52 protein-coding genes (1 of these 52 running past the window's edge) are annotated in these 57,671 nt (G+C 63.1%); 29 read left to right on the top strand and 23 right to left on the bottom strand.

The features are described 5' to 3' along the window. The 11 genes from EOB49_RS08855 to EOB49_RS08805 form a co-directional block, all read right to left on the bottom strand. Positions 1-352: the 5' portion of a MotE family protein gene (locus EOB49_RS08855; RefSeq protein WP_164781628.1), read on the bottom strand. 239 nt of this gene lie to the left of the window's left edge; 352 of the gene's 591 nt are visible here — the first part of the coding sequence; it begins with the start codon at positions 350-352; its stop codon lies off the left edge, out of view. A 3-nt stretch (positions 353-355) separates the two neighbouring features. Then, the gene (locus tag EOB49_RS08850) at positions 356-1,597 is read right to left on the bottom strand and encodes a flagellar basal body P-ring protein FlgI (RefSeq protein WP_127380749.1); all 1,242 of its coding nucleotides are present in this window, start codon (positions 1,595-1,597) and stop codon (positions 356-358) included. Beyond that, positions 1,594-2,121 carry a flagellar basal body P-ring formation chaperone FlgA gene (gene flgA, locus EOB49_RS08845; RefSeq protein ID WP_127380748.1) on the bottom strand — a complete coding sequence of 176 codons (528 nt, stop codon included), beginning with the start codon at positions 2,119-2,121 and terminating at the stop codon, positions 1,594-1,596. The genes EOB49_RS08850 and flgA overlap by 4 nt, the downstream gene beginning before the upstream one ends. Before the next feature lie 3 nt (positions 2,122-2,124). After that, positions 2,125-2,913 (bottom strand): flagellar basal-body rod protein FlgG, encoded by a 789-nt coding sequence (flgG, locus tag EOB49_RS08840; RefSeq protein WP_013529795.1) that lies wholly within the window; start codon positions 2,911-2,913, stop codon positions 2,125-2,127. Between the two features lie 11 nt (positions 2,914-2,924). Continuing rightward, on the bottom strand, positions 2,925-3,251 hold the full coding sequence (locus EOB49_RS08835; RefSeq protein WP_127380747.1) for a flagellar hook-basal body complex protein FliE: 327 nt from the start codon (positions 3,249-3,251) through the stop codon (positions 2,925-2,927). Beyond that, positions 3,251-3,667, bottom strand: a complete 417-nt coding sequence (gene flgC, locus EOB49_RS08830) for a flagellar basal body rod protein FlgC (protein WP_013529797.1) — start codon at positions 3,665-3,667, stop codon at positions 3,251-3,253. Before flgC ends, EOB49_RS08835 begins: the two co-directional genes overlap by 1 nt. 2 nt (positions 3,668-3,669) lie before the next feature. After that, positions 3,670-4,050, bottom strand: coding sequence for a flagellar basal body rod protein FlgB (flgB, locus tag EOB49_RS08825; protein WP_127257833.1), 381 nt, complete (start codon positions 4,048-4,050; stop codon positions 3,670-3,672). 79 nt (positions 4,051-4,129) lie between these two features. Further along, positions 4,130-4,969 (bottom strand): hypothetical protein, encoded by an 840-nt coding sequence (locus EOB49_RS08820; RefSeq protein ID WP_127380746.1) that lies wholly within the window; start codon positions 4,967-4,969, stop codon positions 4,130-4,132. Further along, positions 4,956-6,359: a flagellar protein export ATPase FliI gene (fliI, locus tag EOB49_RS08815; protein ID WP_127380745.1), complete on the bottom strand. Its 1,404-nt coding sequence runs from the start codon at positions 6,357-6,359 to the stop codon at positions 4,956-4,958. The genes EOB49_RS08820 and fliI overlap by 14 nt, the downstream gene beginning before the upstream one ends. A 3-nt stretch (positions 6,360-6,362) precedes the next feature. Further along, positions 6,363-7,085, bottom strand: a complete 723-nt coding sequence (gene flgF, locus EOB49_RS08810; RefSeq protein ID WP_127380744.1) for a flagellar basal-body rod protein FlgF — start codon at positions 7,083-7,085, stop codon at positions 6,363-6,365. Positions 7,086-7,092: 7 nt separating this feature from the next. Next, on the bottom strand, positions 7,093-8,214 hold the full coding sequence (locus EOB49_RS08805) for a DUF1217 domain-containing protein (RefSeq protein WP_127380743.1): 1,122 nt from the start codon (positions 8,212-8,214) through the stop codon (positions 7,093-7,095). Between the two features lie 146 nt (positions 8,215-8,360). Here EOB49_RS08805 and motA point away from each other — a divergent pair, with 146 nt between their 5' ends. From motA to EOB49_RS08775, 6 genes are read left to right on the top strand one after another with little or no spacing between them, the layout of a single operon-like run. Then, positions 8,361-9,236: a flagellar motor stator protein MotA gene (gene motA, locus EOB49_RS08800; protein ID WP_127326683.1), complete on the top strand. Its 876-nt coding sequence runs from the start codon at positions 8,361-8,363 to the stop codon at positions 9,234-9,236. Between the two features lie 32 nt (positions 9,237-9,268). After that, on the top strand, positions 9,269-10,216 hold the full coding sequence (locus EOB49_RS08795; protein WP_127380742.1) for a FliM/FliN family flagellar motor switch protein: 948 nt from the start codon (positions 9,269-9,271) through the stop codon (positions 10,214-10,216). A gap of 16 nt (positions 10,217-10,232) precedes the next feature. Further along, a complete protein-coding gene (fliN, locus tag EOB49_RS08790; protein ID WP_023809994.1) occupies positions 10,233-10,619 on the top strand; it encodes a flagellar motor switch protein FliN in 387 nt (128 codons plus the stop codon). A gap of 43 nt (positions 10,620-10,662) precedes the next feature. Further along, entirely contained in the window at positions 10,663-11,673 is a 1,011-nt protein-coding gene (locus tag EOB49_RS08785; RefSeq protein WP_127380741.1) for a flagellar motor switch protein FliG, read from the top strand. Between the two features lie 9 nt (positions 11,674-11,682). Continuing rightward, a complete protein-coding gene (flhB, locus tag EOB49_RS08780; protein ID WP_127268990.1) occupies positions 11,683-12,765 on the top strand; it encodes a flagellar biosynthesis protein FlhB in 1,083 nt (360 codons plus the stop codon). Further along, the gene (locus tag EOB49_RS08775; protein WP_127380740.1) at positions 12,762-13,199 is read left to right on the top strand and encodes a hypothetical protein; all 438 of its coding nucleotides are present in this window, start codon (positions 12,762-12,764) and stop codon (positions 13,197-13,199) included. The genes flhB and EOB49_RS08775 overlap by 4 nt, the downstream gene beginning before the upstream one ends. Before the next feature lie 34 nt (positions 13,200-13,233). On the opposite strand, the gene EOB49_RS08770 is transcribed toward EOB49_RS08775, so the two are convergent. The 4 genes from EOB49_RS08770 to EOB49_RS08755 form a co-directional block, all read right to left on the bottom strand. After that, positions 13,234-14,004 carry a helix-turn-helix transcriptional regulator gene (locus EOB49_RS08770; protein ID WP_127380739.1) on the bottom strand — a complete coding sequence of 257 codons (771 nt, stop codon included), beginning with the start codon at positions 14,002-14,004 and terminating at the stop codon, positions 13,234-13,236. Beyond that, complete coding sequence (locus tag EOB49_RS08765; RefSeq protein ID WP_127380738.1) at positions 14,001-14,711, bottom strand: helix-turn-helix transcriptional regulator; 711 nt, start codon at positions 14,709-14,711, stop codon at positions 14,001-14,003. Before EOB49_RS08765 ends, EOB49_RS08770 begins: the two co-directional genes overlap by 4 nt. 554 nt (positions 14,712-15,265) lie before the next feature. Further along, entirely contained in the window at positions 15,266-16,297 is a 1,032-nt protein-coding gene (locus EOB49_RS08760; protein WP_127380737.1) for a histone deacetylase family protein, read from the bottom strand. A 26-nt stretch (positions 16,298-16,323) separates the two neighbouring features. Continuing rightward, positions 16,324-17,085, bottom strand: coding sequence for a TetR/AcrR family transcriptional regulator (locus tag EOB49_RS08755; protein ID WP_245466235.1), 762 nt, complete (start codon positions 17,083-17,085; stop codon positions 16,324-16,326). A 154-nt stretch (positions 17,086-17,239) separates the two neighbouring features. Here EOB49_RS08755 and EOB49_RS08750 point away from each other — a divergent pair, with 154 nt between their 5' ends. The 8 genes from EOB49_RS08750 (at position 17,240) to EOB49_RS08715 (ending at position 27,868) form a co-directional block, all read left to right on the top strand. Then, complete coding sequence (locus EOB49_RS08750) at positions 17,240-18,919, top strand: amidohydrolase (protein WP_127380736.1); 1,680 nt, start codon at positions 17,240-17,242, stop codon at positions 18,917-18,919. 141 nt (positions 18,920-19,060) lie between these two features. Then, positions 19,061-20,155 carry an ABC transporter ATP-binding protein gene (locus EOB49_RS08745; RefSeq protein ID WP_127380735.1) on the top strand — a complete coding sequence of 365 codons (1,095 nt, stop codon included), beginning with the start codon at positions 19,061-19,063 and terminating at the stop codon, positions 20,153-20,155. A gap of 2 nt (positions 20,156-20,157) precedes the next feature. Further along, entirely contained in the window at positions 20,158-21,078 is a 921-nt protein-coding gene (locus EOB49_RS08740; protein ID WP_127380734.1) for an ABC transporter permease, read from the top strand. Then, complete coding sequence (locus EOB49_RS08735) at positions 21,071-21,871, top strand: ABC transporter permease (protein ID WP_127380733.1); 801 nt, start codon at positions 21,071-21,073, stop codon at positions 21,869-21,871. The genes EOB49_RS08740 and EOB49_RS08735 overlap by 8 nt, the downstream gene beginning before the upstream one ends. Positions 21,872-21,894: 23 nt before the next feature. Further along, the gene (locus EOB49_RS08730) at positions 21,895-22,929 is read left to right on the top strand and encodes an extracellular solute-binding protein (protein WP_023809982.1); all 1,035 of its coding nucleotides are present in this window, start codon (positions 21,895-21,897) and stop codon (positions 22,927-22,929) included. Between the two features lie 68 nt (positions 22,930-22,997). Then, a complete protein-coding gene (locus EOB49_RS08725) occupies positions 22,998-24,194 on the top strand; it encodes a serine hydrolase (RefSeq protein WP_127380732.1) in 1,197 nt (398 codons plus the stop codon). Between the two features lie 37 nt (positions 24,195-24,231). Further along, on the top strand, positions 24,232-25,413 hold the full coding sequence (locus tag EOB49_RS08720) for a serine hydrolase (protein ID WP_127380731.1): 1,182 nt from the start codon (positions 24,232-24,234) through the stop codon (positions 25,411-25,413). Between the two features lie 127 nt (positions 25,414-25,540). After that, complete coding sequence (locus EOB49_RS08715) at positions 25,541-27,868, top strand: Tex family protein (RefSeq protein WP_127321025.1); 2,328 nt, start codon at positions 25,541-25,543, stop codon at positions 27,866-27,868. On the opposite strand, the gene EOB49_RS08710 is transcribed toward EOB49_RS08715, so the two are convergent. Then, a complete protein-coding gene (locus tag EOB49_RS08710; RefSeq protein ID WP_127380730.1) occupies positions 27,869-28,780 on the bottom strand; it encodes a LysR family transcriptional regulator in 912 nt (303 codons plus the stop codon). Between the two features lie 138 nt (positions 28,781-28,918). On the opposite strand from EOB49_RS08710, the gene EOB49_RS08705 reads away from it, so the two are divergent. The 4 genes from EOB49_RS08705 to EOB49_RS08690 all read left to right on the top strand — a co-directional run bounded on the left by EOB49_RS08705 (position 28,919) and on the right by EOB49_RS08690 (position 36,957). Continuing rightward, complete coding sequence (locus tag EOB49_RS08705) at positions 28,919-30,115, top strand: acyl-CoA dehydrogenase (protein ID WP_127257792.1); 1,197 nt, start codon at positions 28,919-28,921, stop codon at positions 30,113-30,115. Positions 30,116-30,227: 112 nt separating this feature from the next. After that, entirely contained in the window at positions 30,228-33,587 is a 3,360-nt protein-coding gene (locus tag EOB49_RS08700) for a transglutaminase family protein (protein ID WP_127380729.1), read from the top strand. Between the two features lie 6 nt (positions 33,588-33,593). Further along, on the top strand, positions 33,594-36,005 hold the full coding sequence (locus tag EOB49_RS08695) for a circularly permuted type 2 ATP-grasp protein (RefSeq protein WP_127326693.1): 2,412 nt from the start codon (positions 33,594-33,596) through the stop codon (positions 36,003-36,005). Between the two features lie 67 nt (positions 36,006-36,072). Further along, the gene (locus EOB49_RS08690; protein WP_127270501.1) at positions 36,073-36,957 is read left to right on the top strand and encodes a transglutaminase family protein; all 885 of its coding nucleotides are present in this window, start codon (positions 36,073-36,075) and stop codon (positions 36,955-36,957) included. 58 nt (positions 36,958-37,015) lie between these two features. Here EOB49_RS08690 and EOB49_RS37490 read toward each other — a convergent pair whose 3' ends face one another. Beyond that, the gene (locus EOB49_RS37490) at positions 37,016-37,192 is read right to left on the bottom strand and encodes a hypothetical protein (RefSeq protein WP_245463595.1); all 177 of its coding nucleotides are present in this window, start codon (positions 37,190-37,192) and stop codon (positions 37,016-37,018) included. Between EOB49_RS37490 and EOB49_RS08685 the strand changes: the two genes are divergently transcribed. The 5 genes from EOB49_RS08685 to EOB49_RS08665 all read left to right on the top strand — a co-directional run bounded on the left by EOB49_RS08685 (position 37,110) and on the right by EOB49_RS08665 (position 42,750). After that, positions 37,110-38,039 carry a glycosyltransferase family A protein gene (locus EOB49_RS08685; RefSeq protein ID WP_245472597.1) on the top strand — a complete coding sequence of 310 codons (930 nt, stop codon included), beginning with the start codon at positions 37,110-37,112 and terminating at the stop codon, positions 38,037-38,039. The two genes, EOB49_RS37490 and EOB49_RS08685, sit on opposite strands and share 83 nt — an antisense overlap. 99 nt (positions 38,040-38,138) lie before the next feature. Beyond that, complete coding sequence (locus EOB49_RS08680) at positions 38,139-39,245, top strand: DNA topoisomerase IB (protein WP_127322220.1); 1,107 nt, start codon at positions 38,139-38,141, stop codon at positions 39,243-39,245. A gap of 108 nt (positions 39,246-39,353) precedes the next feature. Next, the gene (locus EOB49_RS08675) at positions 39,354-39,728 is read left to right on the top strand and encodes a YciI family protein (protein WP_127270092.1); all 375 of its coding nucleotides are present in this window, start codon (positions 39,354-39,356) and stop codon (positions 39,726-39,728) included. Then, complete coding sequence (locus EOB49_RS08670) at positions 39,725-40,999, top strand: RNA polymerase sigma factor (RefSeq protein WP_127380727.1); 1,275 nt, start codon at positions 39,725-39,727, stop codon at positions 40,997-40,999. The genes EOB49_RS08675 and EOB49_RS08670 overlap by 4 nt, the downstream gene beginning before the upstream one ends. Before the next feature lie 236 nt (positions 41,000-41,235). Beyond that, a complete protein-coding gene (locus EOB49_RS08665; protein WP_127380726.1) occupies positions 41,236-42,750 on the top strand; it encodes an aldehyde dehydrogenase family protein in 1,515 nt (504 codons plus the stop codon). A gap of 45 nt (positions 42,751-42,795) precedes the next feature. Here EOB49_RS08665 and EOB49_RS08660 read toward each other — a convergent pair whose 3' ends face one another. From EOB49_RS08660 to EOB49_RS08640, 5 genes are all read right to left on the bottom strand, one after another. Next, positions 42,796-43,662 (bottom strand): hypothetical protein, encoded by an 867-nt coding sequence (locus EOB49_RS08660; protein WP_127380725.1) that lies wholly within the window; start codon positions 43,660-43,662, stop codon positions 42,796-42,798. Positions 43,663-43,816: 154 nt separating this feature from the next. Beyond that, the gene (locus tag EOB49_RS08655) at positions 43,817-44,680 is read right to left on the bottom strand and encodes a hypothetical protein (RefSeq protein WP_164781627.1); all 864 of its coding nucleotides are present in this window, start codon (positions 44,678-44,680) and stop codon (positions 43,817-43,819) included. Between the two features lie 383 nt (positions 44,681-45,063). Then, complete coding sequence (locus EOB49_RS08650) at positions 45,064-45,390, bottom strand: hypothetical protein (protein WP_127320289.1); 327 nt, start codon at positions 45,388-45,390, stop codon at positions 45,064-45,066. A gap of 62 nt (positions 45,391-45,452) precedes the next feature. Beyond that, positions 45,453-46,301 (bottom strand): endonuclease/exonuclease/phosphatase family protein, encoded by an 849-nt coding sequence (locus EOB49_RS08645; protein ID WP_127320291.1) that lies wholly within the window; start codon positions 46,299-46,301, stop codon positions 45,453-45,455. A gap of 110 nt (positions 46,302-46,411) precedes the next feature. Continuing rightward, positions 46,412-47,875 (bottom strand): phosphatidylserine/phosphatidylglycerophosphate/cardiolipin synthase family protein, encoded by a 1,464-nt coding sequence (locus EOB49_RS08640; protein ID WP_127380723.1) that lies wholly within the window; start codon positions 47,873-47,875, stop codon positions 46,412-46,414. Positions 47,876-48,489: 614 nt separating this feature from the next. Between EOB49_RS08640 and EOB49_RS08635 the strand changes: the two genes are divergently transcribed. Genes EOB49_RS08635 through EOB49_RS08620 form a run of 4 tightly spaced genes read left to right on the top strand, consistent with a single transcriptional unit; the run spans position 48,490 to position 54,072 of the window. Beyond that, on the top strand, positions 48,490-49,938 hold the full coding sequence (locus tag EOB49_RS08635) for a TolC family protein (protein WP_127320295.1): 1,449 nt from the start codon (positions 48,490-48,492) through the stop codon (positions 49,936-49,938). 39 nt (positions 49,939-49,977) lie between these two features. Then, positions 49,978-52,110, top strand: coding sequence for a type I secretion system permease/ATPase (locus tag EOB49_RS08630; protein ID WP_127271964.1), 2,133 nt, complete (start codon positions 49,978-49,980; stop codon positions 52,108-52,110). A gap of 41 nt (positions 52,111-52,151) precedes the next feature. Then, positions 52,152-53,441 (top strand): HlyD family type I secretion periplasmic adaptor subunit, encoded by a 1,290-nt coding sequence (locus EOB49_RS08625; protein WP_127320297.1) that lies wholly within the window; start codon positions 52,152-52,154, stop codon positions 53,439-53,441. Further along, positions 53,431-54,072, top strand: a complete 642-nt coding sequence (locus tag EOB49_RS08620; protein WP_127380722.1) for a ribbon-helix-helix domain-containing protein — start codon at positions 53,431-53,433, stop codon at positions 54,070-54,072. The genes EOB49_RS08625 and EOB49_RS08620 overlap by 11 nt, the downstream gene beginning before the upstream one ends. Positions 54,073-54,131: 59 nt before the next feature. Here the strand turns inward: EOB49_RS08620 and EOB49_RS08615 are convergent, their stop codons facing one another. Beyond that, the gene (locus tag EOB49_RS08615; RefSeq protein ID WP_127380721.1) at positions 54,132-55,061 is read right to left on the bottom strand and encodes a transglutaminase-like cysteine peptidase; all 930 of its coding nucleotides are present in this window, start codon (positions 55,059-55,061) and stop codon (positions 54,132-54,134) included. 324 nt (positions 55,062-55,385) lie between these two features. Here EOB49_RS08615 and EOB49_RS36405 point away from each other — a divergent pair, with 324 nt between their 5' ends. Then, positions 55,386-55,628 carry a hypothetical protein gene (locus EOB49_RS36405; protein WP_164781626.1) on the top strand — a complete coding sequence of 81 codons (243 nt, stop codon included), beginning with the start codon at positions 55,386-55,388 and terminating at the stop codon, positions 55,626-55,628. Positions 55,629-55,645: 17 nt separating this feature from the next. Next, positions 55,646-57,671: VCBS domain-containing protein (locus EOB49_RS08610; protein ID WP_206526093.1), on the top strand; the 2,026-nt coding region annotated here is incomplete at its 3' end.

Below are 57,671 nucleotides of genomic sequence, written 5' to 3'. Positions count from 1 at the left end.
TCAGCCAGGTCTCGTATTCAGCTTTCTTTGCATCGAGAGCTTTCATGCGCTCGTCAATGCCGGCCTGGAGCTGCTTCAGTTCCTGCGCCTGCAGGACATAGCGGCGGTCGCGGGCGGCGTCGGCGATGTTTGAGCAGAAGCGCTCGATCTCGCTTTGGTCCGGCGCCTTTTCCCGCGTCAATTGCTGCCGCGCCGCTGCCACCGGTGCCCCCGGCAGGACCTGGCGGACCGTCTCCTCGCCGCGCGCAGTGTCGCCGGCAAAGGGCAGCGTCGCGAGAATAGCGGTCGCGAGCAGGATCGCGGCTTTGCGGTGTCTGCCGTCATGGCGTGGGAAGGAGCGCGTCATCGGCATCGCCTATTGCAGAACCAGGTCGGCCTGCAGAGCCCCGGCCGACTTGATGCCCTGCAGGATGGCAATGATGCCGTCAGGCTTGACGCCGAGGCGGTTAAGACCGGAAACGAGGGTCTGGAGATCGGGTCCGTCCAGCACGGCAACGCGGGCGTCGGGCCGGCTGGCGTCGATGGCTGTGAACGGTTCGACGGCGGTCTCGCCCTTGGAGAAGGGCTCGGGCTGGACGACGCGCGGCGCTTCGGTGATGCGCACGGTGAGCGTGCCGTGGCTGATGGCCACACGTGAGATCTTGACGTCATTGCCGATGACGATGGTGCCGGTGCGCTCGTCGATGACGACACGGGCCGGCGTGTCGGATTCGACCACCAGATTCTCGATTTCGGCATAGAAGCGCGCCGCCGAGACACCCTTCGGCCTTCTGATCTGCACGGTGCGAGAATCGCGCTCGGCCGCCACCCGCATGCCGAAGCGCTGGCCGGTGTAGTCGTTGATGGCGTCCGCGATGCGGATAGCGGTCGAGAAATCGGGATTGCGCAGTTGCAGCGTCAGGATCGCCTGATCGTCGAATTCGGCCTGGACAGCACGCTCGACGATGGCGCCGTTCGGCACGCGGCCGGAGGTCGGCACGCCTTGCGTCAGCTGCTCGGCCTGTCCCTGGGCGGTAAAGCCGGACACGATGACCGAGCCCTGGCCGACGGCATAGATCTCGCCGTCCGCCGCCTTCAGCGGCGTCATGATCAGCGTGCCGCCGGAAAGCGAGGTCGCGTCGCCCATCGAGGAGACGTCGATGTCGATGCGTGCGCCCGATTGCACGTAGGGCGGCATGTTGGCGGTGACGATGACGGCGGCGACATTCTTGGCGCGCGCACTGCCGCCTTCGGTGGCGATGCCGAGATTTTCGAGCATCGCGCGGATCGACTGTTCGGTGAATGGCGAGTTGCGCAGGCTGTCGCCCGATCCGGCAAGGCCGATGACCAGGCCGTAGCCGACGAGCTGATTGTCGCGCGAACTCTGCAGCTGGGCGATGTCCTTGATACGCGAGGCGACCTGGCCCGGCGGCAGCGAACTCGGCCCGGTCGAAACCCGGAACATGCGGCTGGTGGTGGCCGGATCATATTCGGGATCGTTGTAGACGCCGCCATTCTTGGCGGCGAGCTCGCGCTTGGCCTTCGACGTCAGGCCGTCGGCCAGCGCCGGCTGCAGGCCAAGCACGGCTGCCAGCATCAGGGTAAGCCCGCGCATCATGACGCGCTGACCTGGATGGTTCCGTCCGCCATCACCGTGCCGGACAGGATTTTGCCGCTGTCGATGTTGCGAACCTTGACGAGGTCGCCCGGGGCTCCCGGCTGCAGCGTCACGGCGGTGGCCGAGATCGTCAGCCCGCCGGCGATGAAGAAAATCTGCACGGAAGCACCCTGTTCGACCAGCCAGGCCTCGCGGATGGCGGTGGAAGGAATGTAGCGGCCGGGCAGCAGCGTGCGCTTGGCGACTTTGCCATCCAGTTCTTCGGCCCGCGTGGCGACCGCCTCCGGCTTGTGCTTGCCAACGACAAGGGTGACCTGTTTCAGGGCAGCCAGGTTGATGGTCTCGCCGGGATAGATTACCCGGCTCGGAATAAGCACCACCTCGCCGCCAGCTTGATTGCTGGCGATCCGGGTGGCCGATTGGTTGGCCGACTCCTGGGCAAAAGCCGGCATCGTGCCGGTCACCAGCGCAAGGATGAGCGCGGTGCGGCGGAATGCGGACAGAAGGCCGGGCGTCGACATCATGCGTTACCTGATGTTCTTGGAGACCACGGAGGCCATGTCGTCGGCGGCCTGGATGACCTTGGAGTTCATCTCATAAGCGCGCTGCGCCGAGATCAGCTCGGTGATTTCCTTGACCGGGTCGACGTTGGAGGCTTCGAGATAGCCCTGCTGGATGGTGGCAAAGCCGGGATCGCCCGGCACGCCGACATTCGCCGGCCCCGAAGCCGTGGTTTCCTGGAACAGATTGTCGCCGAGCGGCGCCAGGCCGGCCTCGTTGGCGAAGTTGGCGATCTGAAGCTGCCCGAGGTTCTGCAGGTCGGTCTGGCCGTCGATGCGGGCGAAGACCTGGCCGGTCTTGTTGACGATGACCTCGACGGCATCCACGGGAACATTGATTGCCGGAATGACGGCAGCGCCGTCGACCGTCACGAGTTGGCCGGTGGCGTTGGTGTTGAGAGCTCCGGCGCGGCTGTAGAGCGTGCCGCCGTCGGCACCCTCGATCTGAAACCAGCCCCTGCCGGTCAGCGCCAGGTCGAAACTGTTGCCGGTGCTGGTCAGTTCGCCCTGGGTGTGCACGTTGCGCACGGCCGTCGTCTTGACGCCGAGGCCGATCGAGACGCCCTCCGGCACCAGCGAGGCGTTGGAGCGGTTGGGCACGCCCTGCGTGCGGTCGACCTGATAGAGCAGGTCGGAGAATTCGGCACGGGCGCGCTTGTAGCCGGTGGTGTTGATGTTGGCGATGTTGTTGGCGATGACTTCCAGATTTGTCTGCTGGGCATTCATGCCGGTGGCGGCGATGGCGAGTGCTTTCATGGCGGAATTCCTCAGATGCCCATTCGACTGACTTCGAGATAGGCGGAAACCACCTTGTCGCGGATGGCGACGGCGGTCTGAAGCGCCTGCTGCGCGCTCATCACCGCGTCGACCACCTGGCGGGTGTCGGCGTCGCCCTTGAGCGCCTGCATCGATACCTGCTCGGCATTCTGCATCGTGTCGACGGTCTTGGAGGCTGCCTGGCTCAGCGCCTCGGCAAAGGAGGTGCCGACATTGCCGCCGGCCGAGGGTGTCGCGCCGCCCTGGAGCAGGCTTGTCGCCGTGTCATCGCCGCCGATCGACGGCTTGAACTGAAGGGCTCCGATACCGTTGATCATTACTGGTTCCTCATCAGGTCGATGGTCATGGAAATCAGGTCACGGGCCTGCTTGACGACCTGAAGGTTGGCCTCGTAGGAGCGGTTGGCCTCGGTCATGTCGGCCATTTCGATCAGCACGTTGACGTTGGGCATCTTGACGTAGCCCTTCTCGTCGGCTGCCTCGTTGCCGGGCTGGAACTCGACTGGAAAGTCGCTGGGGTCTCGATCGATCGAATTCACTGCAACGGTTGAGCTGCCGGAGGCCCGGTCAAGCTCGGAGACGAAGCTGATGGTCTTGCGGCGATAAGGATCGGAGCCGGGCGCGGTGCCGGTCGACTGGGCGTTGGCGAGGTTTTCGGAAACCACGCGCAGGCGCTCCGACTGGGCGCCGAGGCCGGATGCTGCGACTTTGAGGGCTGCGGTCAGTGCGTCCATGGTCAGCTCTTCACCGCCATCATCATCATCGTATGAAACGCCTTGACGATCGCCGTGTTGAGCTCGAAGGAGCGGCGCACCTCGCCGGCTTTCAGCAACTGGTCTTCCAGCACGACGGAGTTCTTGGACGGCATGACGACGCCATCATCCTCCTGCGGCTTGATGGTGAAGCCGGCATTGGTCGCTGCATTGCCGAGATGGCCGGCCTGGGTGGCCTGCAGCGATACGGCAGCGCGGTCGAGCACCTTTTCGAATGGCTCGACGTCGTTTGCCGTATAACCTGGCGTGTTGGCATTGGCGATGTTGCCGGCGACTGCCGACTGGCGCACGGCCAGCCATTGCGCTTGCTTGGCGGCGAGGTCGAAAAGGGAAACGGGCTCCATGGGAATCTCCGAGCAGGTACCCAGAGACTAGGCCGCCAGTCTTGCGCGGGCCTTGCGGATGGCGGGAGCCGGAGATCGTTTATCTGGAGAGTTCGATCACCCGGTCGGCACTGGTGACCATGACCCATTTGCCGTTGCGCTGCTCGATGGAGGACACCTGACTGGAGTCAGGCAGTATCGAGCCGCGCTGGACGATCCAGAGGCCAGCATCGTCCTGGATCATGGCACGGCCGTTAGCGACATGAACCATGCGGAATTTCGCCGCGTCGGCCGGAAACGGTTGCTCGTCGGGTGCGGCTGCGGGATTGGCGTCGTCCCGCACCGTCCCCGTGGCAAGAAGATCGAGATTGGCCGCGGGAATATCCTTTGCCGTCAGCGGCGCGCTGCGTTCCGCCACCACGCCGCCGCCCGCTCGCCCGGAATTGGAGCCGGTGCCGCCGAACTTCATCGCCTGGACGCCAAACTGGTCCTGGTTGAAGAAGATGTACCAGGGAAACAGGGCGCAGATCAGGCCGAGCGTGATGCCGAGCGCGGCTATGACGAAATCGCTGCGTCGGTCGGACTTCTTCTTCAGTCGGGGAAACGGTGCCTTTGGCGGCTGCGGCCATTCGGTGCGCGGGAACAGCCCGTCGATCAGCGAGTCGCGGCTGGCCTGCGTCATCTCGGCAGCCACCGCCTGGGGAGCCCGGGGCAGAGCGGGTTCGACGGGCCTGGCCAGATCAGGATCGGCTTTGCCAGCCCGTGGCAGGATTGGCTTGACGGCTCTGGCCAGAACGGCCTCGGCTTTGGCTGCGATGGCACGGGCAGCCTTTGCCTTGGCGGTTCTCGTTTCGTCAGCCTCGGCTTGCTCCGCGGCATTAGCCTCAGCGATCATGTCGCGCAGGATGCGCTCGGTATATTCGCGTTCAGTCTCCGGCATCGGCGTTCAGCTTGCTCTTGAGATGGCGGGCGAGATCGGAGAATGGGTCGGCCGACGGGCGATCCTTCGGCGCTTGCGTCAGCGCCTCATAGATCAGCGGCACCTGGCGCACGGCGATGTCGAGTTCGGCATCGACGCCGCCCTGATAGGCCCCGAGCAACCGGATATCGCGCGTGTCCTCGAAGCGCGAGATCATCGACTTCAGCCTTGTCACCAGCGCGCGCTGTTCGACGCTCCAGGCCTTTCCGGCCAACCGCGATATGGACGACAGCGGGTTGACGGGGGGATAGCGACCCTGTTCGGCGATCGCACGGTCGAGCATGACATGGCCGTCGAGGATGCCGCGCACGGAATCGGCGACCGGGTCGTTGTGGTCGTCACCGTCGACCAGCACGGAAATGATGGCGGTGATCGATCCTTTGCCTTCCCCGCCCGGCCCGGCGCGTTCGAGCAGCTTGGGCAGTTCGGTGAACACCGAGGCCGGATAACCGCGCGCGACCGGCGGCTCGCCGGTTCCCGTCGCCACCTCACGCAGGGCGTGGGCGAAGCGGGTGATCGAATCCAGAACCAGCAAAACGCGATGCCCCTGGTCGCGAAAATGCTCGGCGACGCGCATGGCGGTGTCCGGCGCACGCCGGCGCATCATGGCGCTTTCGTCGCTGGTGGCGACGACGGCGACGGTCTTGGCCATGCTGTCGCCGATCGTGTCCTCGAGGAATTCACGGACTTCTCGGCCGCGTTCGCCGATGAGCGCCACCACGACGGTATCGAATGCGTCGGCGCCGGCGAGCATGGCGAGCAGCGTCGACTTGCCGACGCCGGAGCCGGCAAAGATGCCAAGGCGCTGACCGAAACAGAGCGGCGTGAAGATGTCGATGACCTTGACGCCGGTCATGAAGGCAGTGCCGACGCGTTGCCGCGCCATGGCTCCCGGCGTCGTCGGGGCGCCGCGCGATGTGTCGTCTCCCCGGGCGAGCGGCGGGCCGCCATCGATCGTCCTGGTGAGTGCGTCGATGGTGCGGCCGCGCCACGAGGCATGCGGCGCCACCACGAGCGGACCTCGGCGGAAAACGGCATCACCGATGCCGGAATCGGCGCTGCGTTCGAAGGGTGCCACGACGGCCTCGTCGCGGCCGATCTTGACGATCTCGCCGCGCCGCGCACCGGCATCGCCGCGCTGCTCGACGATGTCGCCCAGCCTGGCGAAGCCGGAAAGGCCGTGCACCTTGTAGTGCGTGGGCGTGACTTCGATGACGCGGCCGCCGCGCTTGAGCAGCGCCTCGGCGTCGGCGAAACGCCGCCAGACCCGTTCCAGCGCGGCAAGCCGGTCTTCCGGCGCCGGCTGGAGTTGTCTTTCGAGTGCGCGCAGGGATGGCTGGTCGAGCGACATGGATTATTTCGAGCCGAGCGTCTTGATCGCCTCGTCGGTGGAGGAGTCGGTCTGCCGCATCAGGGCGGCGGTGTTCTCGAAGGCGCGCTGGACCATGATCAGCCTGGTGATCTCCAGCACCGGATTGACATTGGACTCTTCGAGAAAACCCTGGGCGACGCCGATATCCGAGCGATCGGTGACAGGCTCCGGGGTGCGTGCCGGAACGATGCCGGAATTGCCGTAGCGGACGAAGTTCGGGCCTGGGTCGAAATTGTAGAGACCGATCGAGCCGACAAGCTGATCGTTCTGGCGCAACGAACCATCGGCCCCGGCCTTGGGTGGGCCGTTGCGGGGATCAAGCTGGATCGGCGAGCCGCCGGCATCGAGCACCGGGTGGCCCTCGATCGACATCAACTCGCCGTTCTCGTTCATCGAAAAGCGGCCGTCGCGGGTCATGACGGTGCCGACCGGCGTCTCTATGGCAAACCAGGCATCGCCCTGGACGGCGAAATCGAAGGGATTTCCGGTCTCGCTCAAGGCACCATGGGCGCCGGAAAGGTAGGTCTTGCCCGGGGAGGCGAAGGATACCGATTTCTGCCCGGTGCCGGAGACGACGTCCTCGAACTTCACGCCGGTGGCGCGAAAGCCGATCGTCGAGGCATTGGCGACGTTGTCGGCGATGGTGTCGAGGCGCCGCTCGAGCGCGATCTGCGACGAAAGGGCGACGTACAGGCTGTCCCGCATGATGGTCTCAGAACCTCAGTTTCTGCATGGCCATCATCAGGTCGGTGGAGATGCCGACTGTGAGTGGCTGGGCAAACAGCACGCTGACCGAGGTGACGGCCGATGAAGTCGGGTGGTTGATCTCGTACATGCTGGTGAAGCGGGTCAGGAACTTGCCGAGTTTTTCGGGGTCGGAGAAATCCGAGATGTCGAGTTTTTGCTCGAACAGCTGCGCCTGCTTGTCGACATCGGCGGTGGCGAAGGAATCGGGCAGGCCGAGCACGGTGCGCACGACACTGGCAAGCGCGGTGTCGGCCAGCACGTCATACCAACTGGTGATGGTTGGGGCCTTGCGATCGAAGTAAAGCGCCAGCCGCACACCCTGGTTGGCCTGACCGGCATCCTCTTCGAGGGTCTGGCGCATGTATTTGTCGACGGTCGGCTGCTGCGCCGGATTGATGGTAGTGGTGTTTTCGCCATAGGCCTCGAAGTTGAAGGCGGAGGCAAGCGCGGCATAGGTCTTGTCCGTCATCTTGTTGGCGACGCTGTCGGGATCGCGGACGCCGCCCTGCAGAACCCGCTTGATGAGAACCTTGTCCTCCGTCGCCGAGTCGAGACCGAATGACGCCAGCGCGTATGTGTAGAGCCGGTTGTTCGACATCAGATCGTCGATCGACTTCACCTTGGTGATGTTGGCGAGATAGTATGTCGTCTCGCCCTTCACATAGGCCGAATTGGGATCGAGGCCGGCGATCTGGGCCTGGATGGCATAGTTCTTGGTCACCAACTGCTGTGTCTTGTTGTAGATGGTCGCATCGGCGCCGTTGGCGGCGAAGTTGAAAGCGCTGACGAATTCGGCGTAACGCTTGTCGGTCAGCTTGTTGGCGAAGCTGTCGGGATCGGAGACGCCTTCCTTGAGTGCCTTGACCATGAAGGCCTTGGCGTAGTCCATGTCCTCCAGCCCGTAGGCCTTCATGGCATACTTGAACAAACGGTCGTTTTTGACGAAATCATCGATCGATTTCACCTTGGTGATATTCGCGAGATAATATTTGGTGTCGCGATCAACCACGGGCTGCTGCTCGATCCTGTCGATCGATTTTGAAATGTCCTTGGTGATGAGCTGGTAGCTGGTAAAGGTATTGAGCAAAGACGTGCCTCCGGCCGAAGCTATGCCGGCACAATACCCCTACTTCCTTGCGCGAAACTGAATCGCTTCCAAGCCCTCGATTCAAGCCTCACACAAGGCACGGGGACTATCCCTAGCTCCTGATGTGAAATGCGGAAGGACCTGTCGTGGGCATTCTGATTGGACTGGTGGTAACGCTCGGCTGCGTCCTTGGCGGCTTCATGGCCATGGGCGGCCATCTTCACGTGCTGATCCAGCCATGGGAGGTCGTGATCATCTGTGGTGCGGCTTTTGGCACCTTCCTCGTTGCCAATCCGATGAAGACGGTCAAGGACACCGGCAAGGCCATTCTCGAAGCCTTCAAGCAGGCGGTGCCGAAGGAACAGGACTATCTCGAGACGCTCGGCGTGCTGCACTCGCTGATGCGCGAGCTGCGCTCGAAATCCCGCAGCGAAGTCGAGGCGCATATCGACAATCCGGAAGAGTCAGCGATTTTCCAGGCGTTCCCAACCGTGCTGCACAATCATGACCTGACGCATTTCATCTGCGACTACTGCCGTATCATCATCATCGGCAATGCCCGCTCGCACGAGATCGAGGCGCTGATGGACGAAGAGATCCAGACCATCAGGTCCGACAAGATGAAGGCCTATCACGCGATGGTGGCGGTGGGCGATGGCCTGCCGGCGCTCGGCATCGTCGCCGCCGTGCTCGGCGTGGTCAAGGCGATGGGCGCGCTCGACCAGTCGCCGGAAATCCTCGGCGGTCTGATCGGTGCCGCACTTGTCGGAACGTTCCTCGGCATCTTCCTGTCCTATTCGGTGGTCGGGCCGGTCGCCACCAAGATCAAGACGGTGCGCGAGAAGAAGAACCGCCTCTATATCATCGTCAAGCAGACGCTGCTGGCCTACATGAACGGCGCGCTGCCGCAGGTGGCGATCGAGTTCGGCCGTAAGACCATCTCGTCCTATGAACGGCCGACGATCGATGCCGTCGAGCAGAGCACGATGAATACCGGCACCGTCGAAAAGAAGGCCGCCTGAACGATGCGCGATAGATCGGTCCCAGCACTGTCATGACCAGTCCGGGCAGCCCAGCGGAAGCGCGTTCGCTGATCATCGAGCGTCTGGTCGGCGACAGCGGCGAGGCCGCGCAGGTCATCGACGCAGGCCGCGCCATGGCCGAACGCGCCGTACCGCTGTTGCAGAAAAGCCTGACCAGCGAGCTTGGCGTTCCGGTCGTCGTCGACCTCAAAGCGATCGAGGTCAGCCGCGTTCCCGAGGCGCGTTCGCGTGCCGGCGACACGTTTGCCATGACCGTGATCGGCTCGTCGGCGTCCTCCGATGCGATGACCCTGGTGATCGATGCTCCGGCGATCGCGATCATGGTCTGCACGCTGTTCGGCGGCGACCCGGATCTGCCGGCATCGCCGATCGAACGCGATCTGTCGCAGATCGAAATCGATGTTTCGACCATGGTGTTCCAGCAGGTCGCGCAGGCCCTCAACGGATCGGGAAAGCGCTCGCTCGACCTGCGCCTGCCCGCGCCGCGAGCAATGTCCGGCACCGAGGCGAAGCGGTATGTGCTGCGCGATGGCGCGGCAATCCGCATTGTGCTTGGCATCTCGACGCCGGCCGATAGTGGCACCGTCACGGTGACGATGCCGCAGCGCGTCGTGCTGGCCAGCCGCGACGGAGCCGTGCCTGTCAGCGACGACGATCACGGCCCCAGCTGGCGCGCCCGCTTTTCGGAAGAGGTGATGCGCTCCACCGTGGCGCTCGAGGCCACGATGCCGCTGGCGCGGCTGACGCTCGGCGATCTCGCCGGTTTCGAAATCGGCGACGTCATCGAATTCGAGGAGACGGCCCAGTCCCAGGCGCGTCTCAGCGCACGGGGCAAGACGCTGTTCGTATGCGAGTTCGGCAAACTGGGACAGAATTACACCGTCCGGGTCAGGCATCCTTACGACGCCGGGCAGGACTTTATCGACGGGCTGATGCCGGCTGCCGCCGGACGCGCCTGAGCATTTGGAGACGATCATGGCCAAAACCAAGGCGGAAGCCGACCTCGACCAGCCGGACGAGCAACTCGATCGCGCCATCGAAGAGTTGCGCGGTGTCCTGCATGAAGAGGAGCAACGCCCCGATGCGGCCTTCAGGGCGGCCTCATCAGCCAATTCGAGCGTGATCATGAACATCCCCGTCGATGTCCAGATCATCCTCGGCAGCACCGAGATGCCGGTCTCCGATCTGATGGCGCTGCAAAAAGGGTCGACCGTGGCGCTCAATCGCCGCATCGGCGAACCTGTCGACGTCGTGGTCAACGGCCGCAAGATCGCGCGCGGCGAGATCACCGTGCTGGAAAGCGATCCGTCGCGGTTCGGCATCAGGCTGACCGAAATCATCGCCGGCACGAAGGGCGCCTAGACATGGTTTGCGGGGCTTGCCGGTGGCAGCGGAGGCGAGTGGCATGACGACGCCGGTGACCTTGACCCGCGCGCAGAAGGCGGCCGCCATACTTGTGGCGATGGGCAAGCCGTCGGCCAGCCGCCTGCTGAAATTCTTCAAGCAGGAAGAACTGAAGGCCCTGATCGAGGGCGCCCGCCTGCTGCGGACGATTCCGCAAAGCGATCTTGAGCGCATCGTCGCCGAGTTCGAGGCCGAGTTCACGGAAGGGGCGGGATTGCTCGATTCCGCCGACAGGATGGACACCATCCTCAACGAATCGCTCTCGCCCGAAGAGATGAGCGCGATCATGGGCGACAAGAAATTCGAGGTCGCACCGGAAGGCCCGCCGCCGATCTGGCCCGAACTCGAAAAGCTCGAACCGGCGCGGCTTGGTGCCTTCCTGGCCGGCGAGCATCCGCAGACGGCGGCCATGGTGTTGTCGAAGCTGGCGCCGCAGGTGGCGGCCAACGTGCTGCTGACACTGACCAAGCCGATGCGTGGAGAAATCATCAAGCGCATGGTGACGATGGCCAATGTTCCCGACGCTGCCGCCAGGATCGTCGAAAACCGGCTGCGCATCAGCGTGCTGGCGGAAACCTCGACCAAGGACACCTCGGCCGGGCAGGCGCGTGTCGCCAGCGTTCTCAACGAACTCGACAAGCCGCTGCTCGAGGAAGTCATGCAGGATCTGGAAGCCGCCGGCACGCCTGATCTCGACGGTGTGAGGGCCCGCCTGTTTGCTTTCGACGATTTGCCGCTGCTCACCCAGAAAGCGCGGGTGCTGCTGTTCGACGGGCTGTCGACGGAGTTGGTCACGCTGGCCCTGCGCGGCACTTCGGCCGCACTCGCAGAATCGGTGCTGTCGGCCATCGGCGCCCGCTCGCGGCGCATGATCGAAGCCGAACTCGGACAGGGCTCGGACGGGGTCCCTCTCGCCGACATCACGGCGGCCCGCAAGACGATCGTTACGACGACGATCCGGCTGTCGCGCGAAGGTGCCTTCGAACTGCCCTCGACCCAAGACGCCGCCTAAGGCCGCGCCATGGCTGACGCGGTCGACAAGGATTCGAAAACCGAAGAGGCGACGGAAAAGAAGATCCGCGACACCATCGAACAGGGCAAACTGCCCCATTCGCGGGAGACAGCGCTCCTTGCCTCGTTCGTTGCCATCCTGGTGTTCACCGTCTTCTACGCCAAGGATGCGATCATCGATCTCGGCATGTTCCTGTCGATGTTCCTGGAGAAGCCGGAAGCCTGGCCGATGGACACCGAGACCGACGTCATCGCGCTCTACAAGATCGTCCTCCTCGAGGTTGGCCGCGCCATCCTGAGCCTGATGGTGCTGCTGACCGTCGCCGGCATCGGCGCCTCGGTGTTCCAGAACATGCCGCAATTCGTAGGCGAGCGGATCCGGCCGCAACTCTCGCGCATTTCGATCGCCAAGGGATGGAACAGGCTGTTCGGCATCCAGGGTTGGGTCGAGTTCCTGAAGTCACTCGGCAAGGTCGGGTTTGCCATCGTCGTGCTGAGCTTCACGCTGTCGGAAGACCACCGAAAGCTGCTCGCCGGGATGATCACCAATCCGGTCGCCTTCGGTCTCGTCATCCGCGGCATCGCCGTCGACATCCTGGTGGCGATCGTCTTCGTCATGGGGCTGATCGCGGCAATCGACATCGTCTGGTCGCGCTTCCACTGGAAGCAGGATCTGCGCATGAGCAAGCAGGAGGTCAAGGACGAGTTCAAACAGTCCGAGGGCGACCCGATCGTCAAGTCGCGGCTGCGCTCGCTGGCGCGCGACCGGGCGCGCAAGCGGATGATGACGGCGGTGCCGCGCGCGACGCTGATCATCGCCAACCCAACGCACTTCTCGATCGCGCTGAAATATGTGCGCGACGAGGACTCGGCACCCATGGTGCTGGCCAAGGGGCAGGATCTGGTGGCGCTGAAAATCCGCGAGATCGCGCGGGAACACAACATCCCGGTCTTCGAGGACGTGGCGCTCGCCCGCTCCATGTACAAGCAAGTTTCGGTCGATAGTGTGATCCCGTCACAATTCTACCAGGCCGTCGCCGAACTGGTGCGGATCGTCTACTCGAAAAAGGCTGAGCGCAGACAGATTTCATGAACCGGCAACCGCACGCAAAATCTCGCGAGATCATCGTCGCCAGCGCCATCGAGCAGGTGGTGGGGGAACTCAGGCTGATCGATGTCGCCGACTACATCGCCTTTATCCGGCTGGAGCATTTCGCGTGCCTGTCGGACCTGGTCGATTCAGCGGTCGAGTTGTTCTTCATGCCGGGCACTCTGCGGCTCGGCCATGGCGGCGAGGCGCATGTCGACTGGAGCGGCAGCCCGCGCATCGTGCTCGATCTGGAACTGAGGCCGCCCGGCGTCACCGTCTATTTCCAGCTGACGCTGAGCGAGCTTGGCGCTTCGGTGGCGGTCAACTACGTGTCGTTCGAGAAGCCGGGCGAAGACCCGGAGCACAATACGGCGCTGCTCGAGGCGGTGATCGAACAGGCGCGCATCCGCAGGGTCGAGCCGCTCGCCTATCGCTGACGTCGGTCGCTATCGAGCTGCCTGTCGAAAACCCCTATTCGATCAAGCCCAGCCGCAGCGCCTTGGCCACGGCCTGGTTGCGATTGACGGCGTTGAGCTTCTGGGTCGATTGGGTCAGATACTGGTTAGCGGTGTGCACCGATAGTTTCAGGAGCCGCGCGATCTCTTCGCTGGTGTTGCCGTTGGCGGTCAGCTTAAGGCATTCGAGCTCGCGCTTGGAGATTGCCCGCATGCGGCCGGTATCGCCCGGACGGATGCGGGCGACGGCGGCGAACAGCGAAAAGCAGCGGGCGTGTATTTCGTAGAGCGCATCCTGCTGCAAGGTCATCTCCGAGCCCAGGAATACGACAAGACCGCATTGGCCGCGGTCGGCGTGCACGGGAAAAGCGATGCCGCTGGTTCCGGGCGCCAGCGCTGCCATCCGCTCGGTCCAGGCGAGATTGCCAAACAGCTCCGCCATGGCGGCGACGCCGTCATCCGTCCACCAGCGCGGCTCGGTCGAGATGCGGGTGTGGCGCACGATCTCCTCGCCGTTGGCGCCTGAGATGAACTTGGTGGCCACGGCAATGCCGGGATAGTCGGAATCAAAGCATGGCACGAGCCGCGCCCGCTCGGGCGAGGGGCTTACGAAGAAGAGGCCGAAAGCCGAGGCATTCATGTCAACGGCGATCCAGCGGCAGCGGCGCACGGCATCGGGAATGGTGACAGCGTGATGGGTTTCGGAGCCAAGGGTGAAGGCCCCGAACGGGTTGCGCTGCTCGTTGAAAAGGGCTTCGGCCGTTTCCTTGATATCGGCGTGTTTCAAATGATGCCGCTCCTGATCGCCGTGGCGATAGCCATCGCGCGGTTGCTGGCCGCGAATTTCTGGATGGCGTGGGTGATGTAGCTGTTGACGGTGTTGGAGGAGACGCCAAGGATGACGGCGACCTCGTCGGTGGTCTTGCCTTCGGAAACCCAGAACAGGCATTCGCGCTCGCGATCCGACAACGGATCCTGCATGGCGGCAGCGGCAATCAGTTGCGGGATGTGCGAGAGCGCGTAGCAGCATTTCAGTTGCGCCCGCATCAACGCCGGCTGGTCGATGCTGCCGGCGGTCGCCGCAGAGAACAGGGCGAACAGGCGCTGGCGACCGACATTAAGGCGTAGCGAATAGATTTCGGCATGGCCGAGCACGTCGAGAAGGCAGGCTTCCTCTCCGGTGATCAATCCGTCTGTTTCTGGTGCCCGGGATGCCACGAGCGGATGTGGACGGATACCTGGCGCGACGGTGAGCGCGCCTTGCGCGAGCCCGGCGATCAGCCGCTTGCCGATCAGCTCGATGGCATCGAAAATCCAGTTGGAGGAGACGATGCGCGCATCGTTGCGGTCCTGGTCGTGGACAATGGCGACCAACATGTAGCTGTCGGCCCCGATCTCGGCGGTCAGTTGCATGAAAAAGCTGGTGAGATCGCCGCGCGACGTCAGGCGCGAGCCCAATGTGTCGGATTGAAGAAGTGCGGCGGGACTGCTCATTCTTGTTGCTTTTGGCCGGAATCGTTTCTGCTGTCCGGACGCTGGAAGCCAGCCGCCGAACCCGAATACGCATTACTTTGACGAAGACACACGCGTGGCGCAGGGCTGCGCCGAACCAAATCCCGAATCCATTCAGGGAACGCGAAGCCGTCCGCGTCTGGTGCCGGAAAAGCTCCGGAACAAGAGACTTTGGGTGGTCGCCGCGCCCCCCAAGGACCGGCTGATTCGGGTCTAATCTACCCGCAGTTGAATCTGACATCAAACGCGATTTGACAAAATCGAATCCGGTGGACTCACGTGCGACTCAGAGGTCGGTTTTCGCGCCTCGGACAGAAGACCGGGACGCGAAAATCTTCGCCGGCCATTTCGGCGGCCGGTCGATTTCCCCAGGCTAGGGAGTATTTGAATGGACGGGCGCGCCGGTTGCTGGCGCCGAACGCTAAGGCCTTGGCCTGATCGTGGGAGCCGGGCGATGTTGCCGCCCGGTCCCGGTGGCCTTTTGCTTATGCCTGTCGTTGTCCCAAAACCGCTAGATGCTCCGGGACGACAGGCATTTACCGATCCTCGAACCCGGTCAGCACGCCGACCGCGTTGATGCCGATCTCCTCGACGGCATAGCCGCCTTCCATGACGAACAGCGTCGGCAGGCCGAGCCCGCCGATGCGGCGGCCGATCTTTGGATAATCAGATGTCTTCAGCTTGAACTGGCTGATCGGGTCCTTCTCGAACGTATCGACACCCAGCGAGACGATGACGACATCCGGTGCATAAGCGGTGAGCCTGGCGCAGGCATCCTCGAGCGAGGCGTTCCATGCATCCCAGTCGGTGCCGAAGGGCATCGGATAGTTGATGTTGAAGCCTTCGCCGGCACCCGCGCCGCGTTCGTCGGCATGGCCGAGGAAGAACGGGTACTCGACCATCGGATCGCCATGCAGATTGAGCACCTGGACGTCTGCACGGTCGTAGAAGATCTCCTGCGTGCCGTTGCCGTGGTGATAGTCGACGTCGAGGATCGAGATGCGTCTGGCGCCCTGGTCGCGGAACCATTGCGCGGCGACGGCGGCGTTGTTGATGTAGCAATAGCCGCCCATGAAGCCAGCCCCGGCATGGTGGCCGGGCGGACGGCAGAGCGCGAAGGCGGAAGCCTCGCCATCCTTGACCAGGCCGGCGGCGGTCAGCGCCACATCGTAGGAAGACTTGATCGCAGCCCATGTGCCTTCGACGAAGGTGGCGCCGGCATCGAAGGAATAATAGCCGAGCAGTGCGTCGACGCGCTTTGGCGGCACGTCGCCGCGCAGGCCGCGCGTCGGCCAGGTGAAGGGCATCGCCGTGCCCGTGAGGCCTGCTTCCAGCCATTGCGGCCAGACTGTCGGGAGAAAGTCGATATAGTCCGATTTGTGGATGCGCTTGGCGGCGGCGAGGTCATGTTCGTGCGGCGCGATGATGGGACCGAGTTTCTCGCTTTCGACCCGTGCCTTGATGAATTCGGCCCGCGATGGCTTTTCGAAACCCGGCACGATGGCTGATGTGACCAGTTCCATTTGGCCGGCATGGCCGGCGTGCAGAGGGGAGAAAACAGTCTTCATAAATTCCTCTCGAAGTGTGAAATCAGTCAAGATTCAAGATTGAGATAAGGGCTCACCAGAGCGAGCCACATTCTTTCCACATCGTCCTCGATGAGGTCGTATGTCTTGCGGTCTCTTTTCAGCCCGACAAGCCGGCAGGCGTGCCCGACGTCCATCATCAGCACGCCGAGCCGGCTGGCGATCTTGTTTTCAAGCGCCGGGTTCACATGCTGCAGCCATGCGGCGTAGAGCGCGATGATCTGCTCGTCATATTCGTTCTGGATCGGCCTGAGGTCGGCGTTGCCTGAAATGGCCTCGATCACCGGCATCAGGCTGGCGTTTTCGAGGTAGAGTCTGGACGTGTCGATGAAGAGCTTGCGCACTTCGCGCCGAAACTCTTCACGGTTGGTGGGCGGGGCGACCTTGATACGCTTGGCGATCACCTCGGGGAAGGATGACAGCCAGCGCCGGGCGAGGTCCAGAAGAATGGCTTCCTTGTTGGGGAAGTATTGGTAGATCGAACCAACCGACAAGCCTGCGCGCTGCGCAATGGCGAGCGTCGTCGGCGTCTTGGTTCCTTGCTCCCGCGTCAAGACCAGCGCTGCGTCGAGAATCCGGTCGACCACCTTGCTGGAGCGTTGTTGCCGCGGCTGTTTGCGCGGTTCGAGCGCTATCCTGGTTTTGCGGTCGAGACTGCGCTTCACGGCTTGATGTCCTCGTTCCCCGCCCGGTCTCAACATGGTGGGAGCTTGCTGTCCACAATACATTCCAGATTCGGTATGTTGACAAACGCGAATAATCAGTCGCATTCTTTATCCACGCTGCCTCTTGGGATGACAAGGGGAATTTCCAAGACAGCGCGCTGGCATTCTTTTTCGTCCCATGGCGCCGCTCCGGTGGAGTGGCAGGTCGTTGGACAAGAGGTTGTCGGTCTCAGTCAGTCGTCAAAAGCGCGGAGTCGCGATGTCTGTCACAGGTGCGGGTCACAATGCGGATCTGATCGTCATCAATGGTCGTGTACTGACCATCGACGACGACAATCCCACCGCCGAGGCTGTCGCCGTCAAGGATGGCGCAATCGTCGCCATCGGCAGCCGCGCCTCCATCGAAGAGTTCAAGGGACCGGCCACCAGGGTCATCGACGCCAAGGGCGGTTCGGTGGTCCCGGGGTTCATCGAAGCCCATATGCATCTGTTTTCGGGCGGGGCTGAACTTGCCCACCTTCAACTCACCGGTATTCATGGCTTCGAGGCGCTGCAGAAGGCGATCCGCGACTATGCGCCGACCCGGCCCGACGCGAAGATGCTGGTCGGCCAGGGCGTCGACTACACCGTGCTCGGCAGCGAGCGCGTGACGCGCCATCACCTCGACGCCATCTTGCCCGATCGCCCGTTCTGCATGGCGGCGCCAGACCATCACACCATGTGGGCCAACACCAAGGCGCTGGAAATGGCCGGCATCCTGCAGGGGCGCACGCTTGGTCCGGGCAATGAGATCGTCATGGGTGACGATGGACTGGCCGCTGGTGAATTGCGCGAGGGTGAGGCCTTTGGCCCGGTGCTCGATCTTGCCGGCGAAGGCCGGGTGCGGCTGGGGCTGTCGACCGGCGGCGAGCCGGACCCGATGCCGACGACGGCGGAGCGGGACGCCGACCGCGACATCATGCGGCGCGGGCTCGCCTGGTGCGCCCGCCACGGCATCACCTCGATCCAGAACATGGACGGCAATCTCTATCAGCTTGAGCTGCTGGCCGAGATCGACGCCGAGGAAGGCTTGCCCTGCCGCGTCAAGATCCCGTTCCACTACAAGAATTTCATGACGCTCGACATGCTCGACAAGGCGTCCGATATGGCCGAACGCTACAACAGCGAATGGCTGTCGTCGGGCATGGTCAAGGTGTTCTACGACGGCGTTCTCGATTCCTGGACCGCTGTCATGGTCGAGCCCTATGCCGACCGCCCGGACTGGGTTGGCGAGCCGCTGTTCACGCCGCAACAATTCATCGATCTGGCCGTCGCGGTCGACAGACGCGGGTTGCAGATCGCCGTGCACTCGATCGGCGACGGCGCGGTGCGCGCGGTGCTGGACGGTTATGAGGCGGCGCAGAAGGAGAACGGCAAGCGCGACAGCCGTCACCGCGTCGAGCACATCGAGGTCACCACCACCGCTGATGTGCCGCGTTTCGCCGAACTCGGCGTCATTGCCTCCATGCAACCGCCGCATCCGCCGGGCGCAATGGATTTTCCACTGGAGCCGACGGTATCGCGCATCGGACCGGCGCGCTGGCCGCTGAGCTATGCCTGGCGGACCTTGAAGGATGCCGGCGCGCATGTGGTCTTCGCATCCGATTGGCCGGTGTCGCCGATCGATCCGATCCGGGGCATTCAGGCGGCAGTGTTGCGCAAACCGTGGGCAGAAAGCGACCCGGACCAGAGTTTCTCACTGCATGAAGCGATCGCCGGTTACACGATCGAGGGCGCCTACGCCGAATTCGCCGAGCACCGCAAGGGCACGCTGAAATCAGGCTACATGGCGGATCTGGTGGTTTTGTCGATGGATATCGAGAACACCGCCCCGGCCGACCTGCACAAGGTGCGGCCGGTGACGACGATTTGCGGCGGCAAGGTCACCTATCAGGCCTGACTATGGCATGGGGCTTGCAGGCCTCAATGACTGATTGAACTGTGACCCAATGCCGGGCTTGCCAACCCACCGGCCATGTGGTCACATCGAACAGGGGAAGAGCTCCGCCAGCAAGAGCGGGGTCAACAGTGAGGCGTAATCGTGCCGGACAAACCGGATCGAAATGCGATTGAAGTAGTAAACGTCAGCAAAATTTTCGGATCAGGTGAGGGGCAGGTAGCTGCCCTCGACACGGTCTCGGTATCCATCCGCGAGAACGAATTCTTCACGTTGCTGGGGCCATCCGGCTGCGGCAAGACGACGTTGCTCAGGCTGATCGCCGGCTTCGACTTTCCAACCGCCGGTGAAATCCTGCTCTACGGCCAGGACATCGCGCCGCTTCCGCCCTTCAAGCGGCCGGTCAACACCGTTTTCCAGTCCTATGCGCTGTTCCCGCACATGACGGTCGCCGACAATATCGGCTTTGGCCTGGAAATGCTGGGCAAGCCGAAGGCCGAGATCAAGGCGCGCGTCGCCGAGATGCTGAAGCTGGTCAAGATGGAGGCACTCGCCGGTCGTCGTACCAGCCAGATCTCCGGCGGCCAGCAGCAGCGCGTGGCCTTGGCCCGCGCCTTGGCGCCGCAGCCGAAGGTGCTTTTGCTCGATGAGCCGCTGTCGGCGCTTGACTATAAGCTGCGCAAGGAGATGCAGATCGAGTTGAAACGGCTGCAGCACGAGACCGGTATCACCTTCATCTTCGTCACCCACGACCAGGAAGAAGCGCTGACCATGTCAGACCGCATCGCGGTGATGTCATCAGGCAAGATCCTGCAGGTCGGTTCGCCCTGGGATATCTACGACAAGCCGGCGGAGCGCTTCGTCGCCGACTTCATCGGTGAAACCAACTTCCTCACCGCCGCCATCAGCGAGATGGCCAACGGCAAGGCGCGCGCCACGCTCAAATCCGGTGCGACCATCGAGGCGACCGTGGCCCAGGGTTTCCAGCCCAAACCCAACGCCACGGTGGTGGTTCGGCCCGAACACGCCAAGCTGACCAAGGCCAAGGGCGAACTGTCGGGGACGGTCGAAAACATCGTCTATTTCGGTACCGACACCCACATCCATGTTCATCTCGACAGTGGCGAACTCTTCACGGTACGCCAGCAGAACACGCGCAGCGCGGGCTGCGGTTTCGAGAAGGGCGACGCAGTCGGCATCCTCATCGGCAGCGATGCCGCTCAGGTTCTGAAGGACTGACGATGGCGACCGCGGAAGAAGTCGCCAAGGCAGCGGAGCGGCGCGATGTCCGTGACCGCTGGCTTTTGTCAGCGCCAGCGCTGCTGGTCATTTTCCTCGCCGCGACCGGCCCCTTGCTGATCGTGCTCGTCTACTCGTTCCTGACGCCAGGCTCCTATGGCGACGTGAAGTGGCAGTTCTCGCCGGAAGCTTGGGTATCGGTGTTTCTGGAACGCGATATCTTCGACGACACGCTTTCGATCGCCGCCGCCCACGTCACCATCTTCCTGCGCTCGATCAAGCTCTCGGTGGTGACGACGATCGCCACTTTGGTGCTTGGTTTCCCGACCGCCTATTTCATGGCGACGCGCAGCGAAAAGACCCGCGATCTCTGGCTGTTCCTGATTACCATTCCGTTCTGGACCAACCTTTTGATCCGCACCTTCGCGGTGCTGCAGATCATCCGCAACGAAGGCATCGTCAACACGATCCTGCTCAAGCTCGGCATCATCTCGGCGCCCATCCAGATACTCTACACCGACACGGCGATCCTGATCGGCATGGCCTATGTCTACCTGCCGCTGATGGTGCTGCCGATTTATGCCAGCATGGAAAAACTCGATTTCCGGTTGGTCGAGGCGGGGTACGACCTTTACGCGTCGCGCTTCCAGGTGCTGCGGCGGATCATCTTTCCGCTGGTCAAGCCGGGCGTCATCGCCGGCTCCATACTGGTCTTCATTCCAGCGCTTGGCGCCTATGTGACACCGAGCGTTCTTGGCGGCGGCAAGAACATGATGCTGTCCAACCTGATCGAATTGCAGTTCGGGCAGGGTCGCAACTGGCCACTCGGCTCGGCGCTGTCGATCGCCGTCATGATCATCGTCATGGTGGCGCTGCTTGCCTATGTGCGCAATGCCGGAAGATCGGGGGTGCGTCATGGCTAAGAACTTTTCCATCAAGCATCAGCCAGGATTCACCGCGATCGCCGCGACCTGCTTTATCGTGCTGTACCTGCCGATCATGGTGCTGGTCATCTATGCCTTCAACGCGGCGAGCTCGACTTCCGAATGGGGCGGCTTTTCGCTGAAATGGTTCCAGTCGGCATGGCAGAACACGCAGGTCGTCGATGCCACGCTGCGTTCTTTCCAGATTGGCTCCATCGCGGCGGTGCTCTCCACGATCTTTGCCACCATGGCGGCGCTCGCCACCACCCGCACCGCGCCCTATCCCGGCCTCACCTTCAAATATGCGGCGATCAACCAGCCGCTGATGGTGCCCGAGATCGTGACCGGCGTGGCGCTGCTGATCTTCTTCTCGCGCATCAAGATCTTCACCGGCTATTCCGGCATCGGCTATCTGGTCGCCGCACACACGGCGTTCTGCATTCCCTTTGCCTATTTGCCGATCCGGGCGCGGCTTGAGAATATGGACCTGACGCTGGAGCGTGCCGCAGCCGACCTCTACGCGACGCCCTGGAAGGCTTTCCGGCGCATCACGCTGCCGCTTCTGTGGCCCGGCATCCTGGCCGGGCTGATGCTGGCCTTCGTCATCTCGCTCGACGACGTCGTCATCACCGAGTTCGTCAAATCAGGCGGCCAGGACACGCTGCCCACTTACATGCTCGGCCAGATCCGCCGCGGCATCACACCCGAGATCAACGCGATATCGACCGCCTTCCTGCTGCTTTCGGTCGCGATCGTCACGTTGTTTTTCTTCGTCAGCAGGAAACGAGACTGAACCGAAAAATGGGAGTTAAAACCATGAACTGGAAGACAACAGCAACCGCCATGGGGTTGGCGTTGCTCGCCTCGACGGGCCTCGCCCGCGCCGACGGCGTGCTCAACATCTACAATTGGGGCAACTATACCAGCCCCGACGTGATCAAGAAGTTCGAGGCCAAATACAACGTCAAAGTGACCATCACCGACTACGATTCCAATGACACCGCGCTGGCCAAGGTTCGCCAGGGAGGCACCGGCTTCGACATTGCGGTGCCGTCGCAGACCTACGTGCCGATCTGGATCAAGGAAGGCCTCATCCAGGAGACCGATCCTGGCAAGATGGAAAACTTCAAGAACGTGGCGCCGGAATGGGCCAATCCCGATTTCGATCCGGGACGCAAATACAGTGTTCCATGGGCGTGGGGCACGATCGGCGTGGTCGTCAATACCGATGCCTACAAGGGGCCGGCCGATAGCTGGGGCATCATCTTCAACACGCCTGACGAGCTCAAGGGCAAGGTCAATGTCGTTCCGGAGATGGGCGATGTGATGTTCGCCGCGATCAAGTATGTCGGCGGCCAGCAATGCACCGACGACAAGGCGGTGCTGAAGAAGGTGCGCGACCTGTTGGTGGCGGCCAAACCGAACTGGATCGCGATGGAATACAACACCATCGAGAAGATGGGCGCCGGCGACTTCAAGGCGACCAGCGACTGGAACGGCTCGGCGCTGCGCCAGCGGCTGGCCAACCCGGCCATCCACTACAACTATCCGAAAGAAGGCTTCGGCCTGTGGAGCGACAACGTCGTCGTTCTTAAGGAAGCCAAGAACGTCGAGAACGCCAAGCTTTTCCAGAACTTCATCATGGACCCGGAAAACGCGGCAGGTCTCTCGGCCTTCCATCGCTACGCCAATGCCATCACCGGCTCGGACAAGTACATGCCGGCCGACATGAAGGACGCGCCCGAAGTCATCATTCCGGCCGCGGACAAGCCACGTGGCGAGCTGCAGCAGATGTGCTCGCCGGAGACCCAGGAAATTTACACCAAGATCTGGACCGAGTTGCAGAAATAAACTGGGTTCGACGGACCCGGCGGCACACGCCGCCGGGTCCGTTTTCATGTTCAAGGGACTCGGCGGTCATGGACTCCTATCGCAATTCCGATCCGCGGCCGCCGATCATGCAGGGCTCGCCGCCCGCCATGGTACCGCCGAAGCTCGACTGGGACCGGCCGCCGTGGAACCGCTGGGCGTTCCAGCACATCCGTGAAATTCTGCCGACCGCCGAAGTCTGGCGCGGCAATGGCCATCGCCACCGCTTCGAACGCGCCGAGGTTGATCTCGACGGGCTGGCGGTCGAGGACAGCGAGGGCATGCCGACGACGCTCGCCGGGCTGCTCGACGAGACCTATACGGACGGCTTTCTGGTGCTCAAGGACGGCAAGGTCGCCTATGAGCGCTATTTCAACGGCATGGATGAGCGCACGCTGCACTTGTCGCAGTCGATGGCGAAGTCCGTTACCGGTTCGGTGTTCGGCATACTGGTCGGGCGCGGCCTGATCGATCCGGCCAGACTGGTAACAGATTACCTGCCGGAACTCGGCGTTACCGGCTGGACCGGCGCCAGCGTCCAGCATGTGCTGGACATGACCAGCGGCGTCCGTTTCTCAGAGGAATATACCGACCGCTATTCCGACATCGGCCAGGTCGATGTCGCCACCGGCTGGAAGCCGGTGCCGCCGGACAGCGATCCGGCCTTTCGTTGGCCCTCGCACATGTTCGAGCTGATCCTCGGCTTGAAGGACACGATCCGCCCGCACGGGGCTCAATTCGAATACCGCTCGATCGAGACCGACGTGCTTGCCTTCATCATGGAGCGGGTGACGGGCAAACGGCTGCCGCAGGTAGTTTCGGAAGAACTCTGGCAAAAGCTCGGCGCTGATGAAAGCGCCTGCTTCACGGTCGATAGCGCCGGCTATGCGGTGGCCGACGGTGGCTTCAACGCGACGCTGCGCGACTATGGCCGCTTCGGCCAGCTGATCCTCGACAATGGTGGCGGCGTCGTTCCGGCCGGCTGGGTCGAGGCGACGCGCAACGGCAGGCATGGGCCGGACTTCAGCCCCAGCCTGCCGGAGGGCAGCTATCGCAACCAGTTCTGGATCGAGGATCCGCGCTCGCGCGCACTGATGTGCCGCGGCGTGTTCGGTCAGATGATCCATATCGACTGGAACACCGGAATGGTCGTGGTGAAGCTTTCGACCTGGCCGGATTTCGCCAATGGGGCCTATTCCATAGCGACGCTGAAGGCCGTGCACGCTATCGCCACGGCACTTCGCTGAGCCCCCACAAAGAAGAAACGACCCGGAAGGAAACGCCATGACCGGCAAGACCGTGTTCGAGACCCGCTATGGCTTCCGGCGCAACCAGGTGGTGCTCGCCAACTGGCGCGAGTACCCCTTCAACCGGTGGTCGTTCCAGAACCTCGGCGAACTGGTGCCGACCGCCCGCGTGGCGGCGACGTCGGGCGTTGTCGAAACCCCCGTGCGCGATATGGGCGGCCTGCTCGGCGAAAAGGTCGCGATCGCCGGCACATCGGAGACAGTGGCTGAATTTCTCGCGCGTTCGAGCACCGACGCACTGACGGTGATGAAAGACGGCAAGATCGTCGGCGACTGGTTCGCCCCGCATATGGATTTCGGCGCCCGCCACATCATCTTTTCGATCAGCAAGTCGCTGACCGCCATCATTGCCGGCATTCTGGAAGGCGAGGGCGTATTCGACCCGGAAGCGCCGGTGACGGCCTACATCCCTGAAGCCGCCGGCTCTGCCTATGGCGATGCGAGCGTGCGGCATGTGCTCGACATGAGCGTCAGCCTCGATTTCGAGGAGGCCTATCTCGATCCGGAGAGCGCTTTCGCCCGCTATCGTCGCGCCACGCTGTGGAATCCGGGCGGCGGCACGGAGAGCCTGCGCGAATTCATTTTGACCTTGCAACGCCTTGCAGAGCCGCATGGCCAGACCTTCCGCTACCGCTCGCCGAATTCCGACCTGCTCGGACTGCTGCTCGAGCGCGCGTCGGGCCAGCGGTTCACCGACCTGATGCGCGAGAAGCTGTGGCTGCCGCTCGGCGCTGTCAGCGAAGCCTCGATCGGCGTCGACATGGAAGGCACGGCGCGCACGGCCGGCGGTATTTCGGTGACGCCGCGCGACCTGGCGCGTGTTGGCGAGATGATGCGGCAAGGCGGGGTGGCCAATGGCCGCCGCATCGCGCCGGAAGCCTGGGTGCGCGATACGGTTGCTAGCGGCGGCAGTTCCGACGCTTGGCAGCGCGGCGCGATGCAGCCGCTGTTCCCGAAGGGCCGCTATCGCAACAAATGGTACCAGACGGGCTTGCCGAACGGCGCCTATTGCGGCATCGGCATTCATGGCCAGTGGCTGTATGTCGATCCCAGGACCAAAGTGGTGATCGCCAAGATGTCGTCGCAGCCCGAGCCGGTCGACGATCCGCTCGATGTCGAAATCGTCGCCTTCTTCGAGGCGCTGAGCCGGATGGTCTGATCCTCGCCTGGCCGCCACATTAGCGCGCGCTTTCCTGTGGACCCGCCGGGCTCATGGAAACGCGGCGGTTGGCGGACCGGACGTCTGCGCCTATGGTCGCCGCTCTTTGGACGAGAGCAGGTACGACATGGCATCCGACATCAAGCGCATTGCAGCCATCATCGCGGCCGAGATCAGCGCGCGGCCCGAACAGGCGGCCGCGGCGATCGAACTGCTCGATGAGGGCGCGACAGTGCCGTTCGTGGCGCGCTACCGCAAGGAAGTCACCGGCGGGCTCGACGACACGCAATTGCGCGATCTTGCCGAACGCCTTGCCTATCTGCGCGAACTCGATGCGCGTCGCGACACCATCCTTGGCTCGATCCGCGAACAGGGCAAGCTGACCGAGGAGCTTGAAGGCAAGATCGTCGCCGCCAGCACCAAGGCGGAACTTGAGGACATCTACCTGCCCTACAAGCCCAAGCGCCGGACCAAGGCCGAGATCGCCAGGGAGCGCGGGCTGGGGCCGCTGGCCGAAGCCATCCTGGCGAACCGCTCATTGCTGCCTGCCGAACTGGCGCTGGCCTATGTCAGCGAAGAGGTGGCCGATACCAAGGCAGCGCTCGAAGGGGCGCGCGACATCCTGTCGGAACAATTCGCCGAGAATGCCGATCTGGTCGGAAAATTGCGCAGCTACATGAAGGAGCGCGCCTTCATGCGCGCCAGGGTGGTCGACGGCAAGCAGGAAGCCGGTGCGAAATTCTCCGACTATTTCGACCATGTCGAGCGCTGGGCAAATGTGCCGAGCCATCGCGCGCTGGCGATGCTGCGTGGCCGCAACGAGGAAGTGCTGTCGCTCGACATCGAGGTCGATGCCGATGATACGTCGCCGGTGAAGCCGGTCGAGCGGATGATAGCCAATGCCTATGCCATCGGAGGCAGCCTGCCGGGTGACCGCTGGCTGGTGGAGGTGGCGGGCTGGACCTGGCGGATAAAACTGTCGCTGCACCTGACTCTCGATTTGATGCGCGACCTGCGCGAGCGGGCAGAAGAGGAAGCGATCCATGTGTTCGCCCGTAACCTAAAGGATTTGCTGCTGGCCGCTCCCGCCGGTTCGCGCGCCACTATGGGGCTCGATCCCGGCATCCGCACCGGCGTCAAGGTGGCGGTGGTCGACGGCACCGGCAAGGTGCTGACCACGACGACCGTCTACCCGTTCCCGCCCAGGAACGATGTGCGCGGCACGCAGGCGGAACTCGCCAAGCTCATCCGGCTGCACAAGGTCGAGCTGATTTCGATCGGCAACGGCACCGGCAGCCGCGAGACGGAAAAGCTGGTCGCCGAGATGCTGTCCGACATGCCGGCGGATGGTGGTCCGAAGCCCCTGAAGGTGATCGTCAGCGAGGCCGGCGCCTCGGTCTATTCGGCATCGGCGACGGCGGCGGCGGAATTCCCCGGCCTCGACGTGTCGTTGCGCGGTGCCGTCTCGATTGCCCGGCGGCTGCAGGATCCGCTGGCAGAACTGGTCAAGATCGAGCCCAAATCGATCGGCGTCGGCCAGTACCAGCACGATGTCGACCAGTACCGTCTCGGCCGCTCGCTGGAAGCGGTGGTCGAGGACGCGGTCAACGCCGTCGGCGTCGACCTCAACACCGCCTCGGCGCCGCTGCTGGCGCGCGTTTCAGGTCTCGGCGCGTCTCTGGCCGACGCGATCGTTGCGCATCGCGATGCGACCGGGCCGTTCGCCAGCCGGAAGGATCTGCTCAAGGTGCCGCGGCTCGGACCGCGCGCCTTCGAACAATCCGCCGGCTTCCTGCGCATCGCCAATGGCAGCGAGCCGCTCGATGCCTCGTCGGTGCATCCGGAGGCCTATGGCGTGGCGAAGAAGATCGTCGCCGCCTGCGGGCGCGATGTGCGGTCGCTGATGGGCGATAGTGCCGCGCTGAAGGCACTCGACCCGCGCGTCTTCGTCGACGAGCGTTTCGGCCTGCCGACGGTGCGCGACATCCTGGCGGAGTTGGAAAAGCCCGGTCGCGACCCGCGCCCAGGCTTCAAGACGGCGACCTTCGCCGACGGCATCGACGACATCAAGGATCTGAAGCCCGGCATGCTGCTTGAAGGCACGGTCACGAATGTGGCCGCCTTCGGCGCCTTTGTCGATATCGGAGTGCATCAGGACGGGCTGGTGCATGTCTCGCAACTGGCCGACCGGTTCATCAAGGACGCGCATGAGGTCGTGAAGGCCGGCGATGTGGTTAAGGTGCGGGTCGTCGACGTCGACATCAAGCGCAAGCGCATCGCGCTTTCCATGCGCAAGGATGGCGGCGAGGGTGGCGCACCGCGTGGCGGGCCACGCGACAATGGTGGCGGCAGGCCGGCACCGCGTTCGCCGGCACCGCAGCAACGTCAGCCGGAGCGGCCGGCACAGCAAGGCGCATTCGGTGCTGCCTTGGCGGATGCGCTGAAGCGGAAGTAACTACCACGCCAGAACGGCCGGCTCCTTCTCGACCTGGCCCAGCAGCCAGTCGCGAAAACTGGCGACCGGCGGATGGCCGCGCTTGTCGTGTGGGACGACGAGATAGTAGGCGCTGCGGCTTTGCATGGGCCGGCCTGGCGCCGGCACCAGCTGGCCGCGCTGCAGTTCGCCTGCAATGAGGATCAGCGGCAGCAGCGCCACGCCGAGCCCCGCCATGCAGGCCTGGGCGGCGGTGCCGAACTGCTCGAACTGCATGCCCGGTCCGGTCGGCGCGCTCAGGCCCTGATGCTCGAACCATTCGGTCCAGGCGCCAGGACGCGTCGCCATGTGCAGCAGCGGCAGGTGGCCGATATCGGCCGGTGAGGCGATGGCGCGGCCGGCGAGGAATTCGGGCGACACGACCGGCGCCACGGTTTCGCGCACCAACAGTGTCGAGTCGGCCTCGGGCCAGTCCGGCAGGCCATAGTGGATGGCGGCATCCAGCCTCTCCCTGGCGAAGTCGAAGCGGCCGACGCGGGTGACGAAATTGATGGTGATATCGGGATTGTTTTCTACGAAATCGGGGATCATCGGCATCAGCCAGCGCGTGCCGAAGGTCGGCAGAATGGCAAGGTTCAGGATGCCGCTATGCCGATTGCTCATCAATCCAAGGGCTGCGTCACGCAACTGACCAAGTGCTGAACGCACCGCCTCGGCGTAGATGTCGCCCGATGTCGACAGCCTGACATTGCGGCTGTCGCGTTCGAACAGCCGGCGGCCGAATTGATCTTCAAGCGATCTGATCTGCCGGCTGACCGCGCCCTGGGTCAAATCGAGCTCCTGGGCGGCAGCGGTGAAACTGCCCAGCCGGGCCACAGCCTCGAAGGCGGCAAGGGCGCTTATGTTGGGCAAAAGGCGGCGTTGTACACTCATGATCCATTCCTAGAGCTCATTGATCCGTGAATCAATTTCGTTTGATTTTTTCGAGACGCAGGCCGATAGAACGGGCCAACATTTTGCTTCATGCATGTCATCGTTTTGAGCGACATGCATTGGTTTGGGAGAAACGCGATGGCCGCCGACAAGAACGCATTCGTCTGGGAAGATCCGTTCCTGATCGAGGGCCAGCTTTCGGAAGACGAGCGCATGGTGCGTGACGGCGCGGCCGCCTTCGCCGCCGACAAACTGGCGCCGCGGATCGAGGACGCCTACCTCAACGAGACTTTCGATACCGCGATCTTCCGCGAAATGGGCGAGGCCGGCCTGCTCGGCATCAACATCCCCGAGGAATTCGGCGGGCTTGGTGCGAACTACGTCACCTATGGGCTGGTCGCGCGGGAAGTCGAACGTGTCGACTCGGGTTATCGCTCGATGATGTCAGTGCAGTCGTCGCTGGTGATGTATCCGATCTACGCCTATGGCTCGGACGAACAGCGCAGGAAGTACCTGCCCAAGCTTGCCAGCGGCGAGTGGATCGGCTGTTTTGGCCTGACCGAGCCGGATGCCGGCTCCGACCCGGGCGGCATGAAGACACGCGCCGAGAGGACAGCCAACGGCTACAAGCTGTCCGGTTCGAAGATGTGGATTTCCAACGCGCCGGTCGCCGACGTGTTCGTCGTCTGGGCGAAGCTGAAGGGCGAGAACGGCAAGGACGAGATCCGTGGCTTCGTGCTGGAAAAAGGCATGAAGGGGCTGTCGGCGCCGAAGATCGGCGGCAAGCTCAGCCTGCGCGCGTCGATCACCGGCGAAGTGGTGATGGAAGGCGTCGAGGTCGGCGAAGACGCGCTGCTGCCCAACGCAAAAGGCCTTGGCGGACCGTTCGGCTGCCTCAACCGGGCTCGCTTCGGCATTTCCTGGGGCTCGATGGGCGCCGCCGAGGATTGCTGGCACCGCGCCCGCCAATACGGTCTCGACCGCAAGCAGTTCGGCAAGCCGCTGGCCGGCACGCAGCTCTACCAGAAGAAGCTGGCGGATATGCAGACCGAGATCGCGCTTGGGCTGCAGGCATCCTTGCGCGTCGGGCGGCTGCTGGATGAAGGCAAGATGGCGCCGGAAATGATCTCGATCGTCAAGCGCAACAATTGCGGCAAGGCGCTCGACATCGCCCGCCAGGCCCGCGACATGCATGGCGGCAACGGTATCCAGATCGGCTACCACGTCATGCGCCACGCGCAGAACCTGGAGACGGTCAACACCTATGAAGGCACGCATGACGTGCATGCGCTGATCCTGGGAAGGGCGCAGACGGGGATACAGGCGTTTTTCTGAGCCGGCAACCGTTGCTTAAATTAGGTGCACCGCAACATCTCTGCTTGGAGAATGGTCGCCAGATGTGTCAGGGTTCAGCGAAATCGTTTGAAACGCTGAATTCCGGGGCTCCATGGCAATTCTGGCAGCTGTCTACCACCTGACCCACTACAAGTACGACCGGCCGGTGGTTCTCGGGCCCCAGATCATCAGGCTGCAGCCGGCGCCGCATTCCCGCACCAAGGTGCTGAGCCATTCGCTCAAGGTCGAGCCGGCCAACCACTTCGTCAATCTGCAGCAGGACCCCTACGGCAACTTCCTAGCCCGCTTCGTGTTTCCGGAGCCGGTGACGGAGTTGAAGATCGAGGTCGACCTCGTCGCCGACATGACGGTCTACAATCCGTTCGATTTCTTCGTCGAGCCGTCGGCCGAGGCGTTTCCATTCGAGTATCCGGAAGAAATCCGCGACGATCTCGCCATCTATCGCACGCCGGAACCCGCGGGACCCCTGCTGTCCGCGCTGCTGAACACCATCGATCGCAGCGCTGCCAACACCGTCAATTTCCTGGTCGACCTCAATGCGCGGCTGCAGCGCGAGATCGCCTATATCGTGCGCATGGAAACCGGAGTGTTCTCGCCGGAAGAGACCTTGGCCGCGAAAAAGGGGTCATGCCGGGATTCAAGCTGGCTGCTGGTGCAGATCCTGCGCAATCTCGGCATCGCCGCGCGCTTCGTCTCCGGCTATCTGATCCAGTTGAAGCCCGATCTGATCGCGCTCGACGGTCCGCCGGGAACGGCGACAGACTTCACCGATCTGCATGCCTGGTGCGAGGTCTATCTTCCCGGCGCCGGCTGGATCGGCTTCGATCCGACCTCGGGCCTGCTCACCGGCGAGAGCCATGTGCCGCTGGCCGCCACGCCGCATTTCCGCAACGCGGCTCCCATTTCCGGCATGGCGAGCTTCTCCAATGTCGAATTCGGCTTCGAGATGCGGGTCGACCGCATCGCCGAACATCCGCGCATCACCAAGCCATTTTCGGACGAAAGCTGGCAGGCCCTTGATGCGTTGGGCAACAAGGTCGATGCAGCGCTTGCCGCCGGCGACGTGCGGCTGACGATGGGCGGCGAGCCGACTTTCGTGTCGATCGACGATTTCGAGTCGGCCGAGTGGAATACCGCCGCCGTCGGTCCCACCAAGCGCGAAAAGGCGGACGAACTGATCCGTAAACTGCGCGAGCGCTTCGCGCCCGGCGGCTTTCTCCACTACGGGCAGGGCAAATGGTATCCGGGCGAAAGCCTGCCGCGCTGGACCTTTTCGCTCTACTGGCGTGCCGACGGCCAGCCGGTATGGAGCGATCCGTCCCTGATCGCACGCGAAAAGAGCGAGGCCGATATAGGCCCGAAGCAGGCCGAAAGCCTGCTCACCGCGATTGCCGGGGAACTCGGCATCGACAAGGCCATGGTCAGCGAAGCCTATGAGGATCCGGCCGAATGGCTGCTCAAGGAAGGCAAGCTGCCCGACAATGTCGATCCGTCCAACTCCAGGCTGGAGGACCCGGAAGAACGCAGCCGCATGGCGAAAGTGTTCGAACGCGGGCTGACCAAGCCGTCCGGCTATGTGCTGCCGGTGCAGCGCTGGAATAGCCAGGCATCGGATCCGCGCTGGCGCTCGGAAAAATGGAAGACGCGGCGCGGCCGGCTGTTCCTGGTACCCGGCGATTCACCCGTCGGCTACCGCCTGCCACTCGGCACGTTGCCCTATGTGCCGCCGGAGCAATTCCCCTACATCGTGCCGGTCGATCCGTCGCTGCCACGCGGACCGCTGCCCGCGCGTGAAGCCATCCTGCCCTCGGCGGCTCCGGCTGAACTGGAAGGTGCCGACGAGATGGCGCGCCGCCAGCAAGCGGCATCGTTCACCGCTGCGACCGGCCAGCAGGACCGGGTCGAGCAGGAGATCACCGAGATCGGCGGCGCGGTGCGCACCGCGCTTTCGGTCGAGCCGCGCGATGGGCGGCTTTGCGTGTTCATGCCGCCGGTCGAGGCGCTGGAAGACTATCTCGAACTGGTCGCTGCGGCCGAGAACGCGGCGAAGGCGATCGGCCTTCCCGTGCATATCGAGGGCTACGGCCCGCCTCACGATCCGCGCCTCAACGTCATCCGCGTCGCGCCTGATCCCGGCGTCATCGAAGTCAACATCCATCCTGCTTCCAACTGGCAGGATTGCGTGGCGACGACGACGGCGATCTATGAGGAAGCGCGGCAGACACGGCTTGGCGCCGACAAGTTCATGATTGACGGCCGCCACACCGGCACCGGCGGCGGCAACCATGTCGTGGTCGGCGGTGCGACACCCAATGACAGCCCGTTCCTGCGAAGGCCGGACCTGCTGAAGAGCCTGGTGCTGCAATGGCAGCGCCATCCGTCGCTGTCCTATCTGTTCTCCGGCCTGTTCATCGGGCCGACCAGCCAGGCGCCACGCTTCGACGAGGCGCGTCACGACTCGCTCTACGAGCTTGAGATCGCGATGGCGCAGGTACCGCATCCGGACCGGGGCAACGCACCCTTGCCATGGCTGGTCGACCGGCTGTTCCGCAATTTGTTGACCGACGTCACCGGCAATACGCATCGTTCGGAAATCTGCATCGACAAACTGTTTTCGCCGGACGGACCGACCGGTCGGCTGGGACTGGTCGAATTCCGCGGCTTCGAGATGCCGCCCAATGCGCGCATGAGCCTCGCGCAGCAACTGCTTGTCAGGGCGATCATTGCCCGTGCCTGGAAGAGCCCGCTCGATGGCCGCTTCGTGCGTTGGGGCACCTCACTGCACGATCGTTTCATGCTGCCGCATTATGTCTGGGCCGATTTCCTCGACGTGCTCGACGACCTCAAGCTCAACGGCTTCGAATTCAGGCCCGAATGGTTCGACGCCCAGCTCGAATTCCGCTTCCCGTTCTGCGGTCAGGTTCAGCATGCCGGCATCAAGCTGGAACTGCGGCAGGCGCTCGAACCCTGGCATGTCATGGGCGAGCAAGGCGCGATCGGCGGCACCGTGCGTTTCGTCGATTCCTCGGTCGAACGGCTGCAGGTCAAGACCGAAGGGTTGAATCCGGAGCGCCACGCGATCGTCTGCAACGGCCGCATCGTGCCGATGAAGGTCACTGACAATCGCGAAGTGGCGGTGGCGGGTGTCCGCTTCAAGGCCTGGCAGCCGGCATCGGGCCTGCATCCGGCGCTGCCGGTCAACACGCCGCTGGTCTTCGACATCTATGACCGCTGGTCGGGACGCGCGGTCGGCGGCTGCGTCTACCACGTCGCCCATCCCGGCGGGCGCAATTACGACACCTTTCCGGTCAATGGCAACGAGGCGGAAGCTCGGCGGCTCGCCCGCTTCGAACCGCGCGGCCATACGCCATCCGCCTATGTGATCCGTGAAGAACAACCGGCGGAAGATTTCCCGATGACCCTTGACCTTCGGCGGCCGGCAAGACTCTGATCAGCGATGGCAAAGGGGAATCACAAGAGGGGACGCGGCAAGCCGCAGACCCACAGCCTGCTGGAGCACTACCAGCCGATCGACGGCGTCGTCGACGAGATGGTCGATGCGTCAGGCAATCCTCGCCCGGCCTGGAAGCATTTTGTCGAGGCGCTCGAGGAACTTGGCGCTGAAAAGCTCGGCCAGCGCTTTGCCCGCGCCGACCAGTATCTGCGCGATGCCGGCGTTTATTACCGCGTCTATGACAAGGCCGGTGCCAATGAGCGCGAATGGCCGCTGGCGCATGTCCCGGTTCTCATCGAGGAGAGCGAGTGGGCCGCGATCAGCGCCGGCCTCGTGCAGCGCGCCGACCTGTTCGAGGAAACCATCGCCGATATCTACGGGCCGAACCGGTTGGTCGAGAAAGGCATCCTGCCGGCGGGATTGATCGCCGCCAGCCCGGAATATTTGCGGCCTGTCGTCGGCACCAGGCCGGCCGGCGGCCACTTCCTGCATTTCTGCGCCTTCGAACTCGGCCGCGGGCCTGATGGCCGATGGTGGGTCCTGGGTGATCGCACGCAGGCGCCGTCCGGCGCCGGTTTCGCACTGGAAAACCGCGTCGCCACCACACGCGCGCTGTCCGACATCTATGGCGAGATGCATGTGCACCGCCTTGCCGGCTTTTTCCGCCGTTTTCGCGACGCGCTGATCGGCATGGCCAAGGAAACCGACGGCCGCGTCGCCATCCTGACGCCGGGGCCGCTCAACGAAACTTATTACGAGCACGCCTACATCGCCCGCTACCTCGGCATCATGCTGCTCGAAGGCGAGGATTTGACCGTCTCCGGCAGCCGGCTGATGGTGCGCACAGTTTCCGGCCTGATGCCGATCAGCGTGTTGTGGCGGCGGCTCGACGCCGCCTTCGCCGATCCGCTCGAACTGCGCGCGGATTCGCAGATCGGCACGCCGGGCCTGGTCGAGGCGATCCGCCAGGGCGCGGTTGCTACCGTCAACGCGCTGGGCTCCGGCCTGATGGAGACGCGCGCGCTGCTTGCCTTCCTGCCCAAGATTTCACGGGCCTTGCGGGGCGAGGAATTGCTGCTGCCAAGCGTCGCGACATGGTGGTGCGGGCAAGCAACCGAACGCGCGCATGTGCTGGCCAACATCGATCGCATGGTGATCGGGCCGGCGCTGTCGACGAGGCTTGCCTTCGAGGACGACGATTCAACGAAGCTAGGCTCGGCTCTGTCGGCCGGGGAGCGGGCGGAACTGGTGGCGCGCATTGAACGTGATGGCGGCGATTTCGTCGGCCAGGAAGCGGTGACGCTTTCGACGACGCCCGTCTATGTCGGCGGCTGGCTGGAGCCGCGGCCAGCGAGCCTGCGCGTCTACCTGGCGCGAACGCCGGAAGGCTGGACGGTGATGCCGGGCGGTTTTGCCCGTATCGGCCTGTCGCTCGACCCGACGGCGATCGCCATGCAGCGTGGCGGCCAGGCGGCGGATGTCTGGGTTGTCAGCGACAAACCGGTGGAGCGCGAGACGCTGCTGCCGCAAGAAGGCGACAGTTTCAGCCGCACCAGGCCCGGCAGCCTGCCCAGTCGCGCGGCGGAGAACCTGACCTGGCTCGGCCGCTATATCGAGCGCTCGGAAGACACGGTGCGTATCCTGCGCGCCTACCATGTGCGGCTGGCCGAAACCTCCGACCCGGATATGCCGCTGCTCGCCGACATCAGGGATTATCTCGAACCTTTCGGCATCGATGTGGAGACGGCGATCCCGTCAGGGCTGATCGGCACGCTGGATAGTGCGGTCTACAGCGCCGGGCAGATCCGCGACCGCTTCTCGCCCGATGGCTGGCTGGCGCTGAAGGACCTGTCGAAAACCATCCATCAGTTCGCAACGACGGTCGCGCCCGGCGACGACGCGACCCGGGCGATGACGGTCATCCTGCGCAAGCTCGCCGGCTTTTCCGGCCTGCTGCACGAGAACATGTACCGCTTCGCCGGTTGGCGCTTCCTCGAGATTGGCCGCCGGCTGGAGCGCGGTATCCAGATCTCCCGCACGCTGGCGCGGCTGACCAGCGCCAAGGCGCCGGACGGCGCGCTGGACATGATGCTGGAGATCGGCGACAGCGTGATGACCCATCGCCGCCAATATCCGGTGCAGGCCGGTCGGCGCACGGTGATCGACCTGCTGGCGCTCGATCCGCTTAACCCGCGCTCCATCCTGTTCCAACTCGAAAGGTTGAAGGCCGAAATCGGCCTGTTGCCGTCGCTCGGCGGGGAGGGGCAAATGTCGCCGGCGGCGAAGGAAATCCTGCAGCTCAACACCCAGATCGCCATCAAGGAGCCTTCGGATATGACGGCAAAGGCGCTGGACGACCTCGCCTATGAAATCGGCGGCCTCTACAACAGCCTCGCCAAAGCCTATTTCGGCTAAGCAGGTTCCGCAAAAGTGTCGCACGGGTTTTGCGACAAGAACCTGCGCAAAGGCAGAAAAATAGAACATGCTCTACGACATCAGGCTTCATCTGCATTACGATTACGCTGCGGCGGCCGGCGGCGGTCGTCATCAGGTGCGCGTACTGCCGTCGACGATATCAGGCGTGCAGCGTGTCATCGCCGCATCCCTGTCCTTTGCGCCGGCACCCAACGAGCGTTCTGACTTTTCCGATTTCTTCGGCAACAACGTGACCTCGATCGCCTTTCGCGACGCGCATGACGCGCTCGACATCAGGATGAGCGCCCGCGTGTCGGTGTCTCGGCCCGAGCCCGGGCTCGACGTGTCGCCCGATATCGCCCGGCTGAGGCAAGAGCTCGCCGCGATGCGGTCTCTGGCACCTGATGCACCGCACCACTTCCTGACGGCCAGCACCCATGCCGGCATCGACGATGCGATCACCGCTTACGCACGCGACAGCATCGCCGGCTCTGCCGCCGGCACGGCCGTGAGCCTGTGCAATCGCATCCATCGCGATTTCACCTATGACGGCGAAGCGACAACGGTGCGGACCCGGGCCAGTGATGCCTTCAAGTTGAAGCGCGGCGTCTGCCAGGACTTTTCACACATCATGATCGCCGGCCTGCGCGGGCTCGGTATTCCGGCCGGCTATGTCAGCGGCTTCTTGCGCACCATCCCGCCGAAGGGCAAGCCCCGGCTGGAAGGCGCCGATGCCATGCATGCCTGGGTCAAGGTCTGGTGCGGGCGCGATGCGGGCTGGCAGGAATTCGATCCGACCAACGGCATGCGGGCCAGCAACGACCATATCACCGTCGGCCACGGCCGCGACTATTCGGACGTCGCGCCGATCGTCGGCGTGCTCAAGACCACGGGGGGACAGGTTGGCGAGCAAGCTGTCGACGTCATTCCGGTCGTGCTCGAAAGAGCCTGAAGCAGGTCGTACACGCAGCGGTATTTGCGCCGCAATTCGGGATGGACAAGACTGCTTCTCAAATACCGATGCGGCCGCTAGTCTGTATTCGTTTCGGGGTGACGGTAGTTGTATCCTCAAGCGCATGGCGCGAGGTTTTGTAATTGAGAGCAATCAGCGTCGTCATTCCTGCCTGTAACGCGGCGGCGACCATTGCTGCAACGCTGGCGTCGCTACGCAGCGAGGCCGAGATCATAGGCGAGATCTTGCTGGTCGACGATGCGTCGACCGATAGTACGGCAACCATCGCGCGGGAGGCCGCGGCACAACTGTCGTTGCCGCTGCGTGTGCTGCCGGCCAATTGCCACGATGCCGGCGGTGCCCGCAACGTGGCGTTGACCGAAGCGGTCCATCCCTGGGTCTACCTGATCGACGCCGACGACCTACATCTGCGGGGCGGATTGCGCGCACTGCTCCGCAAGGCCCGGGAGCAGCCGGAGGCCGACATGATCGTGGGTGCATACCGGCGACGGGTGAACGGCCAGGATCGGCAGATCAAGGTGCCGAACGGCTACCGGGCCGCGTGCCTGGCAAATGCTTCGGCCTATGTGAAAGGCGACATACGGTCGGTCGCCGTGGGCAGCGTCCTGGCATCTCGAGCCCTGATCGGCGAGACGAGGTTCCCGGTCGGATTGGCCTATGATGAGGACACGCTGTTCTGGGCGCGGCTGATGAGCAAAGCATCGCTCGCCATGGTTTCGCAACCCGTCATGGTCTATGAGGTTTCGCCGATGCGTTCCGATGACCGCTTTGCCCTCAACCCGGTACGGCGCTTCCTGGATTGGCGCCGACAATTGCGCACGCTTACCGACTGCAACATCCCGATGTCGGCGCTCAAGGCCAGGGAAGGGCTTGTCGCCCTCAAGATCGCCCGGGTCCACTATGCGCGCGGCGATCTGGACACCGCGGCACGCTTCCTAGCGGTGGCCGCGGCCGCGCCGAAGCGGCGCTCAGAAGCTTGGCGCTGCCTGCGCTACAGGTTCAAGCTCGCGGCGCGGCGGCGTTTGTCGGCGCCGCCGATCCAGCTGCAGGGCGCTCTGTAGGCGCCAGCCAACACGATATCGGCGCGAGGCGCTTTTCGGACGGCGCGTGGAACCAGCGGTCGGCCAGTGGCTTATCTACGGAATTCGCGTGGAGCCGACATGTTGCAAAAATCCGGATTGTCGCCCAGCCGACCGGCTGGCGAGGACGCTGTATCGCCAGATGGTGCGCCCAAAAACGGGGCACAAAGCTCGGCCGACCATGCGTCGCTTAGCTATGTCAGCGATGCCGAGCCCGGTATCCGGCGGCTAAAGACGGGCAAGGGGTTTTCCTACAAGGGTCCGGACGGACGGACAGTTTCAGACGCCACCAAAGCGCGCATCGAGGCGATCGTCATTCCGCCGGCCTGGACGGATGTGTGGATTTCGCCGGACGCGGACGGCCATATACAGGCAACCGGCAGGGACCAGCGCGGACGCAAGCAATATCGCTATCATCCGCAATGGGCCGAAGAGCGCGATGGTGCCAAATATTCGAGCCTGGTTGCTTTCGCCGAGAGCCTGCCGGACCTGCGGCACAGGATCGACAGCGATCTGCGCCGTCGTGGTCTGCCGTTCGAGCGTGTCGTCGCCGCGGTCGTCTGGCTGCTCGACAACACGATGATCCGCGTCGGCAATGCCGCCTACGCCCGCGACAACAAGAGTTTCGGGCTGACCACGTTGCGCGACCGGCATGTGGATATTGTCGGTTCAAGCCTGCGCTTTGCCTTCAAGGGCAAGTCGGGCAAGGAGTGGAAGCTGAAGCTGGTCGACCGCCGCATCGCCAGGATTGTGCGCGGCGCGCAGGACCTGCCAGGCCAGAAGCTGTTCCAGTATCTCGATGAGGACGGCAACAGGCGGCCGGTCCGCTCCGAGGACGTCAACCGCTATATCCGTGGGGCGGTCGGTGACGCCTTCAGTTCGAAGCATTTCCGCACCTGGGGCGGCACCATTCACGCCGCGTCGCTGTTTGCCCAAACGGAACTGCCACAAAGCCAGGCGCAGCGAAACAGGGCGATGAACAGCGTCATTGACAAGGTTGCCGAGCGGCTGGGCAATACGCGTGCCGTCTGCCGCAAATGCTATATCCATCCGCGGGTCTTCGAAGCGTGGTCCGAGGGGCGGTTGCTGAATGAAATGGCGCAAGCCAACAAACGCAAACGCTCCATCGATGGTCTCGATGACGAGGAAGCTCTCGTGCTGCGATGGCTGAAACTGGGAGAAAGCTGACCGGCGCGGCTGGCCGTGGCCAAATCCGTCCACATCTGGATTTTTTTATCGACGTCGTGTCGGGATCGGTCTTACTGTTTCGTCCTTTGACAGAGAAAAGGACCCGCCATGCTCTACGCAATCCTCTGCTATGCCTCCGAAGATGTCGTCTGCTCCTGGAGCAAGGCACAGGACGACGAGGTCATGGCCAATCTCCTCGACGTTCAGGACAAGTACGCCAAGGCTGGTCGGCTCGGCCCGGTGGCACGGCTTCTGCCGACGACCGCCGCGACGACCCTGAGAAAGGTCAAGGGCGAATCGGTCGTCATCGACGGGCCGTTCGCCGAGACCAAGGAACAGTTCCTCGGCTTCTACACGCTCGAATGCGCCGATCTCGACGAGGCGGTGGAGTTCGCCCGCGAGCTTTCCGAAGTCAACCCGAGCGGCGGCTCCTATGAGATCCGGCCGGTCTCGATCTTCAATCCCGCCAAGGTTTCCGCATGACCGAGATGGCCTGGATAAGCTCCGCGATCAGCGCCGCCCGCCCGCAGGCGATGGGTGCGCTGCTGCGTTATTTCCGCGATCTCGATACGGCGGAGGAAGCTTTCCAGGACGCGTGCCTCAGGGCGCTGAAGAACTGGCCGCAGAACGGGCCCCCGCGCGACCCGGCGGCGTGGCTGATCTTCGTCGGCCGCAACAGCGGCATCGATGCGGTGCGCAAGCGCGCCAAGCAGGCGCCGATGCCGGAGGAAGACCAGGTTTCGGATCTGGAGGACGCCGAGAGCGATATCGCAGAGCGGCTGGACGGGGCGCACTACCGCGACGACATATTGCGGCTGCTGTTCATCTGCTGCCATCCTGATCTGCCGGCAACGCAGCAGATCGCGGTGGCGCTGCGCATCGTCTCCGGTCTTACGGTCAAGCAGATCGCGCGCGCCTTCCTGGTTGGCGAAAGCGCCATGGAGCAGCGCATCACTCGCGCCAAGGCGCGCATTGCGGACGCCGGCGTGCCGTTCGAGACGCCGGGCGCGGTCGAGCGGTCGGAACGCCTCGCCGCCGTCGCCGCCATGGTCTACTTGGTCTTCAACGAGGGCTATTCGACCAACAGCGGCGAGGCGCCGGCCCGCGCACCGCTGTGCGAGGAGGCGATCCGGCTGGCACGGCTCCTGCTGCGGTTGTTCCAGACCGAGCCGGAGATCATGGGGCTGACGGCGCTGTTGCTTCTGCAGCATGCGCGCGCACCGGCCCGTTTCGACGAGAGCGGCGAGATCGTGCTGCTCGAAGACCAGGATCGCAGCCTGTGGAGCCGCAAGATGATCGATGAGGGGCTGGCGCTGGTCGACAAGGCGCTACGCCATCGCAAGCCCGGCCCCTACCAGATGCAAGCGGCGATTGCCGCATTGCACGCGCGGGCCGAAAGGGCCGAGGATACCGACTGGAACGAGATCGACCTGCTCTATCGCTTGCTGGAGCAGATGCAGCCGTCGCCGGTGGTCACGCTCAACCGGGCTGTCGCGGTCTCGAAGGTGCGTGGACCGGCAGAGGCGCTGGCCATGATCGAGCCGCTGGAAGAACGGCTTTCCGGCTATTTCCATTTTTTCGGCCTCAAGGGGGGCCTCTTGATGCAGCTCGACCGGGGCGACGAGGCGCGCGTCGCCTTCGACCGCGCCATAGCGCTTGCGAACACGGCGGCGGAAGCAGCACATATCCGCATGCATATCGACCGGCTGATCAGGGACGGTGCGGTACGCCCAGCGGCCAAGAAGGCAAACTGAGCGCCATCTGCCCCATCTGGCTTAATCGTGCAGTTTGGGCTTGGACCATGCCGGGGTGGTGATTTTCCCTTGAAACGAGTAATGCCACGCGATGATCGTGCCTGAGGTGCCTTTGTGCACGCGGGCAGCATGGCGCCAGGCTTTGACCGGCATGCCTTTTGTGCATGTCGTTGTTCCAAAACCGGGGCACTTTTGGCGACATGCATTATGAGCGACGAGATCTGAAAGGGACAAGAATGACGATAGGCAAGGAAACGACCGAACTGCTGGCAAAACTGGGTGTGGCCGAGGAGACGCTTGTCGGCGGCGACCTGATCGTGCGCAGCCCGGTGACGGGCGAGCAGATCGCGGCGCTGAAGACAATCTCACCGGCTGACGCGGCCAAGGTGATCGATGCCGCGCACAAGGCCTTCCAGGCCTGGCGCATGGTGCCCGGCCCGCGGCGTGGCGAACTGGTGCGGCTGCTCGGCGAGGAACTGCGTACGCACAAAGCCGAGCTTGGCCGGCTGGTCTCGATCGAGGTCGGCAAGATCCCGTCCGAGGGGCTCGGCGAAGTGCAGGAGATGATCGACATCTGCGATTTCGCCGTAGGCCTCTCCCGGCAATTGTACGGCCTGACCATCGCCACCGAGCGCCCGGGCCATCGGATGATGGAAACCTGGCATCCGCTCGGCGTCGTCGGCGTCATTTCCGCCTTCAACTTCCCGGTGGCTGTGTGGTCGTGGAATGCAGCCCTGGCACTGGTCTGCGGCGACGCAGTGGTGTGGAAGCCGTCGGAAAAGACGCCGCTGACCGCACTTGCTTGCGAAGCCATCTTCAAGCGTGCGGTCAAGCGCTTCGGCGCGGACGCACCTGATGGCCTGGCGCCGGTGCTGATCGGCGACCGCGCCGTCGGCGAGATCCTGGTCGATCACCCCAAAGTGCCGCTGGTTTCGGCGACCGGCTCGACCCGCATGGGCCGCGACGTCGGCCCGCGGCTGGCCAAGCGCTTTGCGCGCGCGGTGCTGGAACTCGGCGGCAACAATGCCGGCATCGTCTGCCCGACCGCCGATCTCGACATGGCGCTGCGCGCGATTGCGTTTGGAGCGATGGGCACGGCCGGCCAGCGCTGCACGACGCTGCGGCGCCTGTTCGTGCATGACAGCGTCTACGACGCCTTGGTTCCGCGCCTCAAGAAGGCTTACGAGAGTGTGTCTGTCGGCAATCCGCTGGAGACCTCCTCGCTGGTCGGGCCGCTGATCGACAAGGCGGCCTTCGACGCCATGCAAGAGGCGCTGAAGGAAGCCGCTGCCCATGGCGGCAAGGTGACCGGCGGCACGCGGGTCGAGAACGGCCATCCGGATGCGTACTACGTGCACCCGGCGCTGGTCGAAATGCCAAGCCAGGTGTCACCGGTGACGGAAGAGACCTTCGCGCCGATCCTCTACGTGATGAAATATTCGGATTTCGACGCCGTGCTCGACGAGCACAATGCCGTGGGGGCGGGCCTGTCGTCGTCCATATTCACCCGCGACCTGCAGGAATCAGAGCGTTTCCTGGGTGTCGACGGATCGGATTGCGGCATTGCCAATGTCAACATCGGAACCTCGGGCGCCGAGATCGGCGGTGCCTTTGGCGGCGAAAAGGAAACCGGCGGCGGGCGCGAGAGCGGCTCCGACGCATGGAAAGCCTATATGCGGCGCGCCACCAACACGGTGAACTATTCCAAGGCGCTGCCGCTCGCCCAGGGCGTGTCGTTCGACATCGACTAAGGGCTCGCCGGCTTGGGCATCCCCGCACGGGGGATGCCGCACCGGTCAGTTGCCTGCCGGGGAGGCAAAGGCCTTGACGAATGCGGAATCGATGATGGCCAGCTTGACGGCCTGGGCGGTCATGTACTCCCGGTAGGAATCGCCCGACACCCACATCACCGAATTGCCGCGCTGGCCAAGCCAGCCAACGCTGCCGAGGTCTTCGGCATCCCGCAGTTTGCGTGCCAGGTGGGTTCGCGACAGCTTGAGCCATTTGGCGAAATCGCCGATGGAGACGACGCCGGTTGGTATTTCAGCCAGGCCGGCATGGTCGGGATCGACGCCCGATATCAGCCAGTCCATGACGACGCCGCCATTGTCGAGCCAGGTGAATAGCGAAAAGATCTGCCTGGGCTCGCGCACGGGGCTGGAAGAGATCAGGCCGTCGGCCACCAGCGGTTGCACCCTGGCGAGCGCGTCGGACCGTTCCAGGAACGTCGCCAGGCGGTTCGTGCCGTCGAGGCTGTCCAGCGTGTGCAGGTGCGCCATCATCCAGCCGGCAACCGTATTCAGCGTGTTCACCGTTGGCTGAATGGGGCGGATGCGGCCGTCGTGTGTTGCCGGCAGATACTCGATGAAATCGTAGTGCAGCATTTCCTTAACGAAGGCGTCGGCGGTGTTGCGGCTGGCGACGGAATTCTGGCGGATCACGTCTATGAAACGCGCCGCCGTCAGTTGCTTGCGGTAGTCATCGGGCTCCCGCCTGAAATGCAGGGCAAGGCCGATATGCGCCATCAACCAGCGCTGCTGGGTGGCAAATATCGAGGCAAGCCTGGGGTTCATCCCATAGGCCTGGATCATCGCCTGCGCCTGGGCACGGACACAGCGATGCAATGCCGGGTGACCGGCAATATGGTCAAAGGTCTGCGTCATTCCCCCCATGTTCCGATCCAGCCTTACGGCCACGAAGACGCAGATCACATTTTCAGCCTTCACGGCCCGTGTCCAGACGCGCCCTGTCTATAACAGGTTATGATCGCCAGGAGACAATGTTCTCGGTCCGGGCAGATGTCGATCGCGCCGACCCTCAGCGGTCTTCCGGGACTGGAAAACAGGCGGCGAATGCCGCATCGACAATGGCCAGCTTGGCGGCCTGGACGGTCATGTACTCCTGGTAGAAGGTGTTCGACACCCACATCACCGAATGGCCGCGCTGGCCGAGCCAGCCGATGCTGCCGAGTTCCTCGGCAGCGCGCAGCTTGCGGGCGAGGTGGGTCCGCGACAGCTTGAGCCATCTGGCGAAATCTCCGATCGAAACCACGCTGGTCGGAATCCGGTCCAGGCCGGCATGATCGGGGTCGATGCCCGACATCAGCCAATCCATGACGATGCCGCCATTGTTGAGCCAGATGAACAGGGAAAAGGTCTGGTTGGGCTCGCGCACCGGCTTGGAGGCAAGCAGGCCGTCCGCCACCAGAGGCTGCAGCCCGGCAACCATGTCAGGCCGCTCCAGGAACCTGGCCAGCCGGTCGGCACCATCGAGATGATCCAGCGTCTGCAGATGAGCAAGGACCCAGCCGGTGAAAGTCTGCACGGTTGCCGCCGTTGGCTGCAAGGGGTGCGTGCGCCCGTCGCCACCCGAAACATACTCGGCGACATGATAATGCAGCATCTCCTTGATGAAAGCGTCCGCCGTGTTGCGGCTGGCCACCGCGTGCTGGTGTACGAACTCGATGAAACGCGATACCGTCAGTTCCTTGCGTCGGTCGTTCGGATCGCGCCTGAAATGCATGGCAAGGCCGACATGACCCATCAGCCAACGCTGCTGCGTGGCGAAAATGGAAGCCAGCCGCGGGCTCGTTTCATAGATGTTGATCAGCGCCAACGACTGTGCCTGAACACAGCGATGCAGGGCCGGATGGCCGGCAATGTCTTCCAGATTCAGCGCCATCCTCCTCATGTTCCGAGTTAACTCCAACAGCGGAGTCGCGTCTACATTTTCCAGCCTTCGATAGCTGTGTCCAGAGGCACCAAATGCGAAGAGCAAGCCCAACCCGAACATGGCGCCGGCCACGAGCGGTTCATGGGATCCGCTAACCGGTTGTCATGCCCTGGGAAGCGGGCCGGTGATCTGCGGCTTGACGGGGATGGTGGAGAGTGAGTTACCGTGCCAAGTGCAATCGCGACAAAATCAGCCAGGTAATCCAGCTGCGCGAACCGCGCCGCGCGTCAGTCTGCAGGGGCGTTTTCAACTGATCCATGGCGGCATCATCTCTCGCCCCCAATACGCGACCAAACCGGCCAGCTTTGGCCGGCCGCTTGGTACGACCGGCATCAGCCGCAGACGCGGACCTCTTCGATCACCCTGTGGTGGTGGCGCCAGTGCCTGACCAGTTCGACGTGGCAGCGGTGATGCCGGTGGTGGCGGCGATATTCGCCGTACCGGTATCCGCCATTGTCATACTGAACATCCTGGTCGCCATCATACTGATTGTCGTAATAGCGATCGCGGTGGTGACGGCGAATAACGATCCCACTATCGGCCGGCAAATATCGGTCGTCATCGTCGGACTGGATGGTCACGCTTGCCGCTTGCGTCGGCGCAGTGATCGCCGCTGTCGCGGCCAATGCCAACAGGCAAGCCAGAATCAGCTTTTTCATCTCGTCCTCCTGCGCGTTCGAGACATGTTAACTCGGGGAAGAACTGGGCGTTCCGTCTAATTTTACACGCTTTGCGACGCGGAAGACATTAAGGCGTTATCGTCTACCCGCTCCAGGCGCACGAAGGCCGTCAGCGGCAGGTGGTCGGAGGCAACGCGCGAAAGCGGCGTGTCATGCGCGTTAATGGCGGCAATCATGCCGTGCCTGTTGGCCATGATCCGGTCGAGCGCCAGCAGCGGCAGGTTCGACGGGAAGGTGGGGACCGCCGGCGGCTGCGGGCCGAACGTTGCATGCAGCGTGTTGAGAGCGGAGCGGTTGCCAAGCCGCCATTCGTTGAGGTCGCCGAGCAGCAAGGTCGGTCTTTCGTCCGGGCTGTTCATCAGGTCGAGCACGACGCGCGCCTGCTGGGAGCGCGAGCGGCGCAGCAGGCCAAGATGGGCGGCGATGATGCGCAGCGTCTGGCTTCCATCGAGGTCGATCTCAGCCACCACCGCGCCGCGCGGCTCCAGTCCCGGAAGCTTGATCTGGTGCACGTCGCGAACGACACCCTTCTTGAACAGCAAGACGTTGCCATGCCAGCCATGGCCCTTGCCTGTGGCCGAAATCGGCACCGGAACCAGGCCGGTTTCCCGTTCGAGCCGGGGCAGGTCGAGAAGCCCATTACGGTCGCCGAAGCGATTGTCGGCTTCCTGCAGCGCGATGAGATCCGGATCGATTTCGCGGATGACGCGGATGGTCCGTTCCGGGTCGAATTTCCTGTCGACGCCGATGCATTTGTGGACATTGTAGGAGGCAACCAGCGTGCCGGTGGTGGCTGTCGTCTTGAGTGCGGCGGCATTAGCTTTCTGCATCCGGCGGTCACGAAGGGACAGAAGCATGCTTGCCGGGAGGCTGCGTCCAATTCTGTGCATCTCTGTGCTGCTCGTCCTCGCTGGCATCAATTCAGAAGCCGGATACAGTGAAAATAGGCAATTTCCGCGTATGTTCCATGACAGACGAGTTCCTCAAGCGCACCTCCGCCTTAGAGATAGGGTGAACCGAGCCACAATACCCGGTCGAATAGCCTGATAAGAAACGGCCGGGCTCGCAAAGCTTCCAGCGTCACCGGCACGGCGGAGGCGATCGCCGACCCGATCCGCGCCTCGATCTCGCTGGCAAAGCCGGCATCGAGCACCTCCAGGTCGATCTCGAAATTCAGCCGCAGCGATCGGGCGTCTAGATTGGAAGAGCCGACATAGGCCCACACGCCGTCGATCGAAAGCAGCTTCGAATGGTCGAACGGTCCCTCGGTGCGCCAGACACGGCAATAGTGTTTGAGCACCTGATCGAACTGCGCCATCATCGCGCGGTCGACGAGGAAAAGATTGTTCACCGCCGGCACCACGATGTCGATTTCGACCCCGCGCCTGCCGGCGGTGATCAGCGCGCTGATCAGTTCCCGATCCGGAAGGAAATAGGGCGACATCACGCGTATAGACTTGCGAGCGACCGAGAATGCACCGATCAGCAGCTTGTGGTTGGTCTCGTTGCTGGCATCCGGGCCGGAAGCGACCGCCCGCACCATCATCGGTGCGCCTGGCGACGGCGCCAGCGGGGCGATGCGCCAGGCGTCGCCTTTCAGCGCCTCGTTGGTGGCGAAGCGCCAGTCCTCGGCGGCGACCGAAAAGAGGTCGGCGACGATCGGACCGGTCACCCGGAAATGCGTGTCCCTGGCGCTGTTGGAGCCGGCGAATTCGGCGGAGAAGCCTTTTCGGATGTTCATGCCCCCGGTAAAGGCGGCGATGCCGTCGACCACCAGGATCTTCCGGTGGGTCCTCAGATTGGCGTAGGGCAGGCGCAGGCCCATGACGATGTTGCCGTTGAAGACATCGGCGGGGATGTTGGCCTCGCGCAAATGCCCCAGGATGCTCGGCACCGAGTAGCGGGCGCCGACGGCATCGATCAGCACGCGGACGGTGACGCCGCGGTGGACGGCCCCGGCAAGCGCCTGGACGAAGAGCAGGCCGACGGCGTCATTGTCGAAAATATAGGTCTCGAGCAGGACGCTGCGCTCGGCACCATCGATGGCCGCGCACATGGCGGCATAGGCCTCGTCGCCGGTCTCCAGCACATCGATTGCATTTCCAGGATTGAGCGCGCGCCGCGCCACCCTGTCGCCCAATGTCCGCAAGCCCGTGAACCGTTGCCCGTAGCGCTCGACGATCAGGGCCTCTTCGACAGCGACGTCGCGCTCGTGCTTGGCGGACACCGCGCCATCGGCAAACGGGCGCTGGGCGGTGATCGTGGCGCGGCGAATGCGGTTGATGCCGGCGACGGCATAGATCAGCACGCCGAGGATCGGGGACAGCACCATCACGCCGACCCAGCCGGTGGCGGCGCGGACATCTTCCTTGGTCATGACGGCATGGACGATGCCGACCGTCGCCATCACCACGGAGATGATCGCCAGAATTTGCGGCCAGTGAGTCGCCAGGGTCGCCAACATGCCGAGACTATCCAGCGAGCGGTTGCAGAAGGCAATGCAGCCGCTCGTGCCGTGCATTCGCCGGATGGTGGCATGCGGCCTTGGCTGAAGAGTTCGACCGGCCGCAGAGATCGATGGGTTGAAGCACCCCGATAGATCCTGTTCAGAAGGACAAACCTGACCCAGGGGAAGCATAAAGCCTGGCATCGTCCTGTTCTGCTCGGGCTCTTATGCTTTGGTACCACCTCTATTGACGCGCAGCGCCGGCCGCCGCGATGAAGTATTTTTTGGACCCGGCACCCAAGGGGCATGCCTGAAAAAGCGTTCAACCTCCGGTTGGATTATCGACAACCGCTATCCGAACCGGCCATGATTCTGGGCATATCGGCCCACTGGCCTGCGATTTTCTGTGCTTTCCCACTGAATGGGGCGTCCGGATACAACCGCAGCGAGCCGAAGTTATGTGCTATTTTTGCTACATCTCGCAGCCTTGTTGCGCAAAAAGGCTATTTAGTGCCCTCTAAATCAATAATCGCTCACACATTCCGTGAATTTGTGGATAATCCACCGACGGGCAGGCCTTGGCTTGGTTAGCGCTCTGAAAAAGGACGCTGGGGAAACGTTAGGGTGGGATTATGAATACGACAGGTATGTCGACCATAGGCAGGCGCCTTGGTCTGTTGATGGCGGCCACCATGCTGACCTGCGGGGGCGCTCATGCGCTTACGCTCAAGGAGGCGATGGCTGTCGCGGTGGAATCCAATCCCGAGATTGGACAGGCGATCGAAAACCGCGAAGCAATCGAGTTCGAGTTGCGGCAGGCCAAGGGCCTTTACCTTCCCAGTGTCGATGTCGAAGCATCGGCTGGCGTTCGCCGGCTCGACAATTCGTCCCGGCGCGCGCTGTCTATAGAGGATGATTCGCTCTATCCGGCGGAAGCGAATCTGGTGGTCACCCAGAAATTATTCGACAGCGGAGCCCGTCGCGCGGAATTGAACCGCCAGGCGTCGCGTGTCGACGGAGCGTCGTTCCGGGTGCTGGAACGGTCCGAATTCATCGGGCTGTCCGTTGTCCAGGATTACCTTGAATACATGCTGCAGGCGTCGATCGTTGCCGAAGCCAAGAAGAATCTGGGTTTCCATCAGGCGATTCTCGGCGACATCCGGCAAGGCATCTCAGGCGGGGCGCTGAACGAGGCCGACCGCCAACAGGCCGAGGAGCGTCTGTTCGCGGCCAAGGCCCGCATGCAGGAGGCGACCGAAGAGCTGGAAGCCTCCAAGATCCGGTTCTTCAAGACCGTCGGCAAGCCGCTGGTCAATGCTTCGCGGCCGGGTGATGTCGCCGCCGCGCTTCCGCGGTCACTGGATGACGCGATCGGCCTGGCACGACAGAGCAATCCGCGCGTTCACATGGCCACCAGCGATATCGACGCCGCCGCTTCCCTGGTGGATGCGGCCCGAGCGAAATATGGCCCTGAAGTCGTTGCTGAAGGTCGCGCCAGGGCGGGCACCGACGTTGACGGTGACGACGGGGACACCAATGACCTGCAGGCGCGTCTGGTGCTGCGTTGGAACCTGTACCGCGGCGGCATAGACAAGGCCAATGAACAGGAGCAGATCCGCCGCGCCAGCGAGCAGCGGCTCGCCTATCATCAGGTCTTGCGCGAAATCGAGGAAGCCGTTCGCACCTCATGGGATCGCCGTTTCCGGCAAGCCGATCTGGCGAAGACCCTGAGGCAACAGGCCGCCGCCAATGAAAAGCTGGTCGCTTCCTATCGCGAGCAGTTCAAGGTTGGACAGCGCTCGCTGCTCGACGTGCTCGACGCGCAGAATACGCGGTTCAACACGGCAACGCTGGCGGATACCGCGTCCTACGCATCGCTGTTTGCCCAGTACCGGCTCCTGGCCGCGACCGGACAGTTGCTGAAAACGATGAATCTCGAGCCGGCAAAGCAAGCGACAGCCTATGCTCGCACCGAGTTTGCAACACCGGAAACCGCGGACACCGAGACCTATGCGCGGACGCCATCGGAGCAGAAGAACGACCTGCCATTCGATATCCTCGCCCCGGTGAGGAAGAAATAAGACGACGCAAGGTCCAGCGAGCGTCCTGACGGGCAGATCGTGAACCAGCAACCCAATATCCTCTCCCCCAAGGAGGCGTTCAAGGCCTGCTTCTCGGCCGTTGCCGGATATCTCGGCAGGCCGAGCGCGGAGACCGTGCTGTTTGCCGGCGTGCCGCTCTCGGACACGCGAATTGCGGCCGACGACATCAGGCACCTTGCCGAACGCATCGGCCTGGAAGTCACCGAGTTCAATCACCGCGATTTTCTCAGGGGGCGTATCGACCTGCCGGCAATCGTCTTTCGCGTCAGCCAATTGCCGGTTGCCTTGCTCGCTCTGGGCGAAGACGATGCGTATATCACCGCGCCCCAGGAAGACGGCCGCACCACGATCGGCCGATCGGAACTGGCCGCCAGCTACATCAGCGGCGGCGCTTCCTTCTCGATCACCTATGCCAATGCCGCCGAAACCATGTCGGTCGGCTCGGCGGCCAGGATCGAGCGGAGACATTGGCTTACGGGGACGATGGGCGCTTTCTGGCGCACCTATTCGAAAGTCGTACTGGCGGCGGTGTTCATCAATCTGCTGGCCATAGCCTCGCCGATCTTCACTATGAACGTCTACGACAGGATCCTGCCGAACAAGGCAATATCGACACTATGGGTGCTGGCTCTCGGCATCGGCGCGGTCATCCTGTTCGACCTGCTCTTGAAGACGGCCAGGGCCTCCCTCATCGACTATGCCGGGCGCAAGGCGGATCTCCGGATATCCTATCTGCTGTTCGAGAAAGTGCTGAACTCGTCGCTGTCGGCGCGCCCCGGCTCGACCGGTGAATACGCAAACAGGGTCACGCAATATGAATTCGTCAGGGAGTTCTTCACCTCCAACACCATAAGCGTGTTCATCGACACGGCATTCGTCTTCGTCTTCCTCCTTGTGATCTATGCAATAGGCGGATGGCTGGTGATCATACCGGCGCTGGCCTTCGTGATGTCCGTCATCGTCGGCCTGATCACCCAGCGCCGCATCGGCAAGCGCGTCGCCGCCTCGATGAACGAAGCGTCGCAGCGCCAGGCCCTGCTGGTCGAATCCATCTCGACGCTGGAGACCATCAAGTCGCTGCGCGCCGAGGCCTATCTGCTGCGAAAATGGGGAGAGCACTCCAAGAACGCCGCCAACACGTCCGAGAAGATCAAGCAGCTTTCGGCGGCGGCGGGCAACATCACCCAATCCATACAACAGCTGGTGACCGTCGCCCTGGTCGTGGCCGGCGCCTATGCCTTCTCGGAAGGGCATGTTTCGACAGGAGCAATCATAGGAACGGTGATGCTGGCGAGCAGGGCCGTGGCGCCGCTCGGCCAGATTGCCATAACGTTGTCCCGGTTTCGCCAGGCCATGCTCTCGCTGAGAATGGTGAACTCGATCATGGCTCAGCCGGAAGATCGACCCGACACGGTGGGCTTCGTCAACCGCCCCATCCGCAAGGGGGCGATGGTGTTCAGGAATGTCGGGTTTGTCTATCCAGGCTCGGAAAACGAAGTTCTGACCGGCCTGAATATCTCGGTCAAGCCGGGTGAGCGGATCGGCATCATCGGCCGCATAGGATCGGGAAAGACGACGATGGGGCGGCTGATCGGCCGGCTCTTCCTGCCGACTTCCGGTGAGCTGCTGCTGGATGGGATCGACATTCGCCAGTATCACCCGTCCGAGGTTCGCGCCGCGGTCGGCATCGTTGCGCAGGCCGGCGACCTGTTCTCGGGCACCATCAAGGAAAACCTCCTGATGGCATGCCCCGAGGCTACCGACGAACAGATCATCGAAGCGGCAAAGGCTGCCGGTGTCGACGATTTCGTTTCACGCCACCCGCGCGGCTACGACATGAATGTCGGCGAGCGCGGCACCAATCTTTCCGGCGGCCAGAGGCAGACGGTGGCAATCGCACGCCTGCTGCTGACCAAACCGAAAATCGTCTTTCTGGACGAGCCGTCGGGCTCGATGGATCTTGCATCGGAACGCCAGTTGATCAAGCAGCTCAAAGTCGCCTTCGACCGCGACACCACGCTGATCGTCTCGACACATCGCTTCAGCATGCTTGAGCTGGCCGACCGCCTGATCGTTATCGAACAGGGCAGAATCGTTGCCGACGGACCGAAGGACCAAGTCATACAGGCGTTGCAGAAAACAAGCGCCTGACAAAACAGATATTGCTGCATCCAATGCGTTGGGGCGTGGAAATGCTTGCCAGAGAAGATCGACCGCCGCTGTTTGCGTCGGCGTCCATATTCATCATCGGAGCGCTCTTCGTGGTCTTCGTCGCCTGGGCGTCCTTTGCCGAAGTCGATGAGATCGCACGCGGCGACGGCAAGGTCATACCCGCTTCCAAGACCCAGATCATTCAGGCGAGTGAAGCCGGTGTCGTTCAGGAAATCGCCGTGACGATTGGCCAGGTGGTCAAGAAGAACGATCTCATCATCCGCCTGGACAACACGCTCAACACGTCCAGTCTCGGCGAGCAGCAGGCCAAGGCGCGCGCGCTGGAAGTGCGCATAGCAAGGCTGAAATACGAACAGGCCGGCAATCTCTCGGGCCCATTTCCGTGCCCGCAGGACATCCAGTCGGTCGCTCCGCAAATCTGCGACAATGAGCAGAAGCTGCTCATCGCCCGGCGAGGGAACTTCGACAACAAGCTGTCCGTGCTCAAGTCACGCCTTGACCAGCGCGAGAGGGAACTGGCCGAGGCGCAGGCCAATTCCGATCGTCTTACAAAGAACCTGGTCGTCAGCGACCAGGAGGCAAAACTGGTCGATGCGATGGTCAAGAAAGGCCTGATGGCAAGGACCGAGCAGCTCCGGGTGGAGCGCGAACAGACCGAGCTCAACGGCCAGCTGAACCTTGCGGGCGAAACGATAAAGAAGATCAAATCGTCGATCACGGAAGCCCAGCTTCAGGTCGAGGAACTCGGCCTGCAATTGCAGCAGGAGGCGTTGGACGACCTGACCCAGGCGCTGGCGGAGCTGTCGGTGGTGGATGAGACCATAAGGGGAGCCACCGACAAGGTCGCGCGCACTGATATCCGTTCTCCCGTGGATGGCATCGTCAACACGCTGGAGCTTAACACGGTCGGGGCCTTCGTTCAGCCTGGCGCCGTGGTGGCCGGCATCGTGCCGACCTCCGAGACGTTGCTGGTGGAGGCACGGGTCTCGCCACGGGATGTCGCATTCATCCGTCCCGACCAGGAGGCCCTTATCAAGGTCACTGCCTATGATTTCTCGATCTTCGGCGGCATCGAGGGCAAGGTCTCGAACATCACAGCCGACAGCCTGGTCGATCAGAAAACGGGGGAACCCTACTATCAGGTGCGTGTGGCGACGGACAAATCCACCCTGCAAAGAGACGGCAAGGCCTATTCGATCATCCCCGGAATGATCTGCTCGGTCGACATCAAGACCGGGCGCAAGACGATCCTGCACTACCTCCTGAAGCCGATCAACAAGGCGCGCGAGGAGGCGATGAGTGAGCGGTAGCGCCAGCCCTCATCATTCCGGTCGCGAGCGGCTGCTGCCTCCAGTCGCCGCCGAGGATTTTGGACTGGAATTTCGGGTTGTGGCGCGCGGCGGCATCCGGCGCGGCATCCGTCTGGAGCGGGCATTCTGGATGTCGCTGAAGCAGATGGCCGAAAGCAGGAAGTGCACGATCGGCATGCTCATCGACGAGATCGCCGAAAGCCAGGCACAGACAGGCAATTTGACATCCGCGATCCGGGTGGCCTGCATGCGTGGGTTGGGAGACGAAAACCTGACCCTGCGAAAGCTTGCATCGATCAACACCATCAACGCCATACTGGTCGCTTGCCCGTCTCCCGCCTTTGCCCTGGCTTCGTCGAAGAAGATCCTGTCGTTCAACGCGCCGTTCCAGCAATTGGTCAAACGTCAATTGCCGATCGCCCCAAGCGATGATGCACGCCACGATCTCAAGCTGGCGCTGGACCTCAATGTGTCCGACATATTCGCGCGGCTCGACGCCAATGGCGAATCGCCGGTGGCCACCGGTTTTGTCATCGGCGCGGGCGACCGTCGATACCGGGGACAATTGAATGCGGTGCGGGCTCCGGTGCTCGAGCCGGAGCTGCTGATGGCGTTCGTCTTCGGCGGCTAGAGCAGTTCACCGTTACACTTACCGGAGTTGCTCTGGATGCATCGCCAATGCTGGCGAACCTATGGCTGAAAGCCTTCGCCGGGTGCGACGGTTGCGAAACCGCCCTTGATGTCGGCCATCTGGGCTCCGCCCGGTCTTGAACCGTGGATCCAGGCCCGGTCCGTGCTGAACGAATAGAGCGGAACGTAATCCGGAAGATCGCTGTCACGCACGACAGTGTTGCCGAGGCTGTCGAGAATGAAGGTGCCGCTGCCTGTGCTCACCGACAGCACTGCGTGAAAGAAGCCTCTCTTGCGATCCTGGAGGACGACAAGCGCCATGCTCTGCGTGGGAATGCCGGCCCTCAGCAGGGCTGTCATCTTGAGGATGGCAAAATCCTCGCAATCGCCGGCTCGCCGCTCGAGAATCTCCGAAGGCTTCGCCCAATAGTCGAGCTTGCCGTAGACGACGCTGTCTTTCCTGTAGGCGATCAGGCGATTTACGCTGCTGTTGACGAAGGACAGCTTCTCGCTGAACCCCTTGCCTTGTGCGGCGGCGATCATGCCGGCAAAAGCCGCGCTCTTGTGCTCGCAGGGGCTGCCTGCCGAACAGGCGGCGATTGCCCGGTAGACGGGCGCCCAGCGAGCCGCGACGGGAAAATTGCGCATGGACAAGGCAACCGATCCGAAGACCCCCGGAATGATCGACGCGGTCTGCAGCGGATCTATCCCGGCGTCATCTCGCGCCGTTGACGAGCCATCCCCGCGGCCAACATCTGGGCCATAGCTGCCGGTGACCAGACCGATCCGGTAAGCGCCCGCAGGCTGCCAGGGCTGAGGCCTCGCCAGCGAAACACCGCCGAGGCTGGGTGGCGTCTGGACCTTCTCCGGAGGCCAGCCGGGTGCGGCGATATCGCTCGCGAAGGACGGCCCCGCCAGGCCGACAAGCCCGATTGCCAGCAGGAGCATCTGGAGCCGGGTTTTTCCCGGAACTGATTTTTGCTTTTTCATAACGCCCACCTTTGACTGTGGACGCTACCAATCTTGTCTCAAATTATTGGAAAGGAAGGTGGATAAATATCCAGCAACTGTCCTTATCCATTTTGCTTAAAATTTTATTCAAATTTATACTTTGGTTTACCGGAAAATTGCCGACCAGCTATCCGTCAAGGAGGTCTCCAGAAACCTACATATAACAGGTTATATTGTAGCGGTTTACCACGTGTAAAAAATGCCGGGCAATGCATATCATAATATATGAAATAGATTAGGGGGCAGTTGCAAAGTAGAAGTGGCCGCTGTCTCTATCCGGTAAATATCGGAGGGGTTTCAGCCATGACGAACAATATCGAGTTGGACAGCTTTTCGGCTTCCTTGAACGAGCATTCCGCGTCCAATGAACACGGCGATCAGACATCGCCGGCAGAGATGCGGGTCGCGCAAGCGGATTCGACGCAGCGGCCGCGCCGGCAGCGTCCGAACCGGTGCCAGTCGATGTCGGCGGCGGAGCGCCTGTCAAGCCAGAAGCGCCCGCGGAAGCAAAGGCGCCGCCGGCAGCTGCGCCGCACGAATATGTAGCCGACGCCAGCCATGTGGTGAGGCTTCCGGCCAACGCCTCCATCGACAACATCAAGGTCGACGGACAAAACCTTCTGCTCGAACAGGCCGACGGCTCGGTGATCGTGATCAAGGACGGCGCCCTGAACGTGCCGACCTTCATCATTGGCGACGTCGAGGTGCCGCGCGTCGCGCTGCTGGCGGCGCTTGAAGCCAGCCATGTCGATGTCGCCTTCGGCGCCGACGGTTCCATGTCGGCCGGTCCGGGCGGTTCGAATTCAAGCGCGGGCGGAGATTTCTCGGTTCCCCCCGGCGGCATCGGCGATGGGTTCGACCTGTCGGCGCTGCTGCCGCCGACTGCCTTGCAGTTCGGACTCCTGGAGCGGCGCGAATTGTTCCCGTCCATCGTCGACAGGCAGGTTTCAGTGACGGCCACGTCCTTGCTTGCCCCGACCGAAGCGGCCAGTGAAGCCGGTCTTGACGGCGGTGGGGCGCAATCTCCGGGCAGCGAAGCGCTGACCGACAATGAAACGTCCAGCACTGGAACGATCAGCATCGACGCGCCTGATGGAATTGGGTCGATCGTCATCAATGGCGTCACCGTCACTAGCGTCAACCAGCAAATCCCGGGGGAGTATGGCTATCTGACGATCGTCTCCTTCAATCCGAGCACCGGTGCCATCGAATACAATTACACGGTCACCGAATCAGTCGCTCATCCCAATCAGACGAACGGATTCGATCCCAACGACACGGTTCCGGACAATTTCAGCATCACAGTCACGGATGTTGACGGCGATTCGGCCAGCACGACCTTTGCCGTCGCCATCGTCGACGACGCGCCGACGGCGGTTGCCGATACGGACAGCGTGACGGAAGACGGTGCGACGGTCGCGGACGGCAATGTCATTACGGCCAGCGGCGGCGCGGACGCGAATGTGACGGACGGCGTTGCCGACGTTAGGGGTGCGGACGGGGCGACGGTAACGGGCGTCGAGGCAGGCACGGTTGCATCGGCCTCGGGCCATGTCGGTTCGGCCGTGGCGGGCAGCTACGGTTCGATCACGATCGATGCAGACGGCCACTACAGCTACACGCTGAACAACGGCGCCGCGGCGGTCCAGGCGCTGACCAGCGGCCAGCATCTGACGGACACGTTCACCTACACCCTGACCGATGGCGACGGCGATACCTCGACGACAACGGTCGAGATCACCATCAACGGCACCAACGACGTGCCGCAGGTCGTCGTCAACCAAGGCAACCCGGCTGGCGCGCATGACCAGGTCTATGAAGCAGGTCTGGCGGCGGGTTCGGCGGCCGGCGACGGGAGCACGGTGGCAACAGGCACCTTCACGGTGTCGGACGCCGACGGGCTCGACGATGTGCAGACCGTCACCATCGGCGGCGTCACGGTTGCCATCGGCAGCCTCAACGGTTCGGCCTTCCAGGGCGACCACGGCACGCTGCTGATTACCGGCTATAACCCGGCAACCGGCGTTGCGACCTATCAGTACACACTGACCAGCACGACCACGGACGTTCCGGCAGTCACCGAGACCGACAGCTTCTCGCTTACTGTCTCGGACGGCACCTTGTCGTCCGTCCCGGCGGCCATCGTCATCGACATCGTCGACGACGTGCCTAATGCGGTCAACGACACCAACAGCATCAGCGAAGACGCGCTCTCGCCGGTCAACGGCAATGTGCTGACCAACGACCTTCATGCCAACAACCAGCCGGGCGCCGACACGCCGACGAGCTTCGTCAGCTGGGATGGCTCGACGACGGGCGCACACGGCACCTTCGTTGCCAATCCCGACGGCACCTACACCTACACGCTCAACAATGCCGATCCGGCGGTGCAGGCGCTGGACGCCGGCCAGACGCTGACCGAGACCTTCAACTACACGATGAAGGATGCCGACGGCGACACCGATACGGCAACGCTGACCATCACCATCAACGGCACCAACGACGTGCCGCAGATCGTCGTTGACCAGGGCAACCCGGCCGGCGCGCATGACCAGGTCTATGAGGCGGGTCTGGCGGCGGGTTCGGCGG

Source organism: Mesorhizobium sp. M7A.F.Ca.MR.148.00.0.0 (genome assembly GCF_003997735.1).
Taxonomy (GTDB): Bacteria; Pseudomonadota; Alphaproteobacteria; order Rhizobiales; family Rhizobiaceae; genus Mesorhizobium.
The sequence above is the reverse complement of the archived record's forward strand: the minus strand, read 5'-3'. Positions and strand labels throughout refer to the sequence as shown.

What these genes read in the sequence shown, in the direction of transcription:
- EOB49_RS08850 (WP_127380749.1), bottom strand. Translation starts at nt 1,597, where the DNA reads ATGATGCGCGGGCTTACCCTGATGCTGGCAGCCGTGCTTGGCCTGCAG.
- flgA (WP_127380748.1), bottom strand. Translation starts at nt 2,121, where the DNA reads ATGATGTCGACGCCCGGCCTTCTGTCCGCATTCCGCCGCACCGCGCTC.
- flgG (WP_013529795.1), bottom strand. Translation starts at nt 2,913, where the DNA reads ATGAAAGCACTCGCCATCGCCGCCACCGGCATGAATGCCCAGCAGACA.
- EOB49_RS08835 (WP_127380747.1), bottom strand. Translation starts at nt 3,251, where the DNA reads ATGATCAACGGTATCGGAGCCCTTCAGTTCAAGCCGTCGATCGGCGGC.
- flgC (WP_013529797.1), bottom strand. Translation starts at nt 3,667, where the DNA reads ATGGACGCACTGACCGCAGCCCTCAAAGTCGCAGCATCCGGCCTCGGC.
- flgB (WP_127257833.1), bottom strand. Translation starts at nt 4,050, where the DNA reads ATGGAGCCCGTTTCCCTTTTCGACCTCGCCGCCAAGCAAGCGCAATGG.
- EOB49_RS08820 (WP_127380746.1), bottom strand. Translation starts at nt 4,969, where the DNA reads ATGCCGGAGACTGAACGCGAATATACCGAGCGCATCCTGCGCGACATG.
- fliI (WP_127380745.1), bottom strand. Translation starts at nt 6,359, where the DNA reads ATGTCGCTCGACCAGCCATCCCTGCGCGCACTCGAAAGACAACTCCAG.
- flgF (WP_127380744.1), bottom strand. Translation starts at nt 7,085, where the DNA reads ATGCGGGACAGCCTGTACGTCGCCCTTTCGTCGCAGATCGCGCTCGAG.
- EOB49_RS08795 (WP_127380742.1), top strand. Translation starts at nt 9,269, where the DNA reads ATGACCAGTCCGGGCAGCCCAGCGGAAGCGCGTTCGCTGATCATCGAG.
- fliN (WP_023809994.1), top strand. Translation starts at nt 10,233, where the DNA reads ATGGCCAAAACCAAGGCGGAAGCCGACCTCGACCAGCCGGACGAGCAA.
- EOB49_RS08785 (WP_127380741.1), top strand. Translation starts at nt 10,663, where the DNA reads ATGACGACGCCGGTGACCTTGACCCGCGCGCAGAAGGCGGCCGCCATA.
- flhB (WP_127268990.1), top strand. Translation starts at nt 11,683, where the DNA reads ATGGCTGACGCGGTCGACAAGGATTCGAAAACCGAAGAGGCGACGGAA.
- EOB49_RS08775 (WP_127380740.1), top strand. Translation starts at nt 12,762, where the DNA reads ATGAACCGGCAACCGCACGCAAAATCTCGCGAGATCATCGTCGCCAGC.
- EOB49_RS08765 (WP_127380738.1), bottom strand. Translation starts at nt 14,711, where the DNA reads ATGAGCAGTCCCGCCGCACTTCTTCAATCCGACACATTGGGCTCGCGC.
- EOB49_RS08760 (WP_127380737.1), bottom strand. Translation starts at nt 16,297, where the DNA reads ATGAAGACTGTTTTCTCCCCTCTGCACGCCGGCCATGCCGGCCAAATG.
- EOB49_RS08755 (WP_245466235.1), bottom strand. Translation starts at nt 17,085, where the DNA reads ATGCGACTGATTATTCGCGTTTGTCAACATACCGAATCTGGAATGTAT.
- EOB49_RS08750 (WP_127380736.1), top strand. Translation starts at nt 17,240, where the DNA reads ATGTCTGTCACAGGTGCGGGTCACAATGCGGATCTGATCGTCATCAAT.
- EOB49_RS08740 (WP_127380734.1), top strand. Translation starts at nt 20,158, where the DNA reads ATGGCGACCGCGGAAGAAGTCGCCAAGGCAGCGGAGCGGCGCGATGTC.
- EOB49_RS08735 (WP_127380733.1), top strand. Translation starts at nt 21,071, where the DNA reads ATGGCTAAGAACTTTTCCATCAAGCATCAGCCAGGATTCACCGCGATC.
- EOB49_RS08730 (WP_023809982.1), top strand. Translation starts at nt 21,895, where the DNA reads ATGAACTGGAAGACAACAGCAACCGCCATGGGGTTGGCGTTGCTCGCC.
- EOB49_RS08725 (WP_127380732.1), top strand. Translation starts at nt 22,998, where the DNA reads ATGGACTCCTATCGCAATTCCGATCCGCGGCCGCCGATCATGCAGGGC.
- EOB49_RS08720 (WP_127380731.1), top strand. Translation starts at nt 24,232, where the DNA reads ATGACCGGCAAGACCGTGTTCGAGACCCGCTATGGCTTCCGGCGCAAC.
- EOB49_RS08715 (WP_127321025.1), top strand. Translation starts at nt 25,541, where the DNA reads ATGGCATCCGACATCAAGCGCATTGCAGCCATCATCGCGGCCGAGATC.
- EOB49_RS08710 (WP_127380730.1), bottom strand. Translation starts at nt 28,780, where the DNA reads ATGAGTGTACAACGCCGCCTTTTGCCCAACATAAGCGCCCTTGCCGCC.
- EOB49_RS08705 (WP_127257792.1), top strand. Translation starts at nt 28,919, where the DNA reads ATGGCCGCCGACAAGAACGCATTCGTCTGGGAAGATCCGTTCCTGATC.
- EOB49_RS08700 (WP_127380729.1), top strand. Translation starts at nt 30,228, where the DNA reads ATGGCAATTCTGGCAGCTGTCTACCACCTGACCCACTACAAGTACGAC.
- EOB49_RS08695 (WP_127326693.1), top strand. Translation starts at nt 33,594, where the DNA reads ATGGCAAAGGGGAATCACAAGAGGGGACGCGGCAAGCCGCAGACCCAC.
- EOB49_RS08690 (WP_127270501.1), top strand. Translation starts at nt 36,073, where the DNA reads ATGCTCTACGACATCAGGCTTCATCTGCATTACGATTACGCTGCGGCG.
- EOB49_RS37490 (WP_245463595.1), bottom strand. Translation starts at nt 37,192, where the DNA reads ATGATCTCGGCCTCGCTGCGTAGCGACGCCAGCGTTGCAGCAATGGTC.
- EOB49_RS08680 (WP_127322220.1), top strand. Translation starts at nt 38,139, where the DNA reads ATGTTGCAAAAATCCGGATTGTCGCCCAGCCGACCGGCTGGCGAGGAC.
- EOB49_RS08675 (WP_127270092.1), top strand. Translation starts at nt 39,354, where the DNA reads ATGCTCTACGCAATCCTCTGCTATGCCTCCGAAGATGTCGTCTGCTCC.
- EOB49_RS08670 (WP_127380727.1), top strand. Translation starts at nt 39,725, where the DNA reads ATGACCGAGATGGCCTGGATAAGCTCCGCGATCAGCGCCGCCCGCCCG.
- EOB49_RS08665 (WP_127380726.1), top strand. Translation starts at nt 41,236, where the DNA reads ATGACGATAGGCAAGGAAACGACCGAACTGCTGGCAAAACTGGGTGTG.
- EOB49_RS08660 (WP_127380725.1), bottom strand. Translation starts at nt 43,662, where the DNA reads ATGACGCAGACCTTTGACCATATTGCCGGTCACCCGGCATTGCATCGC.
- EOB49_RS08655 (WP_164781627.1), bottom strand. Translation starts at nt 44,680, where the DNA reads ATGGCGCTGAATCTGGAAGACATTGCCGGCCATCCGGCCCTGCATCGC.
- EOB49_RS08650 (WP_127320289.1), bottom strand. Translation starts at nt 45,390, where the DNA reads ATGAAAAAGCTGATTCTGGCTTGCCTGTTGGCATTGGCCGCGACAGCG.
- EOB49_RS08645 (WP_127320291.1), bottom strand. Translation starts at nt 46,301, where the DNA reads ATGCACAGAATTGGACGCAGCCTCCCGGCAAGCATGCTTCTGTCCCTT.
- EOB49_RS08640 (WP_127380723.1), bottom strand. Translation starts at nt 47,875, where the DNA reads ATGTTGGCGACCCTGGCGACTCACTGGCCGCAAATTCTGGCGATCATC.
- EOB49_RS08635 (WP_127320295.1), top strand. Translation starts at nt 48,490, where the DNA reads ATGAATACGACAGGTATGTCGACCATAGGCAGGCGCCTTGGTCTGTTG.
- EOB49_RS08625 (WP_127320297.1), top strand. Translation starts at nt 52,152, where the DNA reads ATGCTTGCCAGAGAAGATCGACCGCCGCTGTTTGCGTCGGCGTCCATA.
- EOB49_RS08615 (WP_127380721.1), bottom strand. Translation starts at nt 55,061, where the DNA reads ATGAAAAAGCAAAAATCAGTTCCGGGAAAAACCCGGCTCCAGATGCTC.
- EOB49_RS36405 (WP_164781626.1), top strand. Translation starts at nt 55,386, where the DNA reads ATGACGAACAATATCGAGTTGGACAGCTTTTCGGCTTCCTTGAACGAG.